The 56,404-nt window shown below is 69.8% G+C and carries 56 protein-coding genes (2 of these 56 only partly in view); 25 read left to right on the top strand and 31 right to left on the bottom strand.

Annotation, left to right across the window (positions count from 1 at the left end; all coding sequences use genetic code 11):
* Positions 1–817 carry the end of a ThuA domain-containing protein gene (locus tag AB0B68_RS21695; RefSeq protein ID WP_357262134.1) on the top strand. 2,732 nt of this gene lie to the left of the window's left edge, so only the last 817 of its 3,549 coding nucleotides appear in the window; its start codon lies beyond the left edge, outside the window; it ends in the stop codon at positions 815–817.
* An 88-nt stretch (positions 818–905) separates the two neighbouring features.
* On the opposite strand, the gene AB0B68_RS21690 is transcribed toward AB0B68_RS21695, so the two are convergent.
* The 8 genes from AB0B68_RS21690 to AB0B68_RS21655 form a co-directional block, all read right to left on the bottom strand.
* Positions 906–1,898: an aldo/keto reductase gene (locus AB0B68_RS21690; RefSeq protein ID WP_357262131.1), complete on the bottom strand. Its 993-nt coding sequence runs from the start codon at positions 1,896–1,898 to the stop codon at positions 906–908.
* A complete protein-coding gene (locus AB0B68_RS21685; protein ID WP_357262128.1) occupies positions 1,895–2,773 on the bottom strand; it encodes an amidohydrolase family protein in 879 nt (292 codons plus the stop codon). The genes AB0B68_RS21690 and AB0B68_RS21685 overlap by 4 nt, the downstream gene beginning before the upstream one ends.
* Complete coding sequence (locus AB0B68_RS21680) at positions 2,770–3,531, bottom strand: SDR family NAD(P)-dependent oxidoreductase (RefSeq protein WP_357207226.1); 762 nt, start codon at positions 3,529–3,531, stop codon at positions 2,770–2,772. The genes AB0B68_RS21685 and AB0B68_RS21680 overlap by 4 nt, the downstream gene beginning before the upstream one ends.
* Positions 3,528–4,553 carry an alcohol dehydrogenase catalytic domain-containing protein gene (locus tag AB0B68_RS21675; protein ID WP_357262124.1) on the bottom strand — a complete coding sequence of 342 codons (1,026 nt, stop codon included), beginning with the start codon at positions 4,551–4,553 and terminating at the stop codon, positions 3,528–3,530. The genes AB0B68_RS21680 and AB0B68_RS21675 overlap by 4 nt, the downstream gene beginning before the upstream one ends.
* Before the next feature lie 106 nt (positions 4,554–4,659).
* A complete protein-coding gene (locus AB0B68_RS21670; RefSeq protein WP_357262121.1) occupies positions 4,660–5,811 on the bottom strand; it encodes a mandelate racemase/muconate lactonizing enzyme family protein in 1,152 nt (383 codons plus the stop codon).
* A 73-nt stretch (positions 5,812–5,884) separates the two neighbouring features.
* Positions 5,885–6,712 (bottom strand): carbohydrate ABC transporter permease, encoded by an 828-nt coding sequence (locus AB0B68_RS21665; RefSeq protein ID WP_355006931.1) that lies wholly within the window; start codon positions 6,710–6,712, stop codon positions 5,885–5,887.
* Positions 6,712–7,692: a sugar ABC transporter permease gene (locus AB0B68_RS21660; protein WP_357207755.1), complete on the bottom strand. Its 981-nt coding sequence runs from the start codon at positions 7,690–7,692 to the stop codon at positions 6,712–6,714. Before AB0B68_RS21660 ends, AB0B68_RS21665 begins: the two co-directional genes overlap by 1 nt.
* A gap of 4 nt (positions 7,693–7,696) precedes the next feature.
* The gene (locus AB0B68_RS21655) at positions 7,697–8,959 is read right to left on the bottom strand and encodes an extracellular solute-binding protein (RefSeq protein WP_357262118.1); all 1,263 of its coding nucleotides are present in this window, start codon (positions 8,957–8,959) and stop codon (positions 7,697–7,699) included.
* Positions 8,960–9,105: 146 nt separating this feature from the next.
* On the opposite strand from AB0B68_RS21655, the gene AB0B68_RS21650 reads away from it, so the two are divergent.
* Positions 9,106–9,876, top strand: coding sequence for a FadR/GntR family transcriptional regulator (locus tag AB0B68_RS21650; protein WP_357232325.1), 771 nt, complete (start codon positions 9,106–9,108; stop codon positions 9,874–9,876).
* Positions 9,877–9,948: 72 nt separating this feature from the next.
* Here AB0B68_RS21650 and AB0B68_RS21645 read toward each other — a convergent pair whose 3' ends face one another.
* The 3 genes from AB0B68_RS21645 to AB0B68_RS21635 all read right to left on the bottom strand — a co-directional run bounded on the left by AB0B68_RS21645 (position 9,949) and on the right by AB0B68_RS21635 (position 14,689).
* Positions 9,949–11,337, bottom strand: coding sequence for an RICIN domain-containing protein (locus AB0B68_RS21645; RefSeq protein WP_357262115.1), 1,389 nt, complete (start codon positions 11,335–11,337; stop codon positions 9,949–9,951).
* Between the two features lie 427 nt (positions 11,338–11,764).
* Complete coding sequence (locus AB0B68_RS21640; protein ID WP_357262149.1) at positions 11,765–13,222, bottom strand: endo-1,4-beta-xylanase; 1,458 nt, start codon at positions 13,220–13,222, stop codon at positions 11,765–11,767.
* Positions 13,223–13,681: 459 nt separating this feature from the next.
* Positions 13,682–14,689 (bottom strand): PaaX family transcriptional regulator C-terminal domain-containing protein, encoded by a 1,008-nt coding sequence (locus AB0B68_RS21635; protein ID WP_357208236.1) that lies wholly within the window; start codon positions 14,687–14,689, stop codon positions 13,682–13,684.
* Between the two features lie 250 nt (positions 14,690–14,939).
* Here AB0B68_RS21635 and AB0B68_RS21630 point away from each other — a divergent pair, with 250 nt between their 5' ends.
* Positions 14,940–16,274, top strand: coding sequence for a PHB depolymerase family esterase (locus AB0B68_RS21630; protein ID WP_357262112.1), 1,335 nt, complete (start codon positions 14,940–14,942; stop codon positions 16,272–16,274).
* Between the two features lie 81 nt (positions 16,275–16,355).
* On the opposite strand, the gene AB0B68_RS21625 is transcribed toward AB0B68_RS21630, so the two are convergent.
* Positions 16,356–17,936: an arabinofuranosidase catalytic domain-containing protein gene (locus AB0B68_RS21625; RefSeq protein WP_357262109.1), complete on the bottom strand. Its 1,581-nt coding sequence runs from the start codon at positions 17,934–17,936 to the stop codon at positions 16,356–16,358.
* A gap of 184 nt (positions 17,937–18,120) precedes the next feature.
* Positions 18,121–19,917, bottom strand: a complete 1,797-nt coding sequence (locus AB0B68_RS21620; protein WP_357204404.1) for an RICIN domain-containing protein — start codon at positions 19,915–19,917, stop codon at positions 18,121–18,123.
* 337 nt (positions 19,918–20,254) lie between these two features.
* Between AB0B68_RS21620 and AB0B68_RS21615 the strand changes: the two genes are divergently transcribed.
* The 4 genes from AB0B68_RS21615 to AB0B68_RS21600 all read left to right on the top strand — a co-directional run bounded on the left by AB0B68_RS21615 (position 20,255) and on the right by AB0B68_RS21600 (position 25,070).
* The gene (locus AB0B68_RS21615) at positions 20,255–21,493 is read left to right on the top strand and encodes an extracellular solute-binding protein (RefSeq protein WP_357204406.1); all 1,239 of its coding nucleotides are present in this window, start codon (positions 20,255–20,257) and stop codon (positions 21,491–21,493) included.
* A 147-nt stretch (positions 21,494–21,640) separates the two neighbouring features.
* Positions 21,641–22,480, top strand: a complete 840-nt coding sequence (locus AB0B68_RS21610; RefSeq protein ID WP_357204408.1) for a sugar ABC transporter permease — start codon at positions 21,641–21,643, stop codon at positions 22,478–22,480.
* Positions 22,477–23,301 carry a carbohydrate ABC transporter permease gene (locus AB0B68_RS21605; RefSeq protein WP_357204410.1) on the top strand — a complete coding sequence of 275 codons (825 nt, stop codon included), beginning with the start codon at positions 22,477–22,479 and terminating at the stop codon, positions 23,299–23,301. Before AB0B68_RS21610 ends, AB0B68_RS21605 begins: the two co-directional genes overlap by 4 nt.
* 56 nt (positions 23,302–23,357) lie before the next feature.
* Entirely contained in the window at positions 23,358–25,070 is a 1,713-nt protein-coding gene (locus AB0B68_RS21600) for a trehalase family glycosidase (protein ID WP_357262104.1), read from the top strand.
* A 10-nt stretch (positions 25,071–25,080) separates the two neighbouring features.
* Here the strand turns inward: AB0B68_RS21600 and AB0B68_RS21595 are convergent, their stop codons facing one another.
* A complete protein-coding gene (locus AB0B68_RS21595; RefSeq protein WP_355006944.1) occupies positions 25,081–26,094 on the bottom strand; it encodes a LacI family DNA-binding transcriptional regulator in 1,014 nt (337 codons plus the stop codon).
* 205 nt (positions 26,095–26,299) lie between these two features.
* Here AB0B68_RS21595 and AB0B68_RS21590 point away from each other — a divergent pair, with 205 nt between their 5' ends.
* On the top strand, positions 26,300–27,775 hold the full coding sequence (locus AB0B68_RS21590; RefSeq protein ID WP_357262101.1) for an arabinofuranosidase catalytic domain-containing protein: 1,476 nt from the start codon (positions 26,300–26,302) through the stop codon (positions 27,773–27,775).
* Between the two features lie 18 nt (positions 27,776–27,793).
* Entirely contained in the window at positions 27,794–28,105 is a 312-nt protein-coding gene (locus AB0B68_RS21585; protein ID WP_357204418.1) for a VanZ family protein, read from the top strand.
* Between the two features lie 7 nt (positions 28,106–28,112).
* On the opposite strand, the gene AB0B68_RS21580 is transcribed toward AB0B68_RS21585, so the two are convergent.
* The 3 genes from AB0B68_RS21580 to AB0B68_RS21570 are packed head-to-tail and all read right to left on the bottom strand — an operon-like array spanning position 28,113 to position 30,494.
* The gene (locus AB0B68_RS21580; protein ID WP_357262098.1) at positions 28,113–28,892 is read right to left on the bottom strand and encodes a MerR family transcriptional regulator; all 780 of its coding nucleotides are present in this window, start codon (positions 28,890–28,892) and stop codon (positions 28,113–28,115) included.
* A 46-nt stretch (positions 28,893–28,938) separates the two neighbouring features.
* Positions 28,939–29,700 carry an ABC transporter permease gene (locus tag AB0B68_RS21575; RefSeq protein ID WP_357262096.1) on the bottom strand — a complete coding sequence of 254 codons (762 nt, stop codon included), beginning with the start codon at positions 29,698–29,700 and terminating at the stop codon, positions 28,939–28,941.
* Complete coding sequence (locus AB0B68_RS21570) at positions 29,697–30,494, bottom strand: ATP-binding cassette domain-containing protein (RefSeq protein WP_357262093.1); 798 nt, start codon at positions 30,492–30,494, stop codon at positions 29,697–29,699. The genes AB0B68_RS21575 and AB0B68_RS21570 overlap by 4 nt, the downstream gene beginning before the upstream one ends.
* A gap of 179 nt (positions 30,495–30,673) precedes the next feature.
* Between AB0B68_RS21570 and AB0B68_RS21565 the strand changes: the two genes are divergently transcribed.
* On the top strand, positions 30,674–32,128 hold the full coding sequence (locus AB0B68_RS21565) for an alkaline phosphatase PhoX (protein ID WP_357204426.1): 1,455 nt from the start codon (positions 30,674–30,676) through the stop codon (positions 32,126–32,128).
* A gap of 82 nt (positions 32,129–32,210) precedes the next feature.
* Here the strand turns inward: AB0B68_RS21565 and AB0B68_RS21560 are convergent, their stop codons facing one another.
* The 4 genes from AB0B68_RS21560 to AB0B68_RS21545 form a co-directional block, all read right to left on the bottom strand.
* The gene (locus AB0B68_RS21560; protein WP_357262090.1) at positions 32,211–32,627 is read right to left on the bottom strand and encodes a VOC family protein; all 417 of its coding nucleotides are present in this window, start codon (positions 32,625–32,627) and stop codon (positions 32,211–32,213) included.
* Between the two features lie 107 nt (positions 32,628–32,734).
* Complete coding sequence (locus tag AB0B68_RS21555; RefSeq protein WP_357204430.1) at positions 32,735–32,947, bottom strand: hypothetical protein; 213 nt, start codon at positions 32,945–32,947, stop codon at positions 32,735–32,737.
* Positions 32,948–33,012: 65 nt separating this feature from the next.
* Entirely contained in the window at positions 33,013–33,387 is a 375-nt protein-coding gene (locus AB0B68_RS21550; RefSeq protein WP_357204432.1) for a cupin domain-containing protein, read from the bottom strand.
* 119 nt (positions 33,388–33,506) lie between these two features.
* Entirely contained in the window at positions 33,507–34,004 is a 498-nt protein-coding gene (locus tag AB0B68_RS21545; protein ID WP_357262087.1) for a YcxB family protein, read from the bottom strand.
* A 357-nt stretch (positions 34,005–34,361) separates the two neighbouring features.
* Here AB0B68_RS21545 and AB0B68_RS21540 point away from each other — a divergent pair, with 357 nt between their 5' ends.
* From AB0B68_RS21540 to AB0B68_RS21530, 3 genes are all read left to right on the top strand, one after another.
* On the top strand, positions 34,362–35,582 hold the full coding sequence (locus AB0B68_RS21540; protein ID WP_357204436.1) for a cellulose binding domain-containing protein: 1,221 nt from the start codon (positions 34,362–34,364) through the stop codon (positions 35,580–35,582).
* A 91-nt stretch (positions 35,583–35,673) separates the two neighbouring features.
* Positions 35,674–36,264 (top strand): DinB family protein, encoded by a 591-nt coding sequence (locus AB0B68_RS21535; protein ID WP_355006956.1) that lies wholly within the window; start codon positions 35,674–35,676, stop codon positions 36,262–36,264.
* Entirely contained in the window at positions 36,261–36,917 is a 657-nt protein-coding gene (locus AB0B68_RS21530; RefSeq protein ID WP_357262084.1) for a hypothetical protein, read from the top strand. Before AB0B68_RS21535 ends, AB0B68_RS21530 begins: the two co-directional genes overlap by 4 nt.
* Before the next feature lie 21 nt (positions 36,918–36,938).
* On the opposite strand, the gene AB0B68_RS21525 is transcribed toward AB0B68_RS21530, so the two are convergent.
* On the bottom strand, positions 36,939–37,985 hold the full coding sequence (locus AB0B68_RS21525; protein WP_357262081.1) for a serine hydrolase: 1,047 nt from the start codon (positions 37,983–37,985) through the stop codon (positions 36,939–36,941).
* Between the two features lie 98 nt (positions 37,986–38,083).
* On the opposite strand from AB0B68_RS21525, the gene AB0B68_RS21520 reads away from it, so the two are divergent.
* Both AB0B68_RS21520 and AB0B68_RS21515 read left to right on the top strand, forming a co-directional pair.
* A complete protein-coding gene (locus tag AB0B68_RS21520) occupies positions 38,084–38,953 on the top strand; it encodes a fructosamine kinase family protein (protein WP_357262078.1) in 870 nt (289 codons plus the stop codon).
* 127 nt (positions 38,954–39,080) lie between these two features.
* Positions 39,081–40,283 (top strand): MFS transporter, encoded by a 1,203-nt coding sequence (locus AB0B68_RS21515; protein ID WP_357262075.1) that lies wholly within the window; start codon positions 39,081–39,083, stop codon positions 40,281–40,283.
* Here AB0B68_RS21515 and AB0B68_RS21510 read toward each other — a convergent pair.
* The gene (locus AB0B68_RS21510) at positions 40,280–41,491 is read right to left on the bottom strand and encodes an MFS transporter (protein ID WP_357262072.1); all 1,212 of its coding nucleotides are present in this window, start codon (positions 41,489–41,491) and stop codon (positions 40,280–40,282) included. The two genes, AB0B68_RS21515 and AB0B68_RS21510, sit on opposite strands and share 4 nt — an antisense overlap.
* 72 nt (positions 41,492–41,563) lie before the next feature.
* Here AB0B68_RS21510 and AB0B68_RS21505 point away from each other — a divergent pair, with 72 nt between their 5' ends.
* Positions 41,564–42,406: a LysR family transcriptional regulator gene (locus AB0B68_RS21505; protein ID WP_355006962.1), complete on the top strand. Its 843-nt coding sequence runs from the start codon at positions 41,564–41,566 to the stop codon at positions 42,404–42,406.
* 16 nt (positions 42,407–42,422) lie between these two features.
* Here the strand turns inward: AB0B68_RS21505 and AB0B68_RS21500 are convergent, their stop codons facing one another.
* Both AB0B68_RS21500 and AB0B68_RS21495 read right to left on the bottom strand, forming a co-directional pair.
* Positions 42,423–42,878 (bottom strand): hypothetical protein, encoded by a 456-nt coding sequence (locus tag AB0B68_RS21500; RefSeq protein WP_357205951.1) that lies wholly within the window; start codon positions 42,876–42,878, stop codon positions 42,423–42,425.
* Positions 42,875–43,276: a DUF6069 family protein gene (locus tag AB0B68_RS21495; protein ID WP_357205948.1), complete on the bottom strand. Its 402-nt coding sequence runs from the start codon at positions 43,274–43,276 to the stop codon at positions 42,875–42,877. The genes AB0B68_RS21500 and AB0B68_RS21495 overlap by 4 nt, the downstream gene beginning before the upstream one ends.
* Positions 43,277–43,467: 191 nt before the next feature.
* Between AB0B68_RS21495 and AB0B68_RS21490 the strand changes: the two genes are divergently transcribed.
* Both AB0B68_RS21490 and AB0B68_RS21485 read left to right on the top strand, forming a co-directional pair.
* Entirely contained in the window at positions 43,468–44,568 is a 1,101-nt protein-coding gene (locus tag AB0B68_RS21490) for a histidine kinase (protein WP_357262068.1), read from the top strand.
* Entirely contained in the window at positions 44,565–45,218 is a 654-nt protein-coding gene (locus tag AB0B68_RS21485; protein WP_357262065.1) for a response regulator transcription factor, read from the top strand. The genes AB0B68_RS21490 and AB0B68_RS21485 overlap by 4 nt, the downstream gene beginning before the upstream one ends.
* Positions 45,219–45,231: 13 nt before the next feature.
* Here the strand turns inward: AB0B68_RS21485 and AB0B68_RS21480 are convergent, their stop codons facing one another.
* Together AB0B68_RS21480 and AB0B68_RS21475 are read right to left on the bottom strand one after the other, a co-directional pair.
* Positions 45,232–45,702: a VTT domain-containing protein gene (locus AB0B68_RS21480; RefSeq protein WP_357205941.1), complete on the bottom strand. Its 471-nt coding sequence runs from the start codon at positions 45,700–45,702 to the stop codon at positions 45,232–45,234.
* On the bottom strand, positions 45,699–46,292 hold the full coding sequence (locus tag AB0B68_RS21475; RefSeq protein WP_357262062.1) for a CDP-alcohol phosphatidyltransferase family protein: 594 nt from the start codon (positions 46,290–46,292) through the stop codon (positions 45,699–45,701). Before AB0B68_RS21475 ends, AB0B68_RS21480 begins: the two co-directional genes overlap by 4 nt.
* Positions 46,293–46,430: 138 nt before the next feature.
* On the opposite strand from AB0B68_RS21475, the gene AB0B68_RS21470 reads away from it, so the two are divergent.
* The 3 genes from AB0B68_RS21470 (at position 46,431) to AB0B68_RS21460 (ending at position 49,168) form a co-directional block, all read left to right on the top strand.
* On the top strand, positions 46,431–47,537 hold the full coding sequence (locus tag AB0B68_RS21470) for a sensor histidine kinase (protein ID WP_357262059.1): 1,107 nt from the start codon (positions 46,431–46,433) through the stop codon (positions 47,535–47,537).
* Positions 47,534–48,181, top strand: coding sequence for a response regulator transcription factor (locus tag AB0B68_RS21465; protein ID WP_357262056.1), 648 nt, complete (start codon positions 47,534–47,536; stop codon positions 48,179–48,181). Before AB0B68_RS21470 ends, AB0B68_RS21465 begins: the two co-directional genes overlap by 4 nt.
* Positions 48,182–48,304: 123 nt before the next feature.
* A complete protein-coding gene (locus AB0B68_RS21460; RefSeq protein WP_357205930.1) occupies positions 48,305–49,168 on the top strand; it encodes a TIGR03620 family F420-dependent LLM class oxidoreductase in 864 nt (287 codons plus the stop codon).
* Between the two features lie 66 nt (positions 49,169–49,234).
* Here AB0B68_RS21460 and AB0B68_RS21455 read toward each other — a convergent pair whose 3' ends face one another.
* The gene (locus AB0B68_RS21455; RefSeq protein ID WP_357262052.1) at positions 49,235–50,140 is read right to left on the bottom strand and encodes an oxidoreductase; all 906 of its coding nucleotides are present in this window, start codon (positions 50,138–50,140) and stop codon (positions 49,235–49,237) included.
* Between the two features lie 37 nt (positions 50,141–50,177).
* Here AB0B68_RS21455 and AB0B68_RS21450 point away from each other — a divergent pair, with 37 nt between their 5' ends.
* The 3 genes from AB0B68_RS21450 (at position 50,178) to AB0B68_RS21440 (ending at position 52,610) form a co-directional block, all read left to right on the top strand.
* The gene (locus tag AB0B68_RS21450; RefSeq protein ID WP_355006974.1) at positions 50,178–50,621 is read left to right on the top strand and encodes a MerR family transcriptional regulator; all 444 of its coding nucleotides are present in this window, start codon (positions 50,178–50,180) and stop codon (positions 50,619–50,621) included.
* A gap of 151 nt (positions 50,622–50,772) precedes the next feature.
* Positions 50,773–51,129, top strand: coding sequence for a hypothetical protein (locus AB0B68_RS21445; protein ID WP_355006975.1), 357 nt, complete (start codon positions 50,773–50,775; stop codon positions 51,127–51,129).
* Between the two features lie 185 nt (positions 51,130–51,314).
* Positions 51,315–52,610 (top strand): GAF domain-containing protein, encoded by a 1,296-nt coding sequence (locus tag AB0B68_RS21440; protein WP_357262048.1) that lies wholly within the window; start codon positions 51,315–51,317, stop codon positions 52,608–52,610.
* A gap of 163 nt (positions 52,611–52,773) precedes the next feature.
* Here the strand turns inward: AB0B68_RS21440 and AB0B68_RS21435 are convergent, their stop codons facing one another.
* Together AB0B68_RS21435 and AB0B68_RS21430 are read right to left on the bottom strand one after the other, a co-directional pair.
* Positions 52,774–53,916, bottom strand: a complete 1,143-nt coding sequence (locus AB0B68_RS21435) for a glycosyl hydrolase 53 family protein (RefSeq protein ID WP_357262045.1) — start codon at positions 53,914–53,916, stop codon at positions 52,774–52,776.
* Between the two features lie 9 nt (positions 53,917–53,925).
* Positions 53,926–55,110 carry a cellulose binding domain-containing protein gene (locus AB0B68_RS21430; protein WP_357262042.1) on the bottom strand — a complete coding sequence of 395 codons (1,185 nt, stop codon included), beginning with the start codon at positions 55,108–55,110 and terminating at the stop codon, positions 53,926–53,928.
* 313 nt (positions 55,111–55,423) lie between these two features.
* On the opposite strand from AB0B68_RS21430, the gene AB0B68_RS21425 reads away from it, so the two are divergent.
* Positions 55,424–56,251 (top strand): SAM-dependent methyltransferase, encoded by an 828-nt coding sequence (locus tag AB0B68_RS21425; RefSeq protein WP_355006980.1) that lies wholly within the window; start codon positions 55,424–55,426, stop codon positions 56,249–56,251.
* Between the two features lie 88 nt (positions 56,252–56,339).
* Here AB0B68_RS21425 and AB0B68_RS21420 read toward each other — a convergent pair whose 3' ends face one another.
* Positions 56,340–56,404, bottom strand: partial view of a nitroreductase family deazaflavin-dependent oxidoreductase gene (locus AB0B68_RS21420; protein WP_357262038.1) — the final stretch only. Its footprint extends 343 nt past the window's final position; the window shows 65 of its 408 coding nt (coding positions 344–408); its start codon lies off the right edge, out of view — the gene reads right to left on this strand; the stop codon is at positions 56,340–56,342.

Raw genomic sequence — 56,404 nt, 5'->3', positions numbered from 1 at the left:
GTCCGGCATCCGGGTGGTCGACCAGGCGGCCGCGGAGAGCACCAAGCGCGTCGGTGACATCTCCAGCAACGACTGGATCGCGTTCAACCCGATGAACCTGTCGGGGATCTCGACGGTCAGCTACCGGCTGTCGTCGCCGTCCGGCGGCGGCTCGATCGAGCTGCGGGCCGACTCGCCGACCGGCACCCTGCTGGCCACCACCACGGTGCCCAGCACGGGTGGCTGGGACAACTACCAGTCCACGACGCCGGTGAGCGTCGCCGCCCTCGGCGGTACGCACACGCTCTACATGGTGTTCAAGAACAGCAACAACTCGTTCGATCTGGACGCGCACACCTTCGGCGGCAACGGCGTCGGGACACCCGGCACCGGCACCGGCACCGGCCTGGCCGGCAAGACCTACACGGTCACGGCGCAGCACAGCAACAAGCTGATGGACGTCAGCGGTGTCTCCACCGCCGACGGCGCCCAGATCACCCAGTGGGCGTCCACCGGTGGCAACAACCAGAAGTGGCAGGCCGTCGACGCCGGCAACGGCGCGCTCTACCTCAAGGCGGTGCACAGCGGCAAGTGCGTCGAGGTCACTGGCAGCTCGACCGCGGCGGGTGCCTTCCTCCAGCAGGCCACCTGCAACAACGGCAACCAGCAGAAGTTCACCGCCACCGCGACCGGAACCTCCGGCGTGTACTCGGTGAAGAGTGTGCTGAGCGGGCTCTGCCTGGACGTCAACGGCGCGTCCACGGCCGACGGCGCCCGGGTGTTGCAGTGGACCTGCAGCAACGCGACGAACCAGCAGTGGCGCTTCACCGCGCTCTGACCTGCGGCTGTCGCGGTAACAGATGACGTCCCGGTCGGGACCGGTATCCGAGTAACGGAGCCGGTCCCGGCCGGGACGTCGTCGTCGATCAGGCAGGCAGACCAGGCGGCACGTCCAGCAGCCCGGCCGCCGCCAGGGCGCCCCACAGCTCCTCGGGTACGGCGACATCGGAGCGTCGTACCGTCTCGGTCACCTGCGCCTCGGTGCGGACGCCGACCACCGTCGACACCACGGCCGGGTGCCGGCGGACGAAGGCGAGCGCCGCCTGCGGCAGTGTCACCCCGTACGTCTCGCAGACGGTGGCGATCCGCCGCGCCCGCTCGATCAACTCCGCCGGGGCCTGCTCGTAGTTGTAGACGGCGTCGGCCGGCGGCCGGTCCCGCGCGAGCAGGCCCGAGTTGTAGACGCCGGCGATGACCACGCCCACCCCCCGGCTCTCGGCGGCCGGCAGCAGATCGGCGGCGGCGCCCTGTTCGAGCAGGGTGTACCGCCCGGCGCACATGATCACGTCGACGTCGGTCTCCCGGACTAACCGGGCCAGCATCGCCGACTGGTTCATCCCGGCGCCGATCGCGCCCACGACGCCCTGGTCGCGCAGGTCGATCAGGGCGGGTACGGCCTCGTGCGCGGCCTGCTCCCAGTGGTCGTCCGGGTCGTGCAGGTAGACGACGTCGATCCGGTCCAGCCCGGTCCGCTCCAGGCTGGCCTCGATGGAACGCAGCACGCCGTCGCGGCTGAAGTCCCACACCCGCCGGTGGGTGGCGGGCACGTCGAACCCGTCGGAGTCCCGCAGGTGCGCGTCCCCAGGCGACGGCACCAGAAGTCGCCCGACCTTCGTCGACACCACGTACTCGTCGCGCGGCCGTTGGCGCAACGCGACGCCGAGGCGGCGTTCGGACAGCCCGAGACCGTAGTGCGGCGCGGTGTCGAAGTACCGGACGCCTGCCTCCCACGCGGCGTCGACCGCCGAGGCGAACTCCTCGTCCGTCGTCGCCCGGTACAGGTTGCCCCCCTGGGCCGCGCCGAAGCCCAGCTCGGTGAGCCGTAGCTGCGGGCGGCGTGGCAGTGAGCGCGCCATCATGAGGGCTCCAAGCCGTAGACGCGGCGTGCCGTCCCACCCCAGACCGACGCCTGGTCGGCCCCGTCCCGGCCCTCCAGCAACTCGGCCAGGGTGTCGACCCACCGCTGGTACGAACTGGCGAGCAGGCAGACCGGCCAGTCCGAGCCGAACATCAGTCGCTCCGGCCCGAACGCGTCGAGGGCGTCCTCGACGGCGGGTCCAAGGTCAGCCGGCGTCCAGTGCGAGTGCGGCACCTCGGTCACCAGCCCGGAGAGCTTCGCCGTCGTGTTGGGCGAGGCCGCCAACGACCGCAGGTCCCGGCCCCACTCGGCCATGTCCGGACTGCCGAGCGCGGGCTTGCCGAGGTGGTCGAGGACGAAGCTGACCTCCGGCAGGTCGCGTGTGAGACGCGCGGCCATGGGGAGTTGGTGCTGGCGTACCAGCAGGTCGAAGACGAGGCCGGCGGCGCCCACCGCCGCGATCCCCCGACGGACGTCGGGACGGTCCAGGTACGCCGGGTCGGTCTCGGACTGCACGAGGTGGCGGATGCCGACGAGGCGTTCCCCACCTCGGGCTGCCCGCAGACCGTCGAGGTGCTCCGCGACGTCGGCCGCGGTCAGGTCCACCCAGCCGACGACCCCACGGACCAGGGTGTCCTCGGCGGCCACTCCCAGCAGGTCGACCGTCTCCGTGACGGAGGCGATGGACTGCACCACCACTGTCGCTGTGACCCCGGCCGCCCGGGCCGGCGGCGCGAGATCGGCGGGTTCGAAGTCGGCGTCGATGGCCGCCATGGTCACCGGGTCGATCCACGGCTGCGGGTGCCGTGCCCGGACCCAGAGGTGGTGGTGTGCGTCGACGATCCCGGCCCGCCCGTGCTCCTGCGCGCCCGTCATCGGCCCAACCAGCCGCCGTCGACGGGCAGCACCACGCCGTTGACGTAGTCCGACGCTGTCGACGCCAGGAACACTGTGGCACCGCCGAGATCGTCGGCCCGGCCCCACCGCCCGGCCGGAATCCGGCCGAGGATCGCCTGGTTGCGGTCGGGGTCGTCGCGCAGCGCCTGGGTGTTGTCAGTGGCGATGTAGCCGGGCGCGATGGCGTTGACGTTCACCCCGTGGGCCGCCCACTCGTTCGCCAGCGCCTTGGTGAGGCCGGCCACGCCCGACTTCGAGGCGGCGTAACCGGGGACGGTGATGCCGCCCTGGAAACTCAACAGCGACGCGGTGAAGATGATCTTTCCTCGGCCGCGCTCGACCATCGTCCGGCCGATCTCCCGGCTGAGGACGAACTGGCTGCTGAGGTTGACCTCGATCACCTGGTCCCACATCTCGTCCGGGTGCTCGGCGGCCGGGGTCCGGGCGATCGTGCCACCGTTGTTCACCAGGATGTCGACCGGCCCGAGAGCGGTGATGTCACTGGCCAACCGGTGCACGGCCGCCCGGTCGCCCAGGTCCGCCCGCAGCCCGGTGAACCGGCGGCCGGTGGCGCGCACCCGGCGTTCGACCTCGCTGCCCTCCGCTTCGAGCTGGGCGGAGACCCCCACGATGTCGGCGCCCGCCAGGGCCAGGGCCTCGGCCATGGCGAGGCCGATACCGCGCCGCGCCCCGGTCACGACGGCGGTCTGGCCGGACAGGTCGAACAACGCCGTCACTGGTTCCCCTCCCGCACATCGAGCAGCACCTTCATGACGCCGCCACCCTCCAGCGCCTCGAAGGCCGCGCTGGCCGCCTCAACCGGCTCGACCCGGGAGATCAGCCGCTGTGCCGGGATGGCACCCGAGGCGACCAACCGGATCGCCTCCACCATGTCGTCGCGCTGATACAGCCGGGCACCCAGGAGCTCCAGTTCACGCCAGAAGAACCGGTGCAGGTTGACCTCGCGGGGCTGAGGATGGATCGCCACCATGACCAGCCGCCCACGGGTGGTCAGGACGTCGACAGCAGTGGTGACGCCGGCCGGTGCGCCGGACACCTCGAAGGCGATGTCGGCGCCCGCGCCATCGGTACGGTCGTTGACCAGCGCCACGACGTCGGTCGCTCGGGGGTCGACGGCCTCGATGCCGACCCCCTCCGCCACCTCGCGTCGGAACGGGTCCGGCTCGACGAGGAGCACCCGCGCGCCACGGCCCCGGGCGACGGTGGCGATGAGGACGCCGACCGGCCCACCACCGACCACGACGACCTGGTCGTCGGCGGTCACGTTCCCCCGGCGTACGTCGTGCACGGCGACCGCCACCGGCTCGACGAGCGCCGCGTGGTCGAGGGGCAACTCCTCGGGAAGCGGCAGGACCAGTTCCACCGGCACCGTCCAGGAGGACTGCATGGCACCCGGTGAGTCGATGCCGAGGAAGTTCATCGCGTGGCAGACGTGTGAGTTGCCCCGCTGGCAGGCGGCGCAGCGTCCGCAGGGCCGGGTCGGCATCACGGTGACGGCCTGACCGATGTTCCAGCCGGTCACGCCGTCGCCGACGGCCGCGATCCGCCCGGACATCTCGTGCCCGATGATCGCGGAGTCACCAACCCGGGCGTCCATGTCCCCGTGGTAGATGTGCAGATCCGTACCGCAGATGCCGGTGTAGGCCACCTCGATCCGTACCTGGCCGGGGCCCGGTGGCTCCGGGTCGCGGTTCTCGATTCCGAGGTGTCGGGCTCCCCGGTAGACGACTGCCTTCATCGTTCCTCCGTCTCGACGGTCGGTACGTCGGTCGTGCCGACCGGGCATGGTCGTGGGTGCATCGCCGTCGCGATGCACCCACGCCCTTCCTTCTCTGGTGCTCAGCTCAGTGCCGTACGGTCGGCGACACCTCGTTGCGGGAATTCAGCGACACGACAGGCACCTGGCGGGTGGGGATCACCCCGTCGACTCCGGCCAGCAGCCGTCGTCCGGCCCGCTCCGGCCGGACGTTGGGGCTGTCGGCCGTCTGCGCCTGCGGGCGGCGGTTGACCGCCCGGATCCGCTCCTCGTCCACCCGGACCCCGAGACCGGGTGCGTCACCGAGGATGAAGGCGCCATCCTCGACGTGCAGGTCGATGGAGACACCAACGGGTGTGTGCAGGTCCTGCAACTCGCTGGTCAGGTGGTTCGGCACCGAGGTCGCGGCGTGCAGCAACCCGACGGGGCTGTTGCCGATCGGGCTGACCGGCAGGTCGTGGGCATGGGCCAGGGCGGACGCCCGCAGGAAGTGGGTGACCCCCCAGACGGCCGCCATCTGGACGATGTCGACAGCACCGGCGGCGATCAGCGGACGGTACTGTTCCAGCCCGGTCAGGTTCTCACCGGTGGCGACCGACGCGGACACGCCTCGGCTGACCGCGGCGAGACCCTCGGCGTCCCAGCGCCGGACCGGCTCCTCGATCCAGATGAGGTCCAGGGTGCGTTCCAGCTCGCAGACGTGTCGGACGGCCTGCTTGCGGGTCCACGCCTCGTTGACGTCGAGCATCAGGCCGGGCCGCCGGCCGTGCCCGGCCTCGGTCAGAACCTCCCTGACCAGGCTGAGGCGGTGTCGATCGCGCTCGATGTCGAGGCCGCCCTTGAGCTTTGCCGCCCGAAGGCCGTGGCTCGCGTAGACCTCGTACTCGGCCACGAGTTCGTCGTCGGTGAGCCCGATGTCCAGGCCGGAGGCGTAGGCGGTGACCCGCCGGTCCCGTCCGCCCAGCAGTCGCCACAGCGGCTCGCCGGCGGCCTGCGCCTTGATGTCCCACAGCGCGGTGTCCAGAGCGCCGATGGTGCCGAACACCGGGCCGGCGTGGCCGGCCTTGAAGGTGTGCCGCAACATGCGGTCGTACAGGGACGTCACGGCACGGGGGTCTTCGCCCTCGATGGCTGGAAAGATCCGCTCGATCTCGACGTGCGGCCCGAGGCCGACGCCCGTGATGCCCTCGTCGGTGTCGACGAGGACGATCGAGACCGGGACCACCCCGTCGGAAAACACGCCGTTGGCGTCGCCGACGGGGCGCCCCCATTCCTGGACCGTGGTAAGCGTCCGATATCCCGTGATCCGCATGTCAACCCTTCGTGGAACCGGCGGCGACGCCGTCGGCAATTTGGCGCTGGAGGAACAGGTAGACCAATAGGACGGGTATGGCGGCGATCAGCACCCCGGACGCGAAGGTGGGGATGTTGTCGCTGTACTGCCCTCGCAACGAGGTCACCCCGATCATGAGCGTCCGGTTCTCCGCCGAGGGCATCATCACCAACGCCATGAGGACGTCGTTCCAGCAGAACAGGGCGTTGAGGATGCCGACCGACAGCAGCGCCGGGGTGCCCAGTGGCAGCATGATCCGGCGATACACGCCGTACACGGTGTTGCCGTCGATCCGGGCGGCGTCGACGATCTCCGGTGGGATGCCCTTGTAGTAGCTCGTCATCAGGAAGACAGTGAAGGGCAGGAACTGGGCCACGTAGACGAGGATCAGACCCGGGTACGTGTCGATCAGCGCGGTGTCGGCCATGATCCGGGCGAGCGGCACCATGATGACCTGGAACGGGATGAAGAGCCCCGCGAGGCAGCCCAGGAACAACGCCGACGAGCCACGGAACCGCAACTGGCTCAGCGCGAAGCCGGCCATCGACCCGAGCAGGAGCAGCAGCAGCACCGACGACGTCACCACGACCAGCGAGTTGACGAAGTAGCGGCCCATACCGACGCTGGTCCACGCCGTGCTGATGTTCTCCCATTGCAGAGTGCTGGTCAGGCCGAACCGGTCCAGGATGTAGTCCCGGCGGGTCTTCAACGCGACGTTCGCGGTGAAGAGCAGGGGGTAGATCGTCGCCACCGCGAGCAGTGACATCGGGATGGCGATCATCCACCGTCCCAGTCGGACGCGGGACATCAGTCCACCTTTCCCGATCGTTCGAGCAGTTTGATCTGCAACATTCCCACCACGAGCATGATCGCGAAGAGGATCGTGGACGCGGCGGACGCGAGAGCCGGGCGGTTCATCTGGCCCTGCTGGATCCAGATGTAGTACTCCGGCAGGTATGTCGAGCCCTCCGGGCCGCCGCTGGTCATCACGAAGAGCAGCCCGAACATCGAGGTCAGCATCCCGATCATCGTGGTCACGAAGACGAACTGGATGGTCCGGGCGAGGCTCGGGATGATCACGTGCCAGACGACCTGGAGCAGCGAGGCACCGTCCACCCGGGCGGCGTCCAGCAGCGCGGCGTCCAGCGTGGCGAAGCCGGCGAGGAACACCACCAGCGCCATCCCGAAGGTGGCCCAGATGTGCACGCCCACCACCATGAACATCGCGACGTCCGGGTCCCCGAGCCAGTCCACCGGACCGACACCGATCGACCCGAGCACGGCGTTCAGGGGGCCGTCGAAGGCGAGCAGCAGGTTGAAGATCGCCCCGACGATGACCGGCGAGAGCACCGCCGGGAAGAAGTAGACGCTGCGGTAGAAGCGGTGGCCCGGCACGCGGAGGAAGATGAACGTGGCGAGGAGACCGGGGATCGCCACCGCCACCGGAAGCAGCAACACCAACAGGCCGACGTTGCCCAGCGCGGTGCGGAACAGCGGATCAGCGAACAGTTCCTGGTAGTTGCCGAACCCGACCGCTTCTCCGTTCCGGTCACCGTCGCCGGTGAAGGAGAAGTTGACTCCGAGGATCAGCGGGTAGAGCCGCAGCGCCACGATGATCAGGACGGCCGGCGCGACCAGGATGTAGGGAGCGTAGCGCTCGGCCCCCAGGCCGCCACGGGTGCGACGGGGACGGGTGCCACCGCGGTGCGCGGGGGAGGTGGCCGCCGGGCCGCCGGGCCGCCCGGCCGAAGCCAGGCGGACCGACGGTTGCGTATTTCCGATCGGCACGAGGTCAGCCCGCCTGGTCGGAAGCGGCCAACTGCTTCACCACCTCGTCGACGGTGATCGAACCGCTGAGCAGCTGCTGGGAGAGGCGCCCCATCAGGTCGATCGTCTTCGAGTCGAGCGCGACGTGCAGAGCCGGCTTGCCGGTCTTCAGCTCGGCGACGATCGTGGAGGCAGCCGGGCCGGCCTGCGAGACGTCGATCGTGATGTCGGCGGCGATCGCGCCGGCGTCAGCGTAGAACGCCTTCAACGCGTCGGCCGCGGTCAGGGAGCGCACCAGGTCGGCGGCCACCTTCGGGTCTTTCGTCCACTTGGCCACGGCATAGCCGATGCCACCGTCGTACGGCAGGGTCGGGGTGGTGCCGGCGGTGACGACCGGGGCCTTCATGACGCCGAGCTTCTCCGCGGTGAGGAACTCGTTGAAGGACTTCCAGTGCCCGACGTCGGACATGAGGCCCATGACGTGGGCGGCCTTGCCGGACTGGAAGGCTGCGAAGGAGTCGTTGAACATCGCGGTCGAGTTGGCCCCGTCCGTGTTCATCTTCTTGACTCCGGTCTCCTTCCAGAGCTCGAAGATCCGCTTCACGTTGGGCGAGGTCCAGTCGCGCTTGCCGGTGATCCAGGCGTCGTACTCCGCGGCGGTGAGGGTCACCGACCCCATGCTGGAGAGCCAGAACTGGATGCCGACGCCTTCCTTGTTGCCGAGGGCGAAGCACTTGGAGTTGGCCTTGGCGATGGCGGCGCAGTCCGCGACGAACTTGTCCCAGGTGGTGGCCGGACTGGCCGGGTCGAGGCCGGCCTTCCGGTAGATCTCCTTGTTGTAGTAGATCGGGTAGCCCTGCAGCGTCACCGGGCTGCCGTAGACCTTGCCGTCCTTGGTGAACGCGTCCCATCCGGCCAGCCGCTGCTTGTCCTCGGCGACGTAGTCGGTGATCGGCACCAACGCGTCCACCCGGTCGCGGATCTGGCCACCGCCGTTGAACATCATGACGTCGGGGCCCTTGCCGGACTGAATTGCCGCGCCGAGCAGGGTGTAGTACTGGTCGAACGGCTGCGCGACGAACTCGACCTCGACGTCGGCGTGCTTCTTCTTGAAGTCGGCCTTGGCCTTGTCCAGATAGGATTTGGCGAATGGCTCGCCGGATTTCCAGTCCCACACGACCAACTTGCCATCGGAGCTGGTCGATTTGCCCGAATCGCTAGCACTTCCACAACCGGCCAGGGCCAGGCCCACAACGAGGACGGCCGACCACATTGCGCGCTGTCTCATCAGTTGTCACCTCTATATGGGGGGTGGCCGGCGGGTGCCCCGCTAGCCAAATGTTGACCGGAAGGTAACTCGTATGACGTGTTACGTCAACGGTCGGCCGTACACTGATCCGGACGTCGTGCCACGGCGAGCCATCGGAGGGGGACATGACGCCACCGCAGGAAACAGCCCTGAACAGCCCGGGGACCCCGGCATGGGTGCGTCGGCCGACCAACCTCGCCAGGGCGGTCACCGCCGAACTGGTGGAGCGCATTGTCCGCGGCGTACACCCGTCCGGGTCGTCCCTACCCCCCGAGCCGATCCTCTGCGAGACCTTCGGCGTGAGCCGGACCGTCGTCCGGGAAGCAGTGAAGATCCTTCAGGAGAAGGGGCTGGTGCAGGTCCGCCAGGGCGCCGGCACCATGGTGACCCCACCGGCGCACTGGGACATGCTCGACGAGCTGGTCCTCGCGGCGACCATCGCGGTGGACGACAGCCTCGCCATCCTCGACGACCTGGTCGTCACCCGGCGGGTGCTGGAGTCCGACATGGCGAACGTCGCCGCCCGCCACGCCGACGCCGAGACCGTCGATCGGCTGCGGGCCATGGTGGACCGGATGGACGAACTCGTCGACGACCACGTCACCTACCACGACCACGACCGGGCCTTCCACGACACGATCATGCAGGCATCCGGCAACCGCATCGCTCGGGGCGTCGTACGGGCACTGGAGAGCCAGGTCATCAACACCGCCCGCTACATGGGCCGGACCGAGCGGGCGCTGTGCGTGGCGTCCAACCAGGGTCACCGACGCATCTACGAGCGCATCGCCGCCCACGACTCGAACGGCGCCGCCGAGGCGATGTTCACCCACATCACCGAGGCCTGGCTGGTCCGCCGCAGCGGCTCGGGGAGCCCCGACCGCCTCGAACGCTGATCGCCACGGGCAACGGACGGCGCCCGCCCCCGAGGAACGGGAGCAGGCGCCGCCAGCTGAGGCCGACACGAGTCACGAGAACTGGGCGAAGAACCTCCAGATCTCACCCTTGGTCCAGGTCGTGATGCCACTCTCGGCGTAGGTGCCGTCCACCGGGCCGGGCATGTGGCCGTTGTCGTACGCGGCCCACTGCACCGGGTACCCGGACCTGCAGCCGGAGTAGACGGTGGTGATGTGGGTGCGGCTGCCGCCGGCCGGCTCGCGCGGGCTTTGCGCGGTGCAACCGTTGTTGCGGACGAAGGTGTCGCGCAGCGCCCTGCCCTGGGAGATGTTCAGGACGTTGTCAGTGATGCCGTGCAGCCCGAAGTACGCGATCGGCTGCGTACCGCCACTGCACCCGCTGATCTGCGCGCCGGAGATGACCGCGACGGCCCGGAAGACGTTGGCTCGGGCGCAGGCGACGGCGTAGCTCATGCCGCCACCCCAACTGAAGCCGAGCGCGAACCGCTGCCTCGGGTTGACGCAGAGGCTGCTCTCGATCCGGCTGATCATGTCGTCGACGAAGGTGATGTCCTCACCGCCGGAGTTGCCCCAGCCGTTGCCGAACCCCTGGGGCGCGACCAGGATGGCGCTGTTGTTCGACTGCTCCTGCTGCCCGTAGTAGGACCAGGCGGTCCCGCTGGTGCCGCCGGAGGAGATCTCCTGCATGGTGCCGCCCCGCCAGTGGAAGGCGAAGATCAGCCGGTAGGGGTTGCTGTTGTTGTAGTTGGCGGGCACCCGGAGGATGAAGGTCCGGCTCTTGCCGTTGCTCTGGATCGTGTGCGTGCCGCTGGCCAGCGCCGGTGCCTTGCCGCACCCGCTGCCACCCGACGGTGGAGGGGTGGTGCCACCGCCGACGGCGACGAGCTGCCACTGCTGGTTGGTGCCGCCCCAGTCGGCGTACTGGACGATGTTTCCGCCGTCGGCGGTGGAAGAACCCTGCACCTCGACTGCCTTGTTGCTGTTGCGGTTGATCAGCCGAACGTAGCCGCCGTCCGAGTCGGCCAGCCGGAACTGCTGGTTCGTCCCGTTGAGGTCGGACCACTGCACGATCGCGCCGCCGTCAGCGGTGGAGAAACCACTGACGTCGAGCACCTTGCCCGAGAGCCGCGACTTGATCCGGTAGTAGCCACCCCCGGAGTCCACGAACTGCCACTGCTGGTTGAGGCCGTTGTTGCGCGTCCACTGGCTGATCCGCGCCCCGTCGTTCGTGGCCGAGGCGTACACGTCCAGCGCCTTGCCGCTGTTGCGGTTCACCAGCACGTAGGAGGCGTTGGTGTCCACTGTGGCTGCGGCCGCCGGCGCCGCGTTGACCGCGACGAGTGCGCTGGCTGCCATGGCCGCGGCCGCCGCCGCGGCCAACCCTGAGCGCCAGCGAGATCTGTGCCGAGAGGCGGGACGAGCCTCTACGAGGGCTTTCATGGTCCACTCCTTCGATCGGGGTCACCCACGAGCGGGAGCGCCCGCGCGTGCCGTGGCGTGCGTACCGGCGTCCTGGTGGTGGCGTCAGCACGTCTGGGGTGTTGTGTGCGGGCAACCCGCGGCCAACGGCGCACGTCGATGGCGATGCCACGATCCGGGCTTCGTGGCAGGCCGCGCCGAACTGCGCGGTACGACGTCCTGGCTCCCGGTGGCCGGGTGGCCCGCGGGGTGAAAATTAGCGGGTGATACGTCATACGTCAAATGATTGCCATCGATCTGCACGATCACGCCAAGCGGCGACCTGACGGTCAGGGCGGCCCGCCCCGGATGGGGCGGGCCGCCACTGGTCACACCTCGCCGGGGGCGGGCGCCGGCCGGATCCCGAGCAGCCGGCAGCTCCCGCTCCCCCGGTCGATGGCGCCGGTCGTCAGCCGATCCGGACCAGTTGCCACTGCTGGTTGTTGCCGCCCCAGTCGGCGTACTGGACGATGTTTCCACCGTCGGCGGTGGAAGAACCCTGCACCTCGACCGCCTTGTTGCTGTTGCGGTTGATCAGACGTACGTAGCCGTCGGCCGAGTTCGCGAGTCGGAACTGCTGGTTCGTCCCGTTGAGGTCGGACCACTGCACGATCGCGCCGCCATCAGCGGTGGAAAAACCACTGACGTCGAGCACCTTGCTGGAGTTGCGGGACTTCACCCGGTAGTAGCCACTCCCCGAGTCGACGAACTGCCACTGCTGGTTGACGCCGTTGTTGCGCGTCCACTGGCTGATCCGCGCCCCGTCGTTCGTGGCCGAGGCGTACACGTCCAGCGCCTTGCCGCTGTTGCGGTTCAACAACACGTACCAGGCGCTGGTGTCCACGCCGGAGCCCGGTGGGGGCGTGGTGGGCGGGGTCGAGCCGCCGTTGAGAGCGTCCAGGACGGCGGTGTACGCGGCCTTCTTGTTGCCGTTGCAGTCGAACAGCAGCGCGTTGTCCGAGCCACGCCACGAGTCGCAGTCCCGTACACCCCAGGTGGTGATGCCGGTGCAGCGCGAGACCGCCAGGCAGGCGCGGGTGACGGCGCCGTAGATGTTGGCCTGGTTGCCGCCGGTCATCACGTCCAGCTCGGTGATCTGGACGTCCACGCCGAGGTCGGCGAACCGCTGGAGGTTGGCCTGGTAGTCACCGGCCAGCGAGGTGCCCAGGTGCGACTGGAAACCCACGCAGTCGATCGGCACGCCACGGGACTTGAAGTCCCGCACCATGTTGTAGATGCCGGTCGACTTCGCGTTGACCCCGTCGGTGTTGTAGTCGTTGTAACACAACTTCGCACCCGGATCCGCCGCCCGCGCCGCCCGGAAGGCCGCCTCGATCCAGTCGTTGCCGGTGCGCTGCAGGTTCGAGTCACGCCGCCCACCGGAACCACCGTCGGCGAACGCCTCGTTCACCACGTCCCAGGCGTAGATCTTCCCCCGGTAGTGCGTGGCGACCTGGGTGACGTGGTTGATCATCGCGTTGCGCAACGCGCTGCCCGACATGCCCTGCGCCCAGCCCGGCTGCTGCGCGTGCCACAACAGGGTGTGACCCCGCACGCTCATGCCGTTGGCCTGCGCGTGACTGACCAGGCGGTCACCACTGGAGTAGGTGAAGGTGCCCTGCTGCGGCTCGGTGGAGCTCCACTTCATCTCGTTCTCGGCCACGACACTGTTGAACTCACGGTTCAAAATCGTCGTGTATGCGCTGGTCGACAGCTTGCCGACGGCGACAGCCGCGCCGAAGTAGCGGCCCTTCTCGGCGGCGGCCGCCTTCAGGGTCGTGCCGGCACCGGATGCGGGGGTCAGCGCCACCGTCATACCGGTGGTGAGGGCGACGGCCATGGTCGCCGCCGCCAGCATCGTTCTCATGGGTTTCATGGCGTTCCTTTTCAGTGGTTGCATCGGTGGTGGTGATGTGCCACTTCGCTCGGAACAGCTGATCGGGGCGGTCCTCCTGGCCGCCCGGCATCAGCACGCACAGTCCGAGAGGGCTGTCGCCGGCACCTGCCGGGTCCCGAGGTGACGTCCGCATGCCCTTGCGGACGTCGTGATCGGTGGGCCGATCGGTACGGCTCGCCCGGTGAGCCAAGACAGCGATCGTCCTCTATATCGAGAGTGAGCGATAACATGCCGTTCGTCAAGACGTAACGGGCCGTTCACGCCGATCTCCCGGAACGCCGCGTTTCGCCCGGTACCAAACGCCCGGGGCGACAGTGCTCAACCGCCGCGCGACCAGCGGACGAGTCTCACCACCGCGCCACCGGGACCGCTTCAGAGGGCGATCCTGTTATCGCTCACAGTCGTCACCCGACAGCAACTGCCAACGGCTCACGAACACCCGGTGGCCGTGGCACTCGCAGACGGCTGCGCCGGGTCGGCATCGGCGCGTATGCCGGCGACGAGGTCGGCGGTGGTGTGCGCCTCGATGCCGGGCTGCGCGGCGTCGGCGAACCGCTCGACGACCGCCCGGACGTGTCGTTCGGCAGGTGCGGCGAGGCCGTCGTAGACGGCCTCGAACAGCTCCCGCGCCGGCTGCCTGAGCCACTCCCGTGGAAGGAGTTCCACTGGCAGCTGCGGGTCGAGGACCGGGAAACGTCGGAAGGTGTCCATGACCTCGGTCCGGGCCCGCACCGCCGCGGCACCGTCGACCTGCCCGGACGCCACGGCGGGCAACAGGGGCGTCCAACGACGCAGGAACGCGTCGTAGCTCCGGCTGATCGCCTCGATGTCCCAGGCCTCGATCGGCGCACGGTGAATGGTCGAGGCGAGCGCGGTCTGCCGCCCACGAAACACCGTGACCGCGCCGAGGGTGAGCTGGTCGAGCTGGGCCCGAGCCGCAGGGGTCAACTTCTGCGGCGAGATCCACAGCCCGTCGTACAGCGGCGCGTAACCGAGCCACCGAAGTTGCGCCCGCAGCGCCCGGCGCTGCGTACTGCGGTCCTGCGGCAGCGAGAAGGCGACGATCGTCCAGCTACCGTCCCACCGGCCCGTCGAGGTGGTGGAGGCGAGAATCCAGTGCCCTCCGGCGGAGAGATTGGCGGCGGCCGCGCGGCTGAGCCGGTAGGAGCTGCGTCGCCCCAGTCGACTGCCCTCCAACACGCCACGGCGGGCCAACCGGCTGATCGCGGTCCGCGCTCCGGCCGTCGTCACGCCGGTCTCGGCGAGCAACGCGACGATGGCGGCGGACGGGAGGGCGACCCGGGTCCGCAGCGTGTAGTCGGCCAACAGGGTCACCGCGACGCCCTGGGGTGAGTTGCCGACCTGCCGGCGGGGCAGCCGGAGTGGGTGGTCGCCATCGTCCGGATAGATCTCGTCGATGTCGAAGAGGCTTGCCACAGGCGCTCCGTGCTCCTCGGGGACGGTATGACGACTGTAGACGGACGGGCGCGACCCGCCGCAAATAGAGATTCCTCGATTGACACTTGTTGGTCCGGGGGGAACACTAATTGCCACGCGACGCCATCCGAAGCCGGGCTGGGCGAACCACAGGTAGCGGGCATCGTGCGATCACCGCGGGAGTCGGGCAGACCCGCAACCGGATCGCACGACCAATCCAGCCTGCACAGGCAATCGAAGGAGTCGTGCGGTGAAAATCAGAAGGAAACTGCTACTCACGCTGGCCGCGTCACTGGTCGCGGCCGGCCTGGTGGCCCCCACGGTCGGGCCCGCGTACGCGGCGTCACTGACCGAGGTGACCAGCTTCGGCGACAACCCGGGCCGGATGCGCATGCACGTCTACGTGCCGGACAACCGCCCCGCCCGGCCGGCGGTCGTGGTGGCGATGCACGGCTGCGGCGGGTCCGGCCCCGGGTTCTACTCCGGAAGCGAGTTCGCCAGCCAGGCCGACCGGTACGGATACATCGTGATCTACCCGTCCGCGACCCAGCAGGCCGGCTTCGGCAACTGCTTCGACACCTGGTCGGACGCCGCCAAGCGGCGTGGTGGGGGCAGCGACCCGGTGTCGATCATCAGCATGATCCGGTACGTGCAACAGCAGTACTCGGCCGACCCGGAGCGGGTCTACGCCACCGGCAGCTCATCCGGCGGCATGATGACGAACCACATGCTGGCCCTCTATCCCGACGTGTTCAAGGCCGGCGCCGCGTTCATGGGCGTGCCGTACAACTGCTTCGCCAACGCGGCGGACTACCCGCCCGGCAGCAGCCAGTGCACCGGCGGGAACATGAACCGGACTCCCCAGCAGTGGGGTGACGCGGTGCGCCAGGCGTACCCCGGCTACTCCGGGCCACGGCCGCGGGTGCAGCTGTGGCACGGCACCAGCGACACGCTCGTGCCGTACTCGCTGTTGCAGGAGACGATCGAGCAGTGGACCAACGTGTTCGGGCTGAGCCAGACACCCACCTCCACCGACACGCCCCAGGCCAACTGGAACCGGCGCCGGTACGCCGACAGCAGCGGCACCGTCCAGGTGGAGGCGTACAGCATCCAGGGTGCCGGGCACAGCCTGCCCTCCGGAGGGATGGCCGCGTCCGCCATCGCGTTCTTCGGACTGACAAACACCACGACCCCGCCCCCGACCACCCCGCCGCCCACCACGCCGCCGCCCACCACCCCGCCCCCGACCACGCCGCCGCCGGCCACCGGCGCCTGCCGGGTGACGGTCGCCATCAACGCCTGGAACACCGGCCTGACCGAGAACATCACCGTCACGAACACCAGCACCAGCGCCGTCAACGGCTGGTCCGTGGTCTTCACCCTGCCCAGCGGTCAGACCATCACCTCGGGTTGGAACGCCACCTACTCGCCCAACTCGGGGCAGGTGACAGCCCGCAACGTCGCCTACAACGGCGGCATCCCCGCCAACGGCTCGGTGAGCTTCGGCTTCCAGGCCAACCACAGCGGTAACAACGCCCGACCGTCCTCGTTCACCCTCAACGGCGCGGCCTGCGCCGTCGCCTGAGACCGGGTCGACGTCCACGCGAGCGTGCGCCGGTCACCACGAGGTGGTGACCGGCGCACGACTCGTACGGCGTGGTCAGGATCAGCGGTATCCGGCGGTCACCACGCTGGCCTGCACGGCGTTCTCGACCGCGTCGGACGGGTAGCCGGCGACCATCGCCCCCTCGTAGAAGGTGCCGGCGCTCAGGTTGGCGCCGCCGTCGGGCTTGCAGCAGTCACCACCACTGCCCAGGATGATCGCGCCCTGCTTCTTCATCGGGCTGTATCCCGGCGGGAGCGAGCCGTCGTACAGCGTGTAGAGGCTGCCGGCCTGCGCGTCGCTGCCCTTGATGGCGAACCGGGTGGTGCCGTTGTTCTTCAGCGTCGCGGTGACGAACTTGCTGGCGAACGAGCGTTGGTTCGGGTTCCAGGAGCTGCTGCCGCCCGGGAAGAGACCCCACTCCAGGTCCGCCTGCACCCACGGACCACTGCCGGAGCAGCCGCCGAACCAGCACTGCTTGCTGAAGTTGATGGCGTCCATCGCCCCGGCGGCGTCGGCCTTGCGGGTGGTCTCACTGTTGCCGTAGTCGAAGCAGCACCCGCTGTTGACGTGGGTGCCGCTGGTGACCATGTACATGCCCTCGGGCGCCGCGCCGGTCGGCACTCCGGTGAGGTGCCCGTCGCGCCAGTAGCTGTTGCCCGGGTTGATGTAGAGCGAGTACGCCTTCGCGCCGCCCACGGTCAGCGACTCCGAGGTGGCGATCGCCGGCTTGCTCTGCGGGGAGCCCGGAACGACGCTCGACCCCTGGTACCACAGGTCGTTGCCGCGCCCGGACTGGTCGAAGACCACAGTGATCACGCAGGTCGTGCCGGTGCAGAACGAGTCCTGCGTCGCCGCGTTGGCAGTGCCGCCGGTGCCCGTGAGCCCGATGTTGCGGGTCGTGTTGTCCGACGAGCGTCGGACCTGGTAGAGGTTGCCGGCGTACGCCTCGTAGAGCGCCCGCGTGGTGCTGTGCGCCGCGATGCACGGGGTGCCGCCGGAGGCGTAGATGTCGCACGGGCGCGCGCCGGTCGGTGGGTTGGTCGGCGGCGGGGTGGTGGTGGTCGGCGAGGCCCACTGCTGGTTGGTGCCGCCGTTGCAGGCCCAAAGAATGATTTTGGTGCCGTTGGCGGTGCCGGCGGCGTTGGCGTCGAGGCACAGCCCGGACTGCACGCCGGTGATGGTGCCGTTGCTGTTGACGTTCCACTGCTGGTTGTTCTGACCGTTGCAGTCCCAGATGATCGCCTGGGTGCCGTTGGTGGTGCCGCGGCCGGAGGCGTCCAGGCACTTGTTGCCGTACACCTGGATCTGCTTGCTCGACGTCCACGTCCAGGTCTGGCCGGCGGCACCGTTGCAGTCCCAGAGTTGTGTCTGGGTGCCGTTCGTGGTGCTGGAGTTTGGCACTTCGAGGCAGCGGCCGGACGGCGTGCCGACGATGGGGGTGCTCTGCCCGGGCGGGATGGTGGCCGCCGCGGCGGCCCTGGCGGCGAAGGGCGAACTGGCGGGGGTGGTGCCGACGCCGATGCCGACGACGACGAGCACCCCGGCCAGCGCACCGGCCAGGAGGGTCAGACGTCGGACGCGTTGGCGTTTCGGGATGAGGTCGCGGGCTGTTCCTGACCCACTGCGGGACGGGGTTCGCACGAGGTGGCTCCTCGGAGTCGTGGAAGCGCGGGAGATCGTCGACGCGCCACGGGCGGGTGGTGGCGATGGCGAATCGCTGCGAATGGTAGGACCTTTGTTTTATTCATGTCAATGAATGTGATGTCCGGTGACGCGCTGACTGCCAGTGGGCCGACAGCCAGCGCGTCACCTGCCTTCGGGACGACTACCGCCCCAGGAGCCGCCAGGTCTGGTTCAACGGGCTGCCCTGGTTCACCGCCCTGCACGTCCACTGGTGGACCAGCGCGCCGGCCGCCGTGGAGACCGCGTTGACATCGACGCACTTGCCACTGTGCCGGGCGACGAGTTGGTAGTCGTGCGAGTCGTTGCCCGAGTAGGTCACCTTGCGCAGAGCAAACTGCTGGTTGGAACTGTTGAGGCAGGTCCACTGGTGCACCGCCGCGCCGTCGGCGGTGGACACACCGCTGACGTCGAGACACTTGCCACTCTGCTGGTTGACCACGGTGTAGGTGTTGGCCACGCCAGCGACCGGGACGAAGTTCCAGAGCTGCTGGTCACCGCCGTCGCAGTAATTCTGCTGTTGGACGTTGCCGTCGGCGGTGCTCAGACCGGCGTTGTTCAAACACTGCTGCGAGTGCTGGGCCACCGCCACCGACTGGAAGCCACCGTCCGAGGGGGGCAGCAGCGTGACGCTGTACGTGTCGGTCTGGTTGGAGTACGGCACGGTCACCGTGGCGTTGTTGTTGGACACCCCGACCACGCTGTTCGAGACAGTGACCGGACCCGCCACGGCACCGCCACCGTTGTGCGGGATGCGTTGGGTGACGACCCGGACCTGGTTGTTCTGCACGATGCCGCTGGTGGTGTCCAGGCGTTGCAGGTTGACGGTCAGGTTCCCGGTGGTACGACCAGCGCCGACCAGCACCTTCGCCACTCCGGCCGTCTTCGTGGCGTACGCGTCGTACGACTGGCTGGGGGTCACCGCGACGATCTCCCCGACCTGGGAGGCGTAGTAGCGGTAGTTCCACCACTCCCCCTTGGGCTGGTGCTGGCCGGCCGAGTTGCGGATCAGCAGGTTGCCGAGGTCGTTGTGCAGGCTGCCGCCGCTGGCCCAGTTCGCCCGCAGGCCGTCGGCCCGGGCCCGTTCCAGGCGCGCGATGTACCAGGCGCCGTCGGCCGGGTTCTGCTCGTCGGGCGCGCCGTACTCGTTGATCTGGTACGGGCGCGGGTGGGCGATGCCGCGCGGGTCGAGGGTGGCGTTGGCGGCGGCAACGTTGGCGACCGGGTCACCGGGCAGCGAGTGCCAGCTGATGATGTCCGGCACCGTGTTCGTCGAGCGGACGAAGTCCAGGTACTGGTTCCAGAAGGCGTGGTTGGTCGACGGTACGCAGGCGCAGCTCGGCCCGACGATGAGCTGGCTGGGGAACTCCGCCCGGATGCGCTGGTAGGTGCGCCGCCACAGCTCCAGGTACTGGGAGATCGGCCGGTTCCAGAAGATGGTGATGTTGGGTTCGTTCCAGATGTCCCACTGCACCGACAGCCCGGACGCCCGGACGTCGCTGATCAGGCGGGTCAGGAAGTTGTCGTAGTCGGTCCAGTTGCCGTTGTCTCCGGGGAAGCGGGAGATCCCGGCGCCGTCGGCACCCCAGAGGTCGTGCGGCAGGATGATGAACTTCCCGCCGAGGGCTGTGGTGCGACGCGCCTGGGCGAGTGTGGAGTTCCAGCGACGGTCGTAGGTGCCGCCGACCCAGCCGCTGCCCGGCAACTGCGCGCCACCGGCGCGCATGTACTGGAACTTGACGTCCCGGTAGAAGTGGTCGGCCGGACCGCTGGCGTTCTCGGTCATGCCGTAGATCCAGCCGGAGGCGCGGTAGGTCGGCGCACCGTTCGTGGTGGCGAAGTTGACGCTGATCGACTCGTCGGCGGCCTGGGCGGGGGACGGGACGACGGTGACGGCGGCAGCGGCGGCGAGCAGGCCGACGACGAGTCGGGCCACGGACACGCGGGCTCGTCGTGACCGGCCGGGGGACGGGGTTTTCACGGGCGGCTCCTTGGTGGGGCGCGGGGGACGCTCTCCGGAGGGCAGCGCTTGCGAATCGATTCGCACGGATCGTAGGACCGGGGACTGAACGATGTCAATGAAGTGACGCCCCGGTGAAGCCTGCGTTTCTCAGCGATCTCCCTGACGCGCCCAACTGGCCCTTGACCCCCGGGCATGGCCAGACCTATCTTCGGGCGAACCGATTCGTCGAATCGGTTCGCCTCATGGTTGGGCTGCTCCAACCCGCGACGATCAACCGACACACCCCACCTGACGATCGATTGAAGTGAGGCACCACATGACCGGATTCAGTCGTCGGCGGCGCCTGGCCGCCGTCGCCGTGATAGCTCTCGCCGCAGTGACAGGCAGCGCCTGCTCGTCGTCCGCCGACGGCCCCGCCGACGGCGGCGCCTACCTCGTCTGGGACCCGTATCCACAGTTCGCCGACGACTCCGAGTGGGTGGCGCTGCTCAAGAAGTGCGGCACCGACGCGGGGGTGACGGTCGAGCGGACCGGATACGACACCACCGACCTGACCAACAAGGCGCTGCTCGCCGCCCAGCAGGGAAACTCGCCGGACGTCCTGATCGTCGACAACCCGGTCATCTCCACCCTGGCCGAAGCCGGTGCGCTCACCACCACCGACGACAACAAGCTCGACGTCTCGGCGATGGAGAAGAACCTGCTCGGCGCCGGCCAGAGCGACGGAAAGACCTACGGGGTGCCGATCGGGGCGAACACCCTCGCCCTCTACTACAACAAGGATCTGCTCACCGCCGCCGGCGTCGATCCCGCCGCCGTCAAGGACTGGGCCTCACTGACCGCGGCACTGACCAAGGTGAAGGCCAAGGGGAAGAAGGGCATCACCTTCTCCGCGATCGGCACCGAGGAGGGCAGCTTCCAGTTCCTGCCCTGGTTCTGGGGATCGGGCGCCCAACTGACGAGTCTGGACTCACCGCAGGCGGTCTCCGCGCTGACGCTCTGGACCGACTGGCTCAAGCAGGGCCACGCCCCGAACTCCATCATCAACAACACCCAGACCACGAGTTGGCAGGAGTTCGCCACCGGCGACTACGCGTTCGCCGAGAACGGCACCTGGCAGCTGGCCAACGCGGAGAAGCTCGGCTTCTCGTACGGCACGATCCCGATCCCGGCCAGCGTGGGCGGCCCGGCGCCGGCGCCCACCGGCGGTGAGTTCGTCTCCATTCCGGTGCAGAAGAAGACCGGCCGGTACGCGACGTCGCAGAAGCTCGTGACCTGCCTGACCAACGCCGACAACCTCCTCACCACGGACACCACGCTCTCCTACGTCGCACCCGTCGGCGCCGTGCAGGAACGACAGGCCACAGCGGACCCCAAGCTCAAGGTCTGGGTGGAGGCGGTCCGGGCAGCCAAGGGCCGCACGGGTGACAACCTCGGCACCAAGTACCCGAAGATCTCCGAGGCGCTGTGGACCGCTGTGCAGTCGGCCCTCAGCGGCGGGAAGTCGCCACAGGAGGCCCTGGCCGCCGCGCAGACCGCCGCCACCTCCAGGTAAGTAATCCGAACCGACACCATGCCCTCGACCACCGAGACCACTGCCGTACGAGACCAGGATGGGGCGGCGACCGCCGCCCCATCCGGGCCTCCCCCGTCCCGTGCCCGCCGGCCCAACCGATGGATGGCGTGGGGCTTCCTGGCACCCGTGACGATCTACCTGGCGGCCTTCTACGCCTACCCGCTCTACCGCAACGTCGAGTTGAGCCTGCGCGAGTACACAGTCCGCTCGTTCGTGCAGGGCGGGGCGCCCTTCGCCGGCCTCGACAACTACCGGACGGTCCTGGCCGACCCGGCCTTCGGGCCGACGCTGACCCACACGGTGGTCTTCACGGCGGCCTCGCTCGCCTTTCAGTTCACCATCGGCATGGCCCTGGCCCTCTTCTTCCACCAGCACTTCCCGCTGTCGCGCACGCTGCGGGCACTGATCCTCGTACCGTGGCTGCTGCCACTGATCGTCTCGGCGTCGACCTGGTCGTGGCTGCTCAACAGCGACTCGGGGCTGGTCAACGCGGCGCTCGGCGTCGTCGGGATCGACCCGGTCAACTGGCTCACCTCGCCGGGCTGGTCACTCACCTCGGTGATCATCGCGAACGTATGGATCGGCATCCCGTTCAACCTGGTGGTGCTCTACAGCGGCCTGCAGGCGATCCCGACCGAGATGTACGAGGCGTCCGCGCTCGACGGCGCGACGGGGTGGCAGCGGTTCTGGGGGATCACCTTCCCGCTGCTGCGTCCCGTCTCCCTGATCACGCTGCTGCTGGGGCTGATCTACACGCTCAAGGTCTTCGACATCATCTGGATCATGACGAAGGGCGGTCCGACCGGCTCCTCGGCAACGCTGGCCACCTGGTCGTACCGGCTCGGCTTCGGCAACCTGCTGCCCGATTTCGGCCCGGGCGCGGCCATCGGGAACCTGCTCATCGTGCTGGCGCTGATCGCCGGCCTGGTCTACATCCGGATCGAGCGGAGGCAGCAGCTGCGATGACCACCTCGACGCCTCGGGCCTGGTGGAAGACCGGCGTCGGCCTGGTGCTGACCGGGCTGATGCTCTTCCCCGTCTACTGGATGATCAATGTGTCCTTCACCCGGGACCAGGACATGCGGGCCAGCCCTCCGCACCTGTTCCCCATCAACGGCACCCTGGACGGCTACCGGGCGGTGCTCGACCAGCAACTGCCGTACCTCGGCACCAGCTTCCTGGTCGGTCTCGGCACTGTGGTGCTGACCGTGGCGCTGGCGGCCCCCGCCGGCTACGCGCTGGCGAAGCTCCGGCCACCCGGCGGCCCGGCGCTGAGTTTCCTGCTGCTGATCGCGCAGATGATCCCGGGGATCATCATGGCGATGGGCTTCTACGCCATCTACCTCACTCTCGGCGTGCTCAACACGCTGCCCGGCCTGATCCTGGCCGACACGACGCTCGCGGTGCCGTTCGCTGTCCTGATCTTCACGGCCTTCATGTCCGGCATCCCCGACGAGCTGCTCCAGGCCGCCGTGGTCGACGGCGCCGGTCGGCTGCGGACCTTCTGGTCGGTCGTGCTGCCGGTCAGCCGCAACTCGATCGTCACGGTGTCGCTCTTCGCGTTCCTGTGGTCCTGGTCGGACTTCATCTTCGCCTCGACCCTGGCCGGAGGCGGCGACTACCAGCCGATCACCCTCGGCATCTACCACTACATCGGCAACAACAACCAGCAGTGGAACGCCATCATGGCCACCGCCGTCGTCGCCTCGATCCCCGCCGCCGTACTGCTGATCCTGGCCCAGCGGTACGTCTCGATGGGCGTGACCGCCGGCGCCGTCAAGGACTGACCAACCGCCGCGGTCCAGGACCGACCACCCGCACCACAGAAAGGCACCCGCCACCCATGACCGTCGCCCCGTCCGGTCCGGAGTTCGGAATCCAGGACATCCCGTTCAGCTACCGCGGATCCTGGTTCAACATCTCCCCGGTGGTAGCCGAGAAGACGTACGCCGACGACCTGCACCTGGTCTCCCACCAGACCGGGATGCACCCCGTGCTGCGACTCTCCCCCACTGTCGCCGGCACCACTGTCGTCGCCACGCCCGCGCTGCTGACCTGGCACAACGGGGCCGACCGGATCGAGGCCGTCTACGACGGGCCGGACACCCTGCGGATCCGGGGCCACCGTCTCGGCCTGCGGGTGGCCGCCGCCGCGCACACCCTCACCCCGTTCAGCGGCACCTACCTGTACGCCGACCCGGTCGACGGATCACATGTGTTCACCTCGTACGAGACCGGTCGCCGCTACCGGGTCACGGTGCTCTCCGGCGCTCCGCTGCGGACCCGGGGCACGCAGGCCCTCGGCACGGCCGACCGCTCCCTCGACCTTTCCGGCGACCAGCCCTGGGAGATCGCGATCGAGGAGTACGCCACCGCCCGCCGCCCGTACGCCGGATCCGTCGCCTTCGAGCAATTGCGCCGCGACCGCTTAGCGGAGTTCACCGCGTTCGTCGACGCGATCGCGCCCTGGCGCGGCCCGGAGACCCCGGCCGCCGAGCTGGCCGCGTACGTCCTGTGGTCGGCCACTGTCGCCCCGGCGGGCTTCGTCACCCGGCCGGCCGTCCTGATGTCCAAGCACTGGATGGACAAGGTGTGGAGCTGGGACCACTGCTTCAACGCGATCGCCCTGGCGGCCGGCGAGCCGGAGCTGGCCTGGCACCAGTTCCAGCTGCCCTTCGACCACCAGGACGAGACCGGCGCGCTCCCCGACTCGGTCACCCATTCCGAGGTCCTGCACAACTACGTGAAGCCCCCCATCCACGGCTGGGCCCTCCGTCACCTGCGCCGACGCCTTCCCCAGCCGCCGAGCCGGCTGGCGCTGGCGCAGACGTACGACCGGCTCGCCCGCTGGACCGAGTTCTGGCTGGACGCGCGGCGGGCTCCCGGCCACGACCTGCCGCACTATCAGCACGGCAACGACAGCGGCTGGGACAACGCCACCACCTTCGACGACAACCGGGTCCTGGAGACGGCCGACCTCGCCGCGTTCCTGGTCTCGCAGCTTCGCTGCCTCGCCGACCTCGCCACCGAGCTGGGTGAGCCCGCCGACCGCTGGTGGCAGGAGGCCGACCGGATCCACGGGGCCATGCTGCGCGACCTGTGGGACGGCGAACGCTTCACCGCCCGGGACCCCCACACCGGGCACCGGCGAGCCAGCCGCAGCCTGCTCGACCTGATGCCCGTCGCGCTCGGGGCCGACCTCCCGGCCCCGGTCGCCGCCGCGCTGGCGCGCGGCGTCGAGACCCACCTGACCACGCACGGTCTGGCCACCGAGCCGACCGACTCGGCCCACTACCTCGCCGACGGCTACTGGCGGGGCCCGATCTGGGCGCCCTCCACCGTCCTGGTCGAGGACGGCCTGCGCCGGGCTGGGCAGACCAGGATCGCCGACGACATCAGTCGGCGGTTCCTCGCGCTGTGTGAGAAGTCCGGCTTCGCGGAGAACTTCGACGCCGAGACCGGCACCGGGCTGCGGGACCGCGCCTACACCTGGACCGCCAGCAGCTATCTCATCCTCGCCGCCGCCCAGGAGGAGCGGCGTGTCAGGGGCGGGTAGCCGGGTCGGATCAGCGGCCCCGGACCGGGCCGGTGCTGGACCGCAACGAGATGGGCGGGCTGTAGAGGCGGTGTCGTGGCACGGCGCCGGGAGCCGCGATGATCTCCAGAAGTAGCGACACCGCCTCGGCGCCCATCTCGACCATCGGCACGTCGGCGGCGGTCAGCGGCGGGCGGAAATCCTCCGCCCAGTGCTGCGCGGCGACTCCGGTGACGGAGAAGTCGCGTGGCACGGACAGCCCGGCGCCGGTCAACGCCCGCTGCATTCCGGGCAGTGCGGCCTCGTTGATGGTGGCCACCGCCGTGACCTCGGGGTGCGTCGCGAGCAGTTGCTCCATACACGCCTCGCCGGAGGCGGTGTCGTCGCCGCTGCAGACCTCCACGCCGGTCAATCCTCGCTCGGCCGCCGCCGTGCGGAAGCCGGTCAGCGCGCGATGACTGGGGCCGTACCCGGCGGCCACCAACTCGGCGGACCGGTTCACGAGTGCCACGTGCCGGTGCCCCAGGTCGGCCAGGTGCTGCACGCACCGGGCGATCAGCCCGGCGTAGTCAATGTCGATCCAGCTCATCCCGTGCGGCTCGGCGGTCCGCCCGATGGTGACGAACGGCAGCCCGGCCTTGGTCAGCCGGGTCACCCGGTCATCCGCCAACCGGATCTCCATGAGGACCACGCCGTCCACCCGGCGCCCGGTGACGATCCGCTCGAACGACCGGTCATGGTCGCCGCCGGAGGGGGACAGCAGCACGTCGAGGTCGTGGCGGGCGGCGGCTTCGACGACGCTGGCGACGAAGCCGAGCTGCATGTCGGTCAACCGCTGGCTCGCCGGCGGGATGACCAGCCCGAGGGTGCGGGTGCGCCCCTCCTTGAGAGCACGGGCGCTGGCGTTCGGCCGGTAGTCCAACTCGTCGATGACCGACTGGATCCGTTGCCGGGTCGCCGCCGACACGCTGCGTTTTCCGCTGAGCACGTAGGAAACGGTGCTGCGGGACACCCCCGCCCGGCGAGCGATCTCCCCGATGTTCATCAATCGCCCTCGAATCGACTTTTGCCCCGACACGGGGACGCACCTTGCTCCGCTGACCAGCATATCCGTCCTCAGCCTCATCGATCGATGACCAACGTGTGCCAACTAGCGTCAATAGATGGACGACCATTAATGTCACAGGTATGACGTGTGACGTCAATTCCATCGCCGCACCCGACCCCCACCACGCACCCGAAAGGATCCGATGAACGTGCAGAGAAAGCTGGGTCGCCTGATGGCCGCCGGGACCCTGTTCGTCCTCGTCGTCGGCGCCGGCGCCTATGTGGTCTCGGACGCCCCTGGCGTCGCCCACGCCGCCGGCACCGGTCCGTGTGACATCTACGCCTCCGGCGGCACGCCGTGCGTGGCCGCGCACAGCACCACCCGCGCGCTGTACGGCGCGTACAACGGCTCGCTCTACCAGGTCCGACGATCGTCGGACAACACCACCCGCGACGTCGGCGTGCTCAGCGAGGGCGGCTACGCCAACGCCGCCACCCAGGACACGTTCTGCGCCAACACCACCTGCGTCATCACGATCATCTACGACCAGTCCGGCCGCAACAACCGCCTCACCCAGGCGCCCCCCGGCGGCTTCGCCGGCCCCGCCCCCGGCGGTTGGGACAACCTCGCCGACGCGAAGGCGGCCCCGGTCACCGTCGGCGGGCAGAAGGCGTACGGCGTCTACATCGCCCCCGGCACCGGCTACCGCAACAACAACACCAACGGTGTCGCGACCGGCGACCAGCCCGAGGGCATCTACGCGGTCGTCGACGGCACGCACTACAACCAGTGGTGCTGCTTCGACTACGGCAACGCGCAGACCAACAGCCTCGCCGACGAACGCGCCATCATGGAGACCGTCTACTTCGGCGCCAACAAGCAGTGGGGCTACGGGGCCGGGGCCGGCCCCTGGATCATGGCCGACCTGGAGTGGGGGCTGTTCTCCGGCGTCAACGCGGGCTACAACAACATCGCGTCGATCAACCACCGTTTCGTCACCGCCATGGTCAAGGGCGAGCCGAACCACTGGGCGATCCGGGGCGGCAACGCCCAGTCGGGCAGCCTGACGACCTACTTCGACGGGCCACGCCCCAACGGCTACCACCCGATGAAGAAGGAGGGCGCCATCCTGCTCGGCATCGGCGGTGACAACAGCATCACCGGTCGCGGCACCTTCTTCGAGGGCGTACTGACCTCCGGCTACCCGACGGCGGCCACCGAGAACGCCGTCCAGGCCAACATCAACGCCGCCGCCTACGCGCCGACCGGCGGCGGCAACCCGCAACAGAACGTCCAGGTCGTGGGCGGCCAGTCCAGCCGCTGCATCGACGTGCCGAACGCCAGCACCACGAACGGCACCCAGGTCCAGCTCTGGGACTGCATCAGCAACAGCACCGCGCAGCGCTGGACCTACACCGCTGGCAAACAACTCCAGGTGTACGGCAACAAGTGCCTGGACGCCTCCGGCCGAGGCACCACCAACGGCACCCAGGCGATCATCTGGGACTGCAACGGTCAGAACAACCAGCAGTGGAACGTCAACAGCAACGGCACCATCACCGGCGTGCAGTCCGGGCTGTGCCTCGACGCCAACGCCGCCGGCACCGCCAACGGCACCAAAATCATCCTCTGGGCGTGCAACGGCGGCACCAACCAGCAGTGGTCCACCCGTAGCTGACCCAGGGCCAACCCGACAGTGACTCACCTGGCGGGCCCGCACCGTACGCTCGCTGGCCCGCCAGGCCGACCTGCCGAAGAGCGGGATACCTCAGAGTTCTGTTCACACCCCTGGGGTATCCCGCCGCGCATCCTGGCCCTCGCGGCCGGCTGCTCGGTCCTGGTCGAGACCGCCCAGTACGTTCTGCGGCTCGACCGGGCGTCGTCGGTGGATGACGTCCTGCTCAACGCCGCCGGCGCCGGGCTGGCCGCGCTGGCGTCCCGCCGCTGGTGGCGCGACACCCGCACCAGCCCTGTGGGTTCGCCCGCGGTGAACCACCAACAGCGCTGACAGCCGATCAGGTGGACGGCTCTGCCAGCCGCTCCAGCCGCGCCAGACCATCCCAGCCGCGCTCGCGCATCAGACTCAGTAGTCGCTTCACCCGCGGGTCCGCCTCGACGGCCAGCGCGTCCAGAAGGTCGAACGGCAGGTCGTCCTTCGCCACCTCACCGAGGTCGATCTCACCGGAGCGGTATGCCTGCTCGGCGAGGCTCGCCAGGATGTCGGCGGCCTCCACCAGAGACGCGTCGTCGCTGGTGTCGCTGTCGAAGATCTCCGACAGGATCCGATAGAGCCGAATGAGTTGCGGGTCGTCGAGCTGCGCGATCTTGCTGGGCATCCATTCGCGGACCCGATCGGGCCAGCGGGCCGACATCAGGATCCAGCTGTCCCGCTCACCCGCCACCACCCGCTCGGAGACGCCAATGTCCCGGAGCCGGTCGAGGTAGGCGGTCACCTCCGGCGCGAGCGCCAGACGATCCCCGGCGGCGAGTTGCGCGATCTGCCTCCGGCTGGTCTCCAGTCGTGCGATCTCGTCGCCCAGTTGCCTGTCGATCTCCTCGACCGCGGCCGCGAAGGTCGACGGGTCGGCCTCCAGCATCTGACCGATCTGGGACAGCGGCACGCCGGCGTTGGCGAGAATTCGGATCCGGATGAGGGACACCACCGCCCCTGCGCTGTACCGCCGGTAGCCCGAGGCGTCCCGCTCGGGCTCCGGCAGCAGGCCGATCTGGTGGTAGTGCCGTACCGCCCGCACCGTGACGCCGGCGTACGCCGCGAGTTGACTGATCGTCAGCATCTCCTGATCCTGCCCCTCGAGTCGCTCGGCCCCCCTCGAATCGCGCTCAGGAGATCTTGCGACGGTAGGTCAGGTTGGCGAAGAGGTAGGCCACCACGAGGATGCCGACGCACCAGACGAGGGCGGTCCAGATGCCCGATCCGACAGGCTTCTGCGCGAAGAGGTCGCGGATCGCGTTGACGATGGCGGTCACCGGCTGGTGCTCCGCGAAGGCGCGCACCGGGCCGGGCATCGACGCGGTGGGCACGAAGGCCGAGCTGACGAACGGCAAAAAGACCAGGGGGTACGAGAAGGCGCTCGCGCCGTCCACCGACTGGGCGGTCAGGCCGGGAATGATGGCGATCCAGGTCAGCGCCAAGGTGAACAGCACCAGGATGCCGGCCACGGCGAGCCACCCCAGCACGCTCGTCCCGGTGCGGAAGCCCATGAGCAGGGCGACGAGGACGACGACGACCAACGAGATCAGGTTGGCGACCAGTGAGGTCAACACGTGCGCCCAGAGCACCGCGGATCGTGCGATCGGCATCGACTGGAACCGTTCGAAGATGCCGCCCTGCATGTCCAGGAAGAGCCGGAAGGCGGTGTACGAGATGCCCGAGGCGACGGTGATGAGCAGGATGCCGGGGAGCAGATAGTTCACGTACGAGTCGGAGCCGGTCTCGATCGCGCCGCCGAAGACGTAGACGAACAGCAACATGAAGGCGATCGGCATGACGGCGGTGGTGATGATGGTGTCCGGGCTGCGGGCGATGTGACGCAGTGAGCGTCCCAACAGAACCGTGGTGTCGCCGAGGAAGTGCCTGTTCATCGTTGTTCCTTCTCGGTCTTGGCGCCAACGAGGGTGAGGAAGACGTCCTCGAGGGTCGGCTGCTTCTCGACGTACTCGATCTCGGCGGGTGGCAGGAGCTGCTTGAGCTCGTCGAGGGTGCCGTTCACGATGATCCGTCCCTCGTGGAGGATCCCGATCCGGTCGGCGAGTTGTTCGGCCTCGTCGAGGTACTGGGTGGTGAGCAGCACCGTCGTGCCGCCACTGGCGAGTTCCTTCACGGCCTGCCACACCTCGATGCGCGCCTCCGGGTCCAGCCCGGTCGTCGGCTCGTCGAGGAAGATGACCGGCGGGCTCCCGATCAGGCTCATCGCGATGTCGAGGCGGCGACGCATACCGCCGGAGTAGGTCCGTACCCGCCGGGTGCCCGCTTCGGTCAGCGAGAAGCGCCTCAGCAGGTCGTCCGCGATCGAACCGGGCTCCTTGAGGTGGCGCAGTCGGGCGACCAGGATCAGGTTCTCCCGCCCGGTGAGGATCTCGTCGACCGCCGCGAACTGCCCGGTGAGACTGACCGACTGCCGTACCTCGGCAGCCTGGGTCGCCACGTCGAAGCCGGCGACCCGGGCCGTCCCGCCGTCGGCCCGCAGGAGCGTGGCCAGGATCCTCACGACCGTGGTCTTGCCGGCACCGTTCGAGCCGAGCAGGGCGAAGATGCTGCCCCGCGCGACGTCGATGTCGACGCCACACAGCACTTTGAGCTGCTTGAACGACTTCTCCAGACCAAGCACGTGGATCGCGGCCTGCTCGGTCTGAGCTGTTGTGTGCGAATTGCTCATGGCGGCAGCATGGAGGGTTGACGCAGCGTCAAGGTCAAGCCCGATGGCCCGGCGACGCGTGCGCGACCCTGACTCTTAACTCCGATGTCACCACCCGATCCCATTGGTGACGTGTCGCTGTCCACCCGAAGGAGTTGGCTGCCAGTCGTCGCACTTGTCTGGACCAGGAGTTGATCCACGTGCCTTCGTCTCGTCGTACCTTCCTCGCCAGTGGCGCCGCCGCCGGCGTCGGCATTGCCGTCGCGGGCGGCCTGCCGTCCCTGGCCCAGGCCAGCCCGGCCCGGCCGCACCCGCCGGTGAAGCCCGGCACTGTGCCCTTCCCGCCGCTCGTGGACGATCCCAAGGGAATTCTGGCCCTGCCCAAGGGCTTCCGTTACACAGTGGTCACCCGGACCGGTGTCACCCGGCTCGACCGCGGCCAGGGCACCACCCCGTCGGACCACGACGGCATGGCCGTCTACGACGGCGGCCACGGCCGGTACACCCTGATCCAGAACCACGAGATCGACCCGGGCGCCGAGTTCGGCGTGCCGCACGTCAAGGGCACTGTCTACGACGCGGGCGCCGTCGACGCCGGCGGTTGCACCGTGATCAAGACGGACCTCGCGGGCCGCAACCTGGGCGAGTTCGTGGCGCTCTCCGGCACCATCTCCAACTGCGCCGGCGGGCCGACCCCCTGGGGCACCTGGCTGACCTGCGAGGAGGCCGAGGACCGCGCCGGCGACGCGTGGGAAGAGGGCAGCCGGTCCGGCGTCTACCAGAAGGACCACGGCTACGTCTTCGAGGTGTGGGCCGACGGCAGCGCCGACCCGAAGCCGATCAAGTGCCTGGGCCGCTACTCCCACGAGGCAGTGGCCGTCGACAAGGACCGCACCCGGGTCTACCTCTCCGAGGACGCCGACGAGCCCAACGGCCTCTTCTACCGCTGGACGGCGCCGCACGGCGTCAAGCTGGGCCCGGGCGTGCTCACCCGCCTCGCACCGAACGCCGGCGTCCTCGCCGCGATGCAGATCATCATGGACGACGGTTCGGTGCTGCCGGACGTCGCCTACCTGACCTCCGCCCAGCTGGGCCGCCCCTTCCCGGTCCGCTGGATCGAGGTGCCGGACCGCGACGCGCGCACCAGGTCGGTACGCGAGCAGTTCGCCGACGGCCAGGTCACCCGCGGACGCAAGTTCGAGGGCGTGTGGGCCACCGACGAGGGCGTGTACGTGGTCAACTCGTACGCCTGGGACGAGGGTGACCTGCCGGCGGACGCGGCTCCGCACGACGGCATGGTCTGGTTCTACAACTTCAAGGACCAGACCATCCAGCTCGTGACGTACTTCCCGCACCAGACCCAGTCCGAGGAGGGCACGCCGGTCAGGTACACCGACATCACCTTCGACGGCCCGGACAACGTGACGGTCACCCCGTGGGGAAGCCTCGTGCTCGCCGAGGACGGGTCCGGTGCCTCGCACGTGCTCAGCACGATCCCGGGCGGGCCCACGTACGCGATCGCCCGTAACCAGCTCAACGACTCGGAGTTCTGCGGGCCGACCTTCAGCGCGGACGGCAAGGTGCTCTTCGTCAACATGCAGGACCCGGGCCTCACCCTGGCCATCACCGGCCCTTGGGAGAAGTACCTGGGCTGAGCGAGCCCGAATGTGGGGGCCGGGCGAACCGCCCGGCCCCCAGCAGGCTCGGCCGCGCTCAGGAGACGCGCGGCGGGCGGCACTAGTCGAGGCAGAACTCGTTGCCCTCGACGTCCTGCATGTTGAGGCACGACTCGTTCTCGCCGTCGGCGAGCAACAACTGCCCGCGTACCGCGCCGAGCGGGATCAGCCGCGCGCATTCGGCCTCGAGGGCGGCCAGGCGCTCCTCGCCCACCAGCCCGGTGCCGACCCGCACGTCGAGGTGCACCCGGTTCTTGACGACCTTGCCCTCGGGCACCCGCTGGAAGTACAGGCGCGGGCCCACCCCGGACGGGTCACTGCACGCGAGCCACGAACCCTGCTCGGAATTGACATCCTCCCAGGAGGCGAACCCTTCCGGGGCCGGTGGCGGGACGTACCCCAGCACCTCACACCAGAAGAGGCCGACGCGCACCGGCTCGGCGCAGTCGAATGTCACTTGTACCTGCTTGACCGACATCCGCTCACCTTATGAGTCGCGCTGCCGCCGCTGTCGTCTCACCCCAGGGCCAGGGGGGCGCACCACACCCGGGGCGACGACCACGGCGACCATGAACCCCGCAGGCGTCAGTGCGTGGTGTGCGTCCTCGGTGTCGCCGCCGCGCCAGAGCGCTTGACCAGGACCGCTCCGCCGGCGACGAAGATGACGCCGAGGATCACCCCGACGAGGTTGCTCTGGGTCAGGCTGGAGACGACCCCCAGCACGCCCACGACGATCGCCAGTACGCCGAGGATCCGCATCGTGTAACGACCGACAGACTTCACCCGTTCACTCGTCATGGTGTGCCTTCTGCCCAGCGCGCCGATCGCGCAAACGGCGGTGATCGATGACCGGCCGTGGGTGCTCACTCCACCTTGGTGAGAAGTGGTTTCCCCTTCTCGACGACGTACGTGGCCAGTTCGACAGCGATACCGTCGCCAACGTTACGGGCCTCGTGGTGCACACCGTACGGGACCGTGAGCGCGTCGCCGGGATTGCACACCATGGGTGGCTGCCCGTCCAGCCGGTATTCGAGCGTTCCCTGCAGAACGCAGATGATCTCCTCGCCGGGGTGGAAATGCTTGAACGGGGGCGAATCCGGCGTGAACTCCACCCGAGTCTGAATGACCTCACGCCCCGGGATGCTGAGGTCGTGCCGTTGCAGATCGATCCGCCACAGCCCTGGTGCTGACTCCACCGCTGTGGGGCTGATCCCCGCAGGTCGGTCCTTGGTGCTCATGACGGCCTCCTGTGAGCCGCCGGACCGACGGCCATTACTCGAACTGGTGCATCCCAGTCGAGAATAGGTAGCCGCGGGCGATCAGGGGCGGGGATGCCGACACGGGGCGGCAGCCGAGTTCACCGACGGGGCAGCAGCCCTCGTTCGGACATGTACGCGCGCAACGTGTCGGCATCCTCGGGGGACATCAGCCAGCGGGGGATCACGGTCGCCGGCATTCGGCCGACGTACACGACCCAGAAATCTCCGGCCTCGCGCACCTGGGCGACCCCGTCCCAGGCGATGCCGCCGGACTCCGAGCCGCTGCGCATCATGATGTTGTCTTCGGTGATGTCGTAGGCGCCCTCGACGGCGTAGTTACCGGAACGGCGGCGGGCGCGGGCCAGCACCCACGGCCGGTACAGCATCGACAGCACGCCGCCCACGACCAGCGCGGTCCACAGCGGTGAACTCCGCTCGCCCCACCCGAGCCCTCGCGAGGCGACGAGACCGATGACCCCGACCGCCGTCAGGACCGCCCCGATGTAGCCGAATCTGCGTAGCCGGACGTTGCCGAGCGCCGCGGCCACCCGGCTCGGGTAGGCGGGATCGGCGGGGACGTCGAAACGGATCTGCACGCCAGAACGATAGTGCCTCCGCCCGCCCGGGAAAGCGCCTTGCCCCGCCTCACCTGACAAGCCTCGGCCATCCGGGTGCGGCAGTCTGATCAGAGTCAACCAGAAATTGACACCTTTCACTGCGACAGTGATAGTAACTGCATACAGCTCCCATCGGAGCGCCTGTAGGGACCGCGGCCGGGCGGTCGCCGGCGCTGAATGAGCGGGCAGTGGCGACCGGGGGCACGGCTGCCACGCGGGCCGCGACGCGCACACGTCGACCAGACCCGTGGCCAGCGCTGACCACCTCTCGTCGGGGCGCGAGTGACACACCCGCCGCCGCAGGGAGCGCCACCGTGACTGTTCCTGGAGGACTCAATGAGAAGGCGAGCAAAGATCTACGCGGGGCTGGCGGCCGCCATCGTCCCGGTCACCTCGGTGATCATGGCGCTCGGCGGGACACCGGCGTCCGCCGCCATCGGCGGTTCCGGCCCCTACCCCGCCGACTACGAAACCTCGGCCACCCTGGCCAACCACACCATCTTCCGGCCGCAGACCCTCCCCTCCGAACGCCTGCCCATCGTCGTGTGGGGCAACGGCGGCTGCTCGGCCAACGGGCTCTCCCAGGGCAACTTTCTCCGCGAGATCGCCTCCCACGGCTTCCTCGCCATCGCCAACGGAGCCCCGAACGGATCCGGCTCCACCAACTCCCAGATGCTCACCCAGTCCATCGACTGGGCGGTCACGGAGAATTCCCGGCAGGGCAGCAAGTACTACAACAAGATCGACACGAGCAAGGTCGCCGTCGCGGGCTTCTCCTGCGGAGGCGTGGAGGCGTACGCCGTCTCGAACGACCCGCGTGTCACCACGACCGGCATCTTCAGCAGTGGTCTGCTCAACGACGCCGACGACTACCAGCTCAGGAGACTGACCAAGCCGATCGCCTACTTCGTCGGCGGGCCCAGCGACATCGCCTACCCGAACGCCATGGACGACTGGGGCAAGCTGCCCGCCGGCCTGCCCGCCTTCATGGGCAACCTGAACGTCGGGCACGGCGGCACCTACGACCAGGCCAACGGCGGGGAGTTCGGCCGGGTGGCGACCCTCTACTTCAAGTGGCGCCTGAAGGGTGACACCACCGCCGGCCGCACCTTCGTCGGCGCCGACTGCGGTCTGTGCGGCACTCAGTGGAGCGTCCAGCAGAAGAACCTGACGCTCGACGACGGCACGCCGCCCACCACGCCGCCGCCCACCACGCCGCCGCCCACCACGCCGCCGCCCACCACGCCGCCGCCGACCGGCACGCCTGGCTGCACCGCTGTCTTCGCTGTCCAGGACCAGTGGAACGGCGGCTTCGTCGCCAACGTCAGCGTCACCGCGGGGAACGCCCCACTGACCGGCTGGCGGGTCACACTCACCCTGCCGAGCGGCGCGTCGGTCAGCTCGCTCTGGAACGGGGTCAGCAGCGGCACCAGCGGAACCATCACGGTCGCCAACCAGAGCTACAACGGGCGACTGGCCGCAGGTCAGGCCACCAGTTTCGGCTTCCAGGGCACCGGCAGCGGCAGCGGAACCACAGCGAGTTGCGCCGGAAGCTGACGCCCCGGCCACGTCGAGTCGTTCGGCGGGCCGGTGCCGGTGCACCGGCACCGGCCCGCCGAGGCTCAGCGGATAGGGAAGACTGGCGCGCATGGCTGATCTGAGCGATGCGAAGGCCGCCCTGCACCACTACCTCCGGGGCAACCGCGAAGACCTCATCTGGAAGCTCGACGGGCTCAGCGAACGGGAGGTCAGGCTGCCCCGCACGGCGACCGGAAACAACCTGCTGGGCGTGGCCAAGCACTGCCTCAACGTCGAGGCCGGCTACTTCGGGCCCACCTTCGGCCGCGAGTTCCCGACGCCCGACGAGCTGGTCCCGCTGGCGGCGTTCGACGAGGACCCGCAGGCCGACTGGTACGCCCGTGAGGACGAGACGAAGGACGGGCTGATCGACCTGTACCGCCGGGTCGGGGCGTTCGCCGACCAGACGATCGAGCAGCTGCCGCTCGACGCGCCGGGGCAGGTGCCGTGGTGGCAGCCAGGTCGGCAGGACGTGACGCTACAGCGGATCATCATCCACGTGACCTGCGACCTCGCCCGCCACGCCGGGCACGCCGACATCATGCGCGAACAGCACGACACGGTGGTCGGCCTCGGGCGGAACAACAGCAACATCCCCGACGACTACGACTGGCCGGCGTATGTCAGCAAGCTGACGAAGCTTGCCGACCAGTTCGGGTGATCGGCAAAGCTGCCGGCCTGCGAGACGACCTCAACCAGATCGAAGCGGCCTTCCGGGGCACACCCCTGGCCGGCCTGCCGATCGGGCACGGCCCGTCGGGCACCATCCTCGTCGCCGACGTCGACTCCGACCGTCTGCACGAGGTCTGGCAGGCTGCTGAGGCGCTGGTCCCGGTCATCGGACGCCGGCCCGTCATGGTCACCGACGATTTCGACGACGCGCTGACGATCCGGTCCGAGCCCGAGCAGGGCCCGTCGGAGTCGCAGCTGCGCACGTTCGTCGAGGCGGCGGCGTCTTCCGAGCCCTGGCTGACCTACCGCCACTACAGCGAGGACCAACAGGTCGACGAGGACGAGATCGGGTTCTACGCGCGGGGTACGACCGGCGTCGACCTGACCGACCTGGTGCCAGACGTGGTGCTGCCGACACCAGTCTCGGTGCTGGAGCGGGCGCTGTACGACCGGCTGCTCGCCGACGCCGACCTGCACGCCGAGGTGCTTGGCAACGTGCGGCTCGTGACGCAGACCGGCGACGAGGTGTGGGCTGCCGCCGGTCAGCTCAAGGCCCTCGCTCCGAACCTCGAACTGAGCCGATGGGAGGTGGCCGTCGCCCTGCCGGCCGGTGACGCCTGGTTCGTCCACAACCGACCCTGACCGATACGGTCCTCACGCAGTTCAGCCCTCGTCAACCCGCGCCGTCGTGACGGTACGAGAGACTTCCCGGATCAGATCGAGCGGTTCCTCGGTCCAGTGGGAGGCGAGGACGAGCTCCCGGGCCGGGTCGACCCACAGCAGGTGCCGTCCGCCGTTGCCCCGGGCACTGCGGCCGGTGGACGGGGCTCCGGGCCAGGGCACCTGCTCATCGTTGAGCCACCACAGATAGCCGTACTCCCGTTTGACCGGGCACGGGGCCCAGGACTGGTCGACCCATTCGGCGCTGAGCAGCCGGGTCCCCGCATGGGTCCCGCGGTCCAGGAAGAGCTGCCCGATCAGAGCCAGGTCCCGGGCCGGGACGATCAGTCCCCCACCCCAGTGCGCGCCGCCGGAGACCACCTCGACCCGGCGACCGTCGAGATCGACGACGCTCGTCCGGTACCCGTGCCACGACCACCGGTCCGAGGCGCCCACCGGGTCCATGACCCGCTCCCGCAGCACCTCCGGCAGCGCCCTGCGCAACAGCAGCGTCAGCGCGTACGCGAGCAGGTTCATCCGTACGTCGTTGTACGCCCACCCCTGGCCCGGGGGTGTGCCGTGCACCTCGGTCCGCTCGCGGAAGCTCTGCGCGTCGACGCTCGTCGGCTTACCCCACAGCTCGCCCTCCCACTGGCTCGACTGTTGCAGCAGATGACGCCAGGTGATCTGCTCGTTGTGCGGTCCCCGGAACTCGGATACGTCGACGACCTGGTGCACCGGTTGGTCCGGCACCAGCAGCCCGTCGTCGAAGGCCAGGCCGGCCACCACCGACACGACCGACTTGGTGACGCTGAACGCCATCTCCGGGACGTCCGGGTCGCCCCAGGCCGCGACCTCCCGACCGCCGACCCGGACGACACCACTGGCTCCACTGGCGGCCCGCAGCGGGCCGACGACCTCACGGTGGCTCGCGTCGGCGACCTGTGCGGCCAGGTAGGTCTCGATGTCGACGGCGTCGCTGGTCCACCGGGTGCCGAACTCCTGGAGGGTCCGCTCCAGCCGTTGCTGATCCACCGCCACATCACCCATGCCCAGCAGTGTCCAACACCCCGGCCGCCGGCCGGGCGATCCGTGACCAGCCACATAGGATCGGGCGACCTCGTACGCCGGAGATGAGGAGCGTCCCCGTGACCCTGCTGGAACGTCTGCACCTGGCCGGTATGCGCGAGGTCGTCGCTGTGCGGCCGGTGACCGGCGGGCTGGCGGCTCTCGCGGGCATCGCCACCCGCCGGGATGCCCCGCCGGTGTTCGTCAAGGCGTTCGCCGACCCGCCGGCCGACGACGTCTTCGTCGCCGAGGCCGAAGGGCTGACCGCACTGCGCGACCTGGGCGGCGTGGCGACACCCGAGGTGATCCTGGCGGATCGGGACGTACTGGTGTTGTCGGTGTTGAGCGAGAGGCCGCGCAGCGGGGCCTTCTGGGAGCAGTTCGCACACCTGCTCGCCCGCCTGCACCTGAGCACGACCCATCCCCGTTTCGGCTGGCACCACGACAACTGGCTGGGCCGTCGCCGTCAGGTCAACACGTGGAACGACGACGGCTTCGCCTTCTTCGCCGAGCACCGGCTGCTGCGTTGGCTCGACGAGCCCCGCGTCGAGGCCGCGCTCGACGCGGAGGACCGGTCGGCGCTGGAACGGCTCTGCGACCGGCTGCCCGACCTGCTGCCGGAGCGTCCGGCGTGCCTGACGCACGGCGACCTGTGGGCACAGAACGTCCTCGCCACCACGGACGGAGAGCCTGCGCTGATCGACCCGGCCGTGTCGTACCTGTGGGCCGAGGTCGACCTCGCGCACGTGTGGTCCACCTCACCTCCGCCCGAGGCACGACGGATGTTCGACGTCTACGCGGAGCTGACCTCGCTCGACGCCGACTGGGAGACCCGGATGCCGGTCATCCAGCTGCGACAACACCTCGCCGTGCTGGCCCAGTTCGACGACGACTGGGGCGCGGCCGACCAGATCCGCGCCGTCCTTGCCCCGTTCCGGACGCGATCCTGATCGAAGGGCCCGGCGGGCGACCACGGAGACCGGCCCGGCCAGCCGATTTCGCCCGGCCGCCGAGACCCGCGAGCGGAGCGGGGCCGGGCCCTCGATTACGGTGACCCCCTGAAATGGGGGGTGGATCATGGCACCGGAGATGTCGCCACGAAGGGCCAGGGCCGTGCTCGTCACGCTCTCCCTGGCCGCGTTCGCGTTCATCACGACCGAACTGCTGCCCGTCGGTCTGCTGACCCGCATCGCGCCCGATCTGGACCGGTCCCGCTCACAGGTGGGCCTGCTGGTCAGTGGGTACGCAATCGTGGTGGTGCTGGCGTCCGTGCCGCTGACCCGACTGACCCAGCGGGTCCCCCGGCGGCACCTGCTCGGCGTCACGATGCTCCTCTTCGCCGCCGCGAACGCCGCCGCCGCGCTCGCGCCGACGTACGCCGTGCTGGCCGGCACACGCCTGGTGACCGCCCTCGCCCAGGCGCTGTTCTGGTCCGTCGCCACGGCGACCGTGATCGGGCCGTTCCCGGTCGCGGTGCGCGGTCGGGCGGTGGCGCTGTTCGCGACCGGGGCGACGCTCGCCCCGGTGCTCGGCGTACCCCTCGGCACCTGGCTCGGGCAGCAGGCCGGCTGGCGGGCGGCGTTCGCGGTGCTGGCCGGGATCGGGGTGGTGATCGCCGCCGCGGTGCTGCTCCTTCTGCCCTCCTATCCCCCGGCCGCCGGCGGCGCCGCCCGGGGCAGCGCACCGGACGGCCGGCGCTTTGCCGTCCTGCTGACCGCCACCGCCCTCGGCATCGGCGGCTTCATGACCCTGCAGACCTACGTGACACCGTTCCTGCTCGACGTCAGCGGCTTCGCCGACGCGGTGCTGGCGCCGTTGCTGTTCGTCTCCGGCGCGGCCGGCGTCGTCGGCACCCTGGTCGCGGCCCGGACCCTGGACAGCCGACCGATCGCTTCGCTGCTGACGCCGCTGGGCATCGGTACGGCCTCGCTGCTCGGACTGCACGCGCTCGGCGCGCTCAAGCCGGGCGTGGTCGCGCTTCTCGCCGGGATCGGCCTCGCGTACGCGGCGTTCGGCTCCGCAGTACAGAACCGGATGCTGCACCTGGCCCCGGGCAGCACCGACATCGCGTCGGCCGGGGTCAGCGTCGCCTTCAACGCCGGCATCGCCGGCGGATCACTGCTCGGCGGTGCCCTCCTGCCCGCCTCGGGGGCACGCCCGCTGGCGCTCGCCGGCGGACTGCTGACGCTGGCCGCGCTCACGCTGCTCGCCGTGGACGCCCGTCGCCACCGCACCACACCCGCCAGCCGTGTCTCCGACCTCCATGGACAGAACACCTAGAGCGCTGGCCGACCTGCGGTGGTCCCCGGCATCGCCCGGCGACGTTGTCGCGCGGGTGATCGGCCGGACAGCAGGTATCCGGTCCCCGCGGCGGCCAGGCCGGCCAGACCGGCCGCCGCGAAACCGGCCGCCGGCACGGAGAAGTCGATCGCCACACCGATGAGCGGGGATCCGAGCGCGAAACCGGCGCTCTGCGCCGACGACTGCAGACCCGTCACCTCGCCGCGTGCGCCGGGCGGCGCCAGGCGGCTCACCGCGTCGGCCACCGAGCCGAGGGTCGGCGCGGTGAGGAGGCCGCTTCCCACGACGGCCACGCACAGCCAGGGCCAGTCGTGGGCCAGTCCGGCGGGAATCGTCACGAGCCCGAGCAGGGCGAGCAGCAGCCAGGTGGGCAGCGGCCGGGTCAGCGCGCCGTAGACCAGCCCGCCGATGACCGATGACACGCCGAACACCACGACGACCACCGCGGCCCAGGACACCTGACCCGCCTCCCGCAGCGTGGCGACGATGGCGAGATCGATGCCGCTGAGCAGCGTCGTCGTCCCGAACGCCATCGTCAGCGCGGCGACCATCCTCGCGCTCAACCACTGCCGCCGTGGGGGTCGTTCCGCGGCGGCGGCCTCCGCCTCGTCCCGGGCGTGCATCGGTGGGTTGAGCACGGCGATTCCGACGCCGCCGGCCAGGATCGCGGCGCCGACCCCCCAGGCCACCACGTCGGGGGACACCGTCGCCGCGCCCAGGATCACCACCGCCGGCCCCACGATGTACGACAGCTCGCCCTGCACGGCTTCCAGCGCGAACGCGGCCCGGCGCTGCTCCGACGTCGTCATCGCGGCGATCGCCTGCCTGCTCACCGCCTGGGCCGGCACCATCAGCAGGCCCGCCCCGAAGCTGGCAACCAGCAGGAACCCGTACGGCAGGACCGGCACGCCCAGCCAGAACACGACCTGCGCGCCGGCGGTCACCAGTAGGACGGGACGCAGGCCCCGCGAATCGATCATGCGGCCGAGCAGCGGCCCGCCCAGTGCCACTCCGGCGGTCAGCGCCGCCGCGACCCCACCCGCTGCCGCGTAACTCAGTTCCAGGCCGAGGACGACGAAGAGAGTCAGCGCCATCACGTCGGCGGTTATCGCGGTACGGGCGAGCAGTGAGACGCCCAGCAGCGGTGCCATCCCTGGCACGGCGAGCACCTGCCGGTAACTGGTCACCCGTCTGACGCTAGCCCCGCCCGCACGCCATAAGAAGACGTCATCTTGTTGAGGCTGGCATAATGAATCCTTATGGCAAGGGACCTGGAGACCGCCCTGCTGCGGTCGTTCGTCGCCGCCGTACGGGAAGGCAGCATCAGCCGTGCCGCGACCGCGCTCGGGCAGACCCAGCCCGGCCTCAGCCAACAGCTGCGCAAGCTCGAAACCGTCGTCGGTCGACCGCTGCTGCACCGGTCGTCGTCCGGTGTCTCACCGACCCGTGCGGGCGAAGAGATCCTGCCGTACGCCGAACGCATCCTCGCGCTCTCCGCACAGGCACTCGCCGAGACCGGCCGGGCGCTCACCGGCCACTGTGGCGTCGGGTTGCTCGAAGACCTCGCCGCGTCCCACCTTCCGCAGGCCCTCGCCGACCTCGCCCGGCTGCATCCCGGCGCGACGCTGGAGGTGCTCAGCTGCTCCAACGCCGCCATGCGGGAGGCGTACGACGCGGGACGCGTCCAACTCGTGCTCGACGCCGTACCGGACATTCCCGGACCGCCGCGCTGGACGGTGCGCGCCCCGCTGGTCTGGGCGACCGGGCAGGGTGTGGACGTGGCCGCCGACCCGCTGCCGGTGGTGCTCTTCTCCAACCCGTGCTCCTGGCGTACGTCGGTGCTGGACGCCCTGGAGCGTGCCGATCGGCGTTGGCGGGTGGCCTTCGAGAGCAACAGCCTGGTCGGGGTGCTCGCCGCGGTACGGGCCGGGCTCGGCGTGGCGGCGCTCATGCCCGCGAACCTCGAACCGGCCATGATCTGCCGGGACACCGATGCCCTGCCCGTCCTGCCGGACGTCGAGTTCGGTCTCGCCCGGCACCCCCGCACCGATGGTGATCCGCTGATCGACGCCGTGGAGACAGTGCTCCGTCGCCTCGTCTGAGCACGCGCCTGAGCGGTCACCCACTCGCCCCGCTGACGACCGCCATCATGATCAGGAAGCGTCGCCGCCGCTGACTCGTCAGCGCGAAACAGGCGGTGAGCACCACCAGCTCCAGTTCGGCCCACTCACCGGTGACGTCGACGCGGATCGGCCCGCCGCGTCGACCGGGGAGGCGCACCGCGAGGCGGTGCCCGTCGCGTACCAGTTCACCGCCGCAGCGACCGGGCGCCCAGTGGGCCACCCCGCCGGGCCCTGGCACGTGCGACCGGCGCGGGTCGAGCCGCACCGGCACGCCGTGCTCGCCCCGGGCGGTGAACCCGATGCGTCGGCGGTCGGTCGGTGCGACAGTCCAGCGGCCCGTGCCGGTGCGGATCTCGCCGCACCGCCAGGTCCAGCCGGTACGCAGCGAAGCGCGCGCCCCGGAGTCGAGGACGAAGGCCCCGTCCTGTTTGCGTACGGTCAGCGTGGTCATCGGCTCGCCGTGCCCGGGCGCGACCGGGGCAGGCCGAGGATGAGGATGACGCCGACGCTCACGTGCAGCAGCGCGAGGGTCGCCTTCGCTCCCCCGCCGACGCCACTCGGCGGCCCGAGCACGAGTGACAGCAGCAGGACGGCGACCGCGATCGAGGTCCACCAGACGCGGGAGCGGTTGGTGCGGCGTTCCAGCACCGCGAGCAGCGCCCAGCCGGCCAATGCCGCGACGGCGGTGGCCACGATGACCGCTGCCACCGTGATCTGTCGGGTCGAGTTCGCCGACCTGACCGCCAGGTCGACGCCGGCCGCCGAGCGCAGGAGCGCGAACTCGACCACCGCCACCACGATCGCGCCGGCCGTCACCGCGGCCCGTCCCAGGAGAAGGTTGTTTGTCATGGCCTGAGTCTGTGGACCTGGCGGGGCCGGACGCGTCGGTCCAGAAGCCGCTGCGGGTACGTCCGCTGGCGGCCAGGCGTACTACCAAAGGAGGTGGTCCTGCCTGCCGCGAGCCCAGTAGCGTGCGCCATGTGGATGCGGCGATGTGCGAGGTCAGGCCGCCGCGGACGTGGCGTTCCGTCCCGGTGGTCGTGACGACCGTGGCGATCGGCGTCCTCGTCGCGACCATGCTGTGGTCCGCCACCCGCTCCAGCTCCGCCGGCCTGGTCGGCCTCGACGTCGCGCTGGCGGTGGCCTCCCTGGCCCTCGTCCCGGTGGTCGTCCGCCGCCCGCAGGTCGGTGGCGTGCTGGCCGGCCTGCTCGTCGCGCTGTCTCCGGTGGCCACGCCGGTGGCCAGCTTCGCGGTGCTGTTCATCGCGCGTAACCGGCCGTTTCGGCAAGCGGCGGCGGTGGCGGCGGTCGGCGTGGCGGGCGAGGCGGTGCAGGCGCTCTGGCGGCCGGTGCCCAGCCTTCCGTACGGGTGGCGGCTGGTGCTGATGACGATCGCCTACGCGGCCCTGCTCGGCTGGGGCACCTGGGCGCAGGCCCGCAACGCCCTGCTGGCGGCGCTGCGGGACCGGGCCCGACGGGCCGAGCGGGAGCAGGAACGACGGGTCGACGAGGCGCGGGCGGCGGAGCGCAACCGGATCGCGCGGGAGATGCACGACGTGCTGGCCCACCGGCTGTCCCTGCTGGCGGCGGCTGCCGGCGCGATGGAGTACCGGCCGGACGCGCCGCCGGAGCGGCTCAGCGCTGCCGCCGGGGTGATCCGGGCCTCCGCACACCACGCCCTCGACGAGCTGCGCGAGGTCATCACCCTGCTGCGCAGCGACGACACCGAGTCGCCGACCGACGCGCCACCCGGGCAGACCCTCGCCGACCTGCCGCGCCTGGTCGACGAGGCGCGGGCCGCCGGGCAACAGATCGAGGTCGACGACCCGTTCGGCCCGCCGGTCGAGATCCCAGCGACGGTTGGCCGCACCGCGTACCGGATCGCGCAGGAGGCACTGACGAACGCCCGCAAACACGCCGCCGGTCAGCCGGTCCGGCTGGTGCTCGGCGGCGCGCCCGGCACCGGGCTGAGCATCGCGGTGAGCAACCCGACCACGCCCGACAGCGGTGCCGCCGGTAGCGCCGGTACCGGTCTGATCGGCCTCGCCGAGCGGGCTGCGCTCGCCGGCGGTCGGGTCGCCCACCACGTCGACGCCGGAGGTCGGTTCCACCTCACCGCGTGGTTGCCGTGGCCGAGGTGACGGCTCCGATCCGGGTCGTCATCGTCGACGACGATCCTCTCGTACGGGGAATGCTCACGCTGATGCTCGACGGCGCCGACGGGATCGTCGTGGTGGGCGAGGCCGCCGACGGCGCGACGGCAATCACGGCGGTGGATCGGCACCTGCCCGACGTGGTGCTGATGGACATCAGGATGCCCGGCGTCAACGGCATCACCGCCACCGAACGCCTGCGCCGCCGCCATCGGCCACCCGAGATCATCGTGCTCACCACGTTCGACACCGACGAGCACGTGCTGCGGGCGCTTCGAGCGGGCGCGAGCGGCTTCCTGCTCAAGGACACCCCGCCCGAGCAGATCAGCCAGGCGGTCCGCTCGGTGGCGGCCGGCAACCCGATGCTGTCGCCGGGCGTGACGCGCCGCCTCATGCAGCGGGTCGCGTCGGGGGCCGAGTCCTACGAGCAGGCGCACAAGCGGTTGGCCCTGCTCACGCCCCGGGAACGCGACGTCGTGCTGGCCATCGCGCAGGGGCGCTCCAACGCCGAGATCGCCAGCGAGCTGCTGATGAGCGTGACGACCGTGAAGGCGCACGTCTCGCACATCCTGACCAAGCTGGACCTCGACAACCGCACCCAGATCGCCCTGCTCGCCCACGACGGTCGGCTCCTCTGACGGGGAGCCGGGGTCAGGCCAGCACCGCTGGCAGCACGAGCAATGCGAAACGGATCACCCGCCCGGCGAGGCAGGCGACGGCGAACTCCCAGCGTCGAAGGCCCGCGGTGCCGGCGGCGAGGCTGACGACGGCCAGCGGTGGAACTCCGACCGCGGCAGAGGCCAGCACGGTCGGCAGGGCCGTGCGGCGGCGGGAGAGCCAGCGTCGGATCGGCTCGGTCCACCGCGCGGCCCGAGTCGCCGCGCGACCTGACTTCGCCCGCTTCGCGATCTTCAGGGCCAGCCGCCCCGACCCACGACGCGCCGACTCGAACAGCAGCAGCTTGCCGGCGGTCTGCCCGAGTGCCAGGGCGAGCACGGCGACGAGAGCGTGGCCGCCCCGCTGCCCGGCGACCACGGCGTAGGCCTCGGCGTTGACGATCGGGACGAGCGCCGACGCGACACCGTAGCCGAGCGCCACCACGGCCTCGACGAGGCTGCTCATGCCCGGCCGTCCCGTTCGAGCAGCCGGACCACCGCGGCGACCGACCACAGCTTGACCGCCACGACGGCGACGGCCACGCCCAGCGCGAGCAGGTACTGCCCGAACGCGATGGCCCCGATGACGCCGGCGGTGTTGGCGACCTTGGCCAGCGGCGACCAGTTCAACGCCCACACCCGTCGGTCGACCACATGGAAGTAGTTGGGGCTGAGCACCGGCCAGCACAGGAACGCCAGCGACAGCATGGTGTCCAGCACCAGGAACGAGAGCAGGAAGACCACTGCCACGACCGCGACGTCCGGCACGAGGGACACCAGGCCGACGCAGAGTACGGCGGTGCACGCCCGGTCGCTCACGATGTCGAAGACGGCCCCCGCCCGGGTCTCCTGGCCGAGTCGGCGGGCAGCCCAGCCGTCGAGCACGTCACCGAGCCAGTAGATACCGTACGATACCGCCATCAATGCCACCGACCCGGAGACGAGGGCCACGATCCCGACGGCGACAGCGGCGACCGTGCGAACGGCGGTGATGTAGTTGGGAACCGTACGAAGCGGGCCGACGGTCATGGCAGCGCGGGAGTCGACGAGAGTCACCTCCGCAGAGTCGTCCGGCGAGCGTTCTCGCGGAACGTGCCGCGGTGCCGTTCTGGTTCCGAGGGCGGTACCGGGGTGCCGGCCGATCCGGTACCCGGGTACTGGCCGGTCTTCCGGCCCGTCACGGAGACTGTGCTGGTGCTGACTGGAATCCGCGAACGGCTGCGCGACCCCGGGCGGGTGCGCCGGCTCGCGTACGGTGCTACGGCTTTGATCATCGTGGCCGTGGTCACCACCGTCGAGGACGGCGTGTCCGTGCCGGCGGGCTGGGCGTGGCTGGTGCTGCCGGTCGGCCTCGGGGCCACCGCGCTGCGCCCCCGATACCGCACCCTGGTCTTCGCGGTCTGCGCGGGTTTCGTGGCGATCGTGAGCACCGGAGAGTCGGTGCAGCTGGGCCTCGCCGCAGCCGGCCTGGTGTTCGTCTCGGTCTGCGAGGACCCGGCCCGAAACCCATGGCTGGGGTGGGTGGTTGGCCTGATCGGCGCGGCCGGCGCCCTCACCATCGCGCTGCTCAACGAGCGAGGGGTGTACGAGCAGCCGCTCTTCTTCGTGACGGCCGGCTACCTTGTCGCGGTCCTGTTCCGATCGTGGTCACGTGGCTTCGCCCTGGCCCGGGAGACAGGTGAGCTACGCGAGGAGGCGGCCTGGCGCGAGCAGCGTGCCAACCTGGCCCGCGAGCTGCATGACGTGGTCGGCCACCACGTCACCGCGATGGTGGTGCAGGCCGAGGCGGGCCAGCTCAGTGACGATCCGGGGGCGGCGCTGCGGGCGATCGCGGGTAGTGGCCGCACCGCACTGAGCGAGCTCGACACGCTCGTCGTGCACCTGCGCGATCCCACCGCGTCGATAGCGGTGAGCGCGCCGCCGCGCCTGTCCGACATCGACGAGCTGCTCGCCCAGCCGCTACGTCAACAGGGCGTGACGGTGCGGGTCGAGCTGGACCCCGACCCGGGCCTCGACGAGATCGGTGTGTTGACCGCCTACCGCATCGCCCAGGAGGCCCTCACCAACATCGCCCGGCACGCGAGAGCCACGGCGGCCTGGGTCGAGCTGATCCGGGTCGGCGACCATGTTCGCCTGCGGGTCAGCGACGACGGCATCGGCCCACCCCGCGCAGCCACGAGCGGCTCGGGACTGCTCGGCATCGGGGAACGCGTCTCCGCGCGCGGCGGGAGCTGGGAGCTGAGCCAGCGCCCCGGCGGAGGCACAGTGGTGCAGGCCAATCTTCCGGTGGTGAACCCGTGATCCGCGTCGCGGTCGCCGACGACCAGGAGTTGGTCCGGGACGGCTTCAGCCTGATCCTGCGATCTCAGCCCGACATCCAGGTCGCGGCCGAGGCCGCCGACGGCCGGCAGCTCCTCGACGCGGTGCGGCGCGACTCCCGCATCGACGTAGCCCTCGTCGACATCCGCATGCCGGTACTCGACGGCCTGCAAGCCACCCGTGAGCTGGCCAAAATCCCACACTCGCCGGCCGTCATCGTCGTCACCACCTTCGACGACGACGCCTACGTCCTGGACGCCATCGCCGCCGGCGCACGCGGGTTCCTGCTCAAGCGGTCCAGCGCGCGCGACCTCATCGCCGCGGTGCGCACCGTCGCGGCCGGCGAGGCGGTCCTCTCCGCCGAGGTCACCGGCGCCGTACTCGACCGGGTCCGCGCCACCGGGCCGGCCACCCAGGTGGAGTTGGCTGCCTACCAGCTGACCGCTCGGGAGACCGACGTGCTCGCCCTGATCGGCGCCGGGCTCAACAACAACGAGATCGCCGAACGCCTCTACCTGTCGATGAGCACCGTGAAGACCCACGTGACAAACGTGCTGGCCAAGACCGGCAGCCGCGATCGTGTAGGAGCCGCCATCCTGGCGATCCAGGCCGGCCTCACACCGTGACTCAGGAGCTGGCGGGTGCCAGCCGGCTTCCCGGGCTGGCCTGCCAACCGCGGTCAGCCGTCGGGATCAGCCTTGGCGGCGTTACCGGAAGCGGTCACCGGCTGAGGGTCGTAGGGTTCCGGTATGGCACAACGACTCGTGAGCGTATGGCAACCGTTTTTCCTTGCTAGCGAGAGTCAGGGCGCGGCCATCGACGCCGCGACGGAGTTGGAGGGCCTCGGCTACTCCCGAATCTGGTTCTCCGGTGGGTTCGGCGAGAACGTCGCCCCCCGCTTCCGGGAGATCCTGGACGGGACCACGCGCATCGGGGTCGCGACCGGGATCCTCAGCATCTGGCACTCGTCGCCACCCGAGGCGGCGGCGTTCGCCAAGGACGCGGAGCAGGCGCACCCCGGCCGGTTCCTACTCGGTCTCGGCGCCAGCCACGCGGTGGTGGTGGAAAGTGGCGGCACCGACTATCGCAAGCCGTACTCACGAATGGTCGATTACCTCGACGGCCTCGACGCGGCCGGGCTTACGCCCGAGCGGCGCATCCTGGCGGCACTGGGCCCCCGGATGCTCGAACTCTCCCGCGACCGCTCGACCGGGGCGCACCCGTACTTCGTCCCTGTCGAGCACACCGCCGAAGCCCGGGCGGCAATCGGGCCCGACCGGCTGCTCGCCCCCGAGGTCGCCGTGGTCCTCGACGCGGACGCCACCACCGCGCGTGCCACCGCCCGCCAGTACACGAGCGGGTATCTTGCGCTGCCGAACTACACCAACAACCTGCGGCGGTTCGGCTGGACCGACGAGGACTTCGCCGACGGCGGCAGTGACCGCCTCGTCGACGCCCTGATCCCGTGGGGCACCGTCGAAGAGGTGGTGGCCGGGTTGGAGAAGCACTACCAGGCCGGCGCGGACGAGGTGGCGATCCAGGTGCTCAACGGAGGCGACGACACGGCGTTCCCCGCCGACGCGTTCCGCGCCCTCGCCGCGGCCCTGATCTGACCTCCGAAACCCCGGCGGCACGATCGGGGCATGCCTGTGGCGGAAGCGCCGCGACACCACTCAGGCTCACCCGACGAGGTCGAGGCCGGTCAGGTCGGCCGACAGCGCCCAGAGCCGGGCCGCTTCGCCGCTGTCGGTAGGGCTGCCATCGGTGGTGCGACAGTCCACGCAGTAGTCGCCGCCCTTCGCGTCGAGATGGGGTGACGTGGCGGCCCACACCTGGGTCGCCGCGCCCTGCTCGACCGTCTTGAACAGGCCGGGCGCGGGAGTCCCCTCCGCGTCCATCCAGCCGGCGGCGACCATTTCCTCGACCGCGAGGTGTCGTTGCAGAGGGGTGAGGATCCAGCCGGGGTTCACGGAGAAGGCGCGGACGCCGTGCGTCGCGCCGAGCATGTCGAGGTGGCGGGCGAACAGGATGTTCGCGAGCTTGGACTGGGTGTACGCCTCCCACTTGTCGTAGCCGCGGGCGAACTGCACGTCGTCCCACCGGATCCGCCACGCCGGGTCGCGCCCGGAGGCCACCGAGACGACACGAGCCGCCCTGGCGGCGGTAAGGGCGGGCCACAGGAGGTTCACCAGCGCGTAGTGGCCGAGGTGGTTGATCGCGAAATGCGCTTCCCAGCCCGGCCCCACCCGCGTCTCGGGACAGGCCATGACTCCGGCACCCGCGATCAGGATGTCCAGAGCGGGGTGGTCACGCAGGAACCGTTCGGCGAACGCGTGGACGGAAGCGAGGTCGGCCAGATCGAGTTGGTCGACCTCGACCCCGGCCACGTCGGCGAGTGCCCTCCGCGCCGCGTCGGGCCGGCGAGCGGGGACGACGACCCGAGCCCCGGCCTGGGTGAGCGCGCGTGTCGTGGCGAGACCGAGGCCGGAGTAACCACCCGTGACGAGGGCGGTCCTGCCGGTGAGGTGGATTCCGGTGAGGACGTCAGCAGTAGTGCTGTGGGCACCGAACATGGTGGAGGTCATGCCGCGGACGCTAGGTGCTAGACCGAGGTCTAGGTCAATGGCTACGGTCGAGGCCATGGCGGACGGCGGCCTCAGCATCGGGCAGGTGGCTCAGCGCACCGGGTTGACCGTGCACACTCTGCGGCTCTACGAGCGTGCGGGCCTGTTGGCCAGCGACGTGCGCCGCGACGGGTCCGGCAGGCGCGTCTACAGCGCCTGGGACGTCGAGTGGCTGACGAACTGTGTGAAGTTCCGGGCCTCCGGCATGCCGCTCACGACGATCGGCCGCCTGGCCCAACTCGTCCGCGAGGGCAGCGGCAACGAGACCGAACGGCTCGAGCTGCTCCGCGAACACCAACGCCACGTCACCGAGCAGCTCACCCAACTGCAGGACTGCCTCGACCTCATCGACGCCAAGGTGGCCGGCTACGAACGACACCTCACCGCCGGCGCCTCAGGTGATCCGTGGCACGAGCAGCCCCATCCCGCGACGGGAGGATGAATGCGTGATCGGTGACCGGTGGGGCGTGACCCGGAACGAGACGACGCGGTCCTATCCCTGCGACGACTTCGTCGTCTCACCCGCACTCCAGGCATGGCGGGGAGTGTCGGTGTCGGCGCCCCCCGCAGCGGTGTGGCCGTGGGTGGCCCAAGTGAGGCTTGCCCCGTACTCGTATGACTGGCTCGACAACCTGGGCCGCCGCTCACCTCGCGAGTTGCAGGGCCTACCCGAGCCTCACGTCGGCGAGGCGTTCACCACGGCGGGTGGACGGAAGCTGGGAAGGATCGTCTCGGTCGACCCCGGCAGGCAGCTCACGAGTACCATCATGGGCGCCTTCATGTCCTACGTCCTGGTGCCCTGGGAGCGGAACACCACGCGTCTGCTCCTCAAGGTCGTCATGCAGACGCCCCGCTGGGCCGCACCCGGACTGTCCGTCGGAGACCTGATCATGGCGAGACGGCAGTTACTGAACCTGAAGCAACTCGCCGAGCGCAGCCGGCACCGGTGAACACCGGACCGGATCAGGCCGTCGGTCGGGCTCCAGGTTGCGGTGTGTGGTTGACGGGGTAAGACCTGAATGTCGGGCACCTGGGTAGGCTGCACCGGCGGTGGCCCCCTTCCAGGCAGTGGTGGCCACCCGCACCGACCGGTGACACGTTCCCGTATCCGCAGACGAGAGGCGAACCCCCCACCATGACCGCGGTACCAGGCCAACGGTCTACTGCCGCTGCGCGTCCGGCCGCTGCCGAGCAAGCAGCGGAGGAGGACCTGCGGGCGCTGTTCGGGCAGTCCATCGCCGTCTTCGCCTCGCTGGCCGGGCCGGAGCACCTGCTGGAGACGGCGAACCCGGCGTTCTTCGCCACCATCGGCGAAGAGCGGGCCCGGATCGGGGTCGCGCTCGCCGAACTGATGCCTGAACTGGCCGGTCAGGGATTCATCGCGCTCCTGGACCAGGTCCTCCGCACAGGCGAGCCGTACACCGGCCGTGACGTCCGGGTGGTGCTGGGCAGCGGCCCGCAGGCGCGGGAGGCGTTCTTCGACTTCACCTACGAACCGCGCCGGGGCGCCGACGGCACCGTGACCGGCATCCGTGTGCTGGGCGTGGAGACCACGCAGGTCAAGCACGCCCAACGGCTGATGGCCGAACACCGCGCCCTGTTGGAGCAGATCGCCCGCCAGGCGCCCCTGACCGAGGTGCTCGACGGGATGGCGCGCTGCATCGAGAACCTCGCACCGCAGGAGGTGCTCGTCTCCGTGCTGCTCGCCGATCCCGACGCCCGGCACCTGCGCCACGGCGCCGCGCCGAGCCTGCCGGACTTCTACAACCGGGCCATCGACGGCATCGCGACCGGCGAAGGTGTCGGTTCGTGCGGCACCGCCGCCCACCGGCGGGAACCGGTGATCGTCACCGACATCGCCACCGACCCGTTCTGGGACGACTTCCGAGGGCTGGCCGACCAGGCCGGGTTGGCGGCCTGCTGGTCCACGCCGATCCTGGCCCGCGACGGCGGCCTGTTGGGCACCTTCGCGATGTATCACCGCACCCCGCGGGTCCCGCAGGACACCGACCTCGCCCTCACCCGGCTCTTCGCCGGCACCGCAGCCCTGGCCATCGAACGCCACCACATCGAGCAGGCGAAACTCGCCGCCGAAGCGCGCGCCAAGTCCGCCAGTGACGAGCTGGCCAAGGTGCTGCGCGTGGAGCGGGAACTGCGCGCCGAGGCTGAGCAGCGCGCCGCCGTCGCGGCGGAACTCGCCACCCAGATGCGCGCCGCCGCGGCCGCGCAGGCCGCCGCGCCGCACCCCGAGCACTGCCAGCTCGGCGGCGCCGCCGGGTGCACGGCACCAGCCGAGGTCAAGGTCGCCGATTCGTGGGGTGACGCGGCGTGGGGCTGCCCCGCCCACGTCGAGGAGGCCATCCTCAACGTGCGGTCGGTGTTCATCGCCAGCGAGGAACTCGGCGGCCTGACCGCCTACCTCAACCGCTGATCAATCGCGGAGCCGTGGCAGTCCTCCTCGTACCGGTGGTGGAGGAATCTCAGGAGATCTTCCACCCGCCGATTCACCCACGGCCACAAGTGCTTGGTCCTTCAAATTTTCACCAGTAGCCTTTCGGCAGATATCGGTGCTCATCTACCCAGGTCCGACGGGGTCAGGGCGTCCACCGTACGCCCGGGTTCACCCGCCCGGACCAGTCGAAGACCGCCATGTTGTCCCACTGATTACCGGTGCCGTTGATGTTGGCCGGGTCCCAGCCGTTGCCGCGGACGGCGTACCAGGTCGGCTCCCAGTAGAAGACGCCGATGGCTCCCGCGTTGCGGGCGGTGTTCTGCACCCAGTCGAACTCCTGGGCCTGCCCGGACCAGGTCGCGCTGATGCCGTCACAGGTCGCGTCGCCGATGGCGTTCGGCTCGCTGTCCGCGTTGTTCCGGGTGAAGGGGTACGCGGTCTCCACGATCACCACCGGCTTGCCGTACCGCCCACGCAGGTCGACGATGTTGTTGTAAAGGTTCGCCAGGCTGCCGTGCCACATGCAGTAGTACGACTGCGCGGTGATGTCCCACTGCACACCCTGCGCTCGGATGCCGTCGTAGAACCATCGGGCGTTGGCGTTGCTGTCGGCGTTGGCGGTATGGATCATCACCGGGATGCCGCTGCCGCACGCCTTCGTCGCGTTGTAGCCCTGCTTCAGCAGGCCGGCCAGCGGGGCGAAGTCGTTGTTGACGACCTTGCCCTCGTTCCACAGCATCCCGACGTTGATCTCGTTGCCGATCTGCACACTGTCCGGCAGGGTGCCCTGCCCGCGCAGGCTGGAACAGACGTCGTAGGTGAAGGCGTAGACGTCGGTACGCAGTTGGCTCAGGCTGTGGCCGACCCAGGCGGCCGGTTTGTACTGCTTTCCCGGGTCGGCCCAGGTGTCGGAGTAGTGGAAGTCGATGAGCACCTTGAGGCCCTTCGCCCTGGCCGCCCTCGCCTGACCCAGCACCGCGCTCTTGTTGTTGTAGCCGCTGACCGGGTTGTTCCAGACGCGCAACCGGACGTAGTTGACGCCGACGGACTTCAAGATGTCCAGTGGGTCGCGGGCGACGCCACCGCCGTCGTAGTACCTGGCGCCCAGATCCAGGCTGCGCTGCAACGAGGAGACGTCGGCACCCCGCATGGTGAGCGTGTTCGCGGCGGAGGCGGGCGCGGGCGCGCCGCCGAGCGTGCTGGCGACGCCGAGGACGCCGACTGCGACGGCCGCGAGCAGAGCCCTGGCACGGCGGTGGTGGGGTGTGGCCGAATGTGTGTTCACGAGACTCCTTCAGCCCACCGTGCAGGGAGCGCCGTTCAGCGAGAAGCCGGTCGGCGGCGCGTCACTGACGCCCCACCGCCCCTGCACGCCGAAGGTCGCAGAGCCGTTTGGCGCGAGGACGCGGTTCCAGTCGACGTTGCGAGCGGTCACGACGGCCCCGGTCTGGCCGATCGTGGCGTTCCACCCCGAGGTGACCTGCTGGTCCCCCGGGAAGCTGAAGGTGACGAGCCAGCCGTCGATCGGGGCCGTCCCGGCGTTGTGGACTGTCGCAGTGGCCACGAAACCGCCCGGCCACTCGGACTGGTTCCGGTAGGTCACCCGGCAGGTCGAGGGCGGCGGAGTGGTCGTCGTCGTGGGCAGGGTGACAGTGTTGGACGCGATCGACACGTTGCCCACCGCGTCCCGGGCCCGCACGTAGTACAGGTTGCGCAGCGGCACCGACGCAGGTAGCGGCGCCGTGTACGTGGTACCCGGCACGGTGGCGACCAGTTGCGAGGTGAACCAGCCGTCGAACCGGTAGACGTTGTAGCCGAGCACGCCGACGTTGTCCGTCGACGGCGACCAGGACAACGTGCCGGTCGAGGCGGTCACCTCGCCCACTGTCAGGTTCTGCGGCGCGCTCGGAGGGGTGGTGTCCGGGCCGGTGTCCGTCACCGGGGTGACCACTGTCAGCGCATTCGACCAGTTCGAGCGTTGCCCGAGGCTGTCCCGGGCGATCAATCGGAACGTGTACTGCTGGCCCGCCCCAAGGTAGCTGGTGATCGTGGTGCTGGTGACGGCCCCGACGCTGGCGCTGAAGACGATGTCGCCGAACTCCTGGTAGTACGTGATGTCGTACCCGGTGATGGCGCAGCAGCCGGACGTGGCGGCCGTCCAGGTGAGCGTGACCGACGCGCTGCGGACCTCGCTGGCGGTCAGGTTTGTGGGGGCACTCGGCGGAACGGGCGAGGTGCTCGGCGTACTGGACGGCGCAGTCGGCGGTGGCGGGGCGGTCCCGGCCGGCTCTGCGACGGACACTGCGGCCCCAACGGGCGCCGGGGCGATCGCCGGGTACGCGGCGGGCGTCACGGTGCCGGCGTCGGCTGCCGGCGCGGCGCTCAGAGCGCTGGCGAGCACCACCGTCGACAGCACGACGGCGGCCAGCAGACCCGGCCGCGGACGGCCGATCAGCGAGGACGAGGGAGCACCTGTCATACGTCGACGATGCAGCAACAGATCGATGATCGCCAACGTGTCTCACGCCTCGGCCGCTGATCAACCCGGCGCATTGTGGGCCATCGCCACTCCTCTCCCCCATCGCCTGGAGCGTGTCGCTCCGGCGCGGTGTGGCCGTACGTCGCCGACAATCCACTGTGTTCACACCGACGCCATTGATTGCGGTCGAGCGATTCGCTGGGAGCGATACCAGTGGGGCAAAATCCAATGCTTCCGATCGCTACACTCGCCGCAACGCCGGCACCGCCCGCAGAGCCGAGCCCGCGCCAATCCCGATCGAATGGAGACGCCTGTGACCCGCGACAAGGCGGCACCCCCCGGCATCGACCCCAACATTCCCAGCGTGGCCCGGGTCTATGACTTCTTCCTGGGCGGCAAGGACAACTTCGAGGTCGACCGGAAGGTCGCCGAGCACGCCCTGCGGATCACACCGGACGGACCGGCAGCCGGTCAGGCGAACCGGGCCTTCCTGCGTCGAGTGATTCGGTTCCTGGTCACCGAGGCGGGCATCGACCAGTTCCTCGACATCGGATCGGGGCTGCCCACCCAGGGCAACGTGCACGAGGTCGCCACCGAGCAGAACCCGAAGGCTCAGGTGGTCTATGTGGACAACGACCCGATAGTCCTGACGCACGGGCGGGCTCTGCTCGCCGCGGAGGGCACCGCGACGGTGATCCAGGCGGACATCCGGGAGCCGCAGGAGATCCTCAACCACCCTGACGTACGCCGGTTCCTCGACTTCGACCGGCCGATCGGCCTGCTGCTCTTCGCCATCCTGCACCACCTCGGCGACGACGAGGACCCGAAGGCGGTGGCGGCCGCGTTGATCGACGCGCTGCCCTCCGGCAGCTACGTGGCGATCTCGCACTTCCGCGACCCGGGTGAGCGGGACCCGGAGGGCTCCCGCAAGGCCCGCGAGGTCGAGCGGGTCTTCAACGAATCACTCGGCACCGGCCGCTGGCGCACCGACGAGGAGATCCTCTCGTTCGCCGATGGGTTGACGGTGCTGGAGCCGGGTCTGGTGCCGCTGGCCGAGTGGCGCCCAGAGCCGGACGCACCGACTACGGTGCAGACCGACACCTATCACACGTTCGTCGGGCTCCTCGCCCACAAACCGTAGGCGCCGTTTTCTGGTGAGCACGTCGGCGGGGGACGCCCCCGCCGACGTGCTCACGTGTCAGATCTGAACTTGGTTGTACCGACCCTGCCTACGGCGCGGGTTCCAGGACGACGACTGGGATCTGCCGGGTCGTCTTCCGCTCGTAGTCGGCGA

The sequence above is a fragment of the Micromonospora sp. NPDC049049 genome (assembly GCF_040649115.1).
GTDB lineage: Bacteria > Actinomycetota > Actinomycetes > Mycobacteriales > Micromonosporaceae > Micromonospora.
The sequence above is the reverse complement of the archived record's forward strand: the minus strand, read 5'-3'. Positions and strand labels throughout refer to the sequence as shown.

Excerpts from the sequence above, each read along its gene's own strand:
- AB0B68_RS21690 (WP_357262131.1), bottom strand. The coding sequence starts at position 1,898 with ATGATGGCGCGCTCACTGCCACGCCGCCCGCAGCTACGGCTCACCGAG.
- AB0B68_RS21685 (WP_357262128.1), bottom strand. The coding sequence starts at position 2,773 with ATGACGGGCGCGCAGGAGCACGGGCGGGCCGGGATCGTCGACGCACAC.
- AB0B68_RS21675 (WP_357262124.1), bottom strand. The coding sequence starts at position 4,553 with ATGAAGGCAGTCGTCTACCGGGGAGCCCGACACCTCGGAATCGAGAAC.
- AB0B68_RS21665 (WP_355006931.1), bottom strand. The coding sequence starts at position 6,712 with ATGTCCCGCGTCCGACTGGGACGGTGGATGATCGCCATCCCGATGTCA.
- AB0B68_RS21655 (WP_357262118.1), bottom strand. The coding sequence starts at position 8,959 with ATGAGACAGCGCGCAATGTGGTCGGCCGTCCTCGTTGTGGGCCTGGCC.
- AB0B68_RS21650 (WP_357232325.1), top strand. The coding sequence starts at position 9,106 with ATGACGCCACCGCAGGAAACAGCCCTGAACAGCCCGGGGACCCCGGCA.
- AB0B68_RS21645 (WP_357262115.1), bottom strand. The coding sequence starts at position 11,337 with ATGAAAGCCCTCGTAGAGGCTCGTCCCGCCTCTCGGCACAGATCTCGC.
- AB0B68_RS21640 (WP_357262149.1), bottom strand. The coding sequence starts at position 13,222 with ATGAGAACGATGCTGGCGGCGGCGACCATGGCCGTCGCCCTCACCACC.
- AB0B68_RS21615 (WP_357204406.1), top strand. The coding sequence starts at position 20,255 with ATGACCGGATTCAGTCGTCGGCGGCGCCTGGCCGCCGTCGCCGTGATA.
- AB0B68_RS21605 (WP_357204410.1), top strand. The coding sequence starts at position 22,477 with ATGACCACCTCGACGCCTCGGGCCTGGTGGAAGACCGGCGTCGGCCTG.
- AB0B68_RS21600 (WP_357262104.1), top strand. The coding sequence starts at position 23,358 with ATGACCGTCGCCCCGTCCGGTCCGGAGTTCGGAATCCAGGACATCCCG.
- AB0B68_RS21595 (WP_355006944.1), bottom strand. The coding sequence starts at position 26,094 with ATGAACATCGGGGAGATCGCTCGCCGGGCGGGGGTGTCCCGCAGCACC.
- AB0B68_RS21590 (WP_357262101.1), top strand. The coding sequence starts at position 26,300 with ATGAACGTGCAGAGAAAGCTGGGTCGCCTGATGGCCGCCGGGACCCTG.
- AB0B68_RS21580 (WP_357262098.1), bottom strand. The coding sequence starts at position 28,892 with ATGCTGACGATCAGTCAACTCGCGGCGTACGCCGGCGTCACGGTGCGG.
- AB0B68_RS21575 (WP_357262096.1), bottom strand. The coding sequence starts at position 29,700 with ATGAACAGGCACTTCCTCGGCGACACCACGGTTCTGTTGGGACGCTCA.
- AB0B68_RS21570 (WP_357262093.1), bottom strand. The coding sequence starts at position 30,494 with ATGAGCAATTCGCACACAACAGCTCAGACCGAGCAGGCCGCGATCCAC.
- AB0B68_RS21560 (WP_357262090.1), bottom strand. The coding sequence starts at position 32,627 with ATGTCGGTCAAGCAGGTACAAGTGACATTCGACTGCGCCGAGCCGGTG.
- AB0B68_RS21555 (WP_357204430.1), bottom strand. The coding sequence starts at position 32,947 with ATGACGAGTGAACGGGTGAAGTCTGTCGGTCGTTACACGATGCGGATC.
- AB0B68_RS21550 (WP_357204432.1), bottom strand. The coding sequence starts at position 33,387 with ATGAGCACCAAGGACCGACCTGCGGGGATCAGCCCCACAGCGGTGGAG.
- AB0B68_RS21540 (WP_357204436.1), top strand. The coding sequence starts at position 34,362 with ATGAGAAGGCGAGCAAAGATCTACGCGGGGCTGGCGGCCGCCATCGTC.
- AB0B68_RS21535 (WP_355006956.1), top strand. The coding sequence starts at position 35,674 with ATGGCTGATCTGAGCGATGCGAAGGCCGCCCTGCACCACTACCTCCGG.
- AB0B68_RS21525 (WP_357262081.1), bottom strand. The coding sequence starts at position 37,985 with ATGGGTGATGTGGCGGTGGATCAGCAACGGCTGGAGCGGACCCTCCAG.
- AB0B68_RS21515 (WP_357262075.1), top strand. The coding sequence starts at position 39,081 with ATGGCACCGGAGATGTCGCCACGAAGGGCCAGGGCCGTGCTCGTCACG.
- AB0B68_RS21505 (WP_355006962.1), top strand. The coding sequence starts at position 41,564 with ATGGCAAGGGACCTGGAGACCGCCCTGCTGCGGTCGTTCGTCGCCGCC.
- AB0B68_RS21500 (WP_357205951.1), bottom strand. The coding sequence starts at position 42,878 with ATGACCACGCTGACCGTACGCAAACAGGACGGGGCCTTCGTCCTCGAC.
- AB0B68_RS21495 (WP_357205948.1), bottom strand. The coding sequence starts at position 43,276 with ATGACAAACAACCTTCTCCTGGGACGGGCCGCGGTGACGGCCGGCGCG.
- AB0B68_RS21480 (WP_357205941.1), bottom strand. The coding sequence starts at position 45,702 with ATGAGCAGCCTCGTCGAGGCCGTGGTGGCGCTCGGCTACGGTGTCGCG.
- AB0B68_RS21460 (WP_357205930.1), top strand. The coding sequence starts at position 48,305 with ATGGCACAACGACTCGTGAGCGTATGGCAACCGTTTTTCCTTGCTAGC.
- AB0B68_RS21455 (WP_357262052.1), bottom strand. The coding sequence starts at position 50,140 with ATGACCTCCACCATGTTCGGTGCCCACAGCACTACTGCTGACGTCCTC.
- AB0B68_RS21450 (WP_355006974.1), top strand. The coding sequence starts at position 50,178 with ATGGCTACGGTCGAGGCCATGGCGGACGGCGGCCTCAGCATCGGGCAG.
- AB0B68_RS21440 (WP_357262048.1), top strand. The coding sequence starts at position 51,315 with ATGACCGCGGTACCAGGCCAACGGTCTACTGCCGCTGCGCGTCCGGCC.
- AB0B68_RS21430 (WP_357262042.1), bottom strand. The coding sequence starts at position 55,110 with ATGACAGGTGCTCCCTCGTCCTCGCTGATCGGCCGTCCGCGGCCGGGT.